This window comes from Flavobacterium ponti (genome assembly GCF_042652765.1).
Taxonomy (GTDB): domain Bacteria; phylum Bacteroidota; class Bacteroidia; order Flavobacteriales; family Flavobacteriaceae; genus Flavobacterium; species Flavobacterium ponti.
This window is the reverse complement of sequence record NZ_JBHSGW010000002.1, coordinates 373,066-430,736: the sequence shown is the minus strand read 5'-3', so window position 1 is coordinate 430,736 and position 57,671 is coordinate 373,066. Positions and strand designations below refer to the sequence as shown.

Annotated in this window: 56 protein-coding genes and 1 tRNA gene (1 of these 57 running past the window's edge); 24 read left to right on the top strand and 33 right to left on the bottom strand. The window is 28.4% G+C overall.

Annotation, left to right across the window (positions count from 1 at the left end):
* Nucleotides 1–11: 11 nt before the first annotated feature.
* Nucleotides 12–554, bottom strand: a complete 543-nt coding sequence (locus ACFO3U_RS04535) for an RNA polymerase sigma factor (RefSeq protein WP_379738544.1) — start codon at nucleotides 552–554, stop codon at nucleotides 12–14.
* A 102-nt stretch (nucleotides 555–656) separates the two neighbouring features.
* Here ACFO3U_RS04535 and ACFO3U_RS04530 point away from each other — a divergent pair, with 102 nt between their 5' ends.
* Entirely contained in the window at nucleotides 657–1,313 is a 657-nt protein-coding gene (locus ACFO3U_RS04530; RefSeq protein ID WP_379738543.1) for an HAD family hydrolase, read from the top strand.
* A 4-nt stretch (nucleotides 1,314–1,317) separates the two neighbouring features.
* Here ACFO3U_RS04530 and ACFO3U_RS04525 read toward each other — a convergent pair whose 3' ends face one another.
* The 4 genes from ACFO3U_RS04525 to ACFO3U_RS04510 are packed head-to-tail and all read right to left on the bottom strand — an operon-like array spanning nucleotide 1,318 to nucleotide 5,297.
* Complete coding sequence (locus tag ACFO3U_RS04525; RefSeq protein ID WP_379738542.1) at nucleotides 1,318–2,766, bottom strand: cryptochrome/deoxyribodipyrimidine photo-lyase family protein; 1,449 nt, start codon at nucleotides 2,764–2,766, stop codon at nucleotides 1,318–1,320.
* A 21-nt stretch (nucleotides 2,767–2,787) separates the two neighbouring features.
* Nucleotides 2,788–4,074: a cryptochrome/photolyase family protein gene (locus ACFO3U_RS04520; RefSeq protein WP_379738541.1), complete on the bottom strand. Its 1,287-nt coding sequence runs from the start codon at nucleotides 4,072–4,074 to the stop codon at nucleotides 2,788–2,790.
* Between the two features lie 52 nt (nucleotides 4,075–4,126).
* Nucleotides 4,127–4,825: an SDR family NAD(P)-dependent oxidoreductase gene (locus tag ACFO3U_RS04515; protein WP_379738540.1), complete on the bottom strand. Its 699-nt coding sequence runs from the start codon at nucleotides 4,823–4,825 to the stop codon at nucleotides 4,127–4,129.
* Nucleotides 4,826–4,832: 7 nt separating this feature from the next.
* Nucleotides 4,833–5,297: an SRPBCC family protein gene (locus ACFO3U_RS04510; protein WP_379738539.1), complete on the bottom strand. Its 465-nt coding sequence runs from the start codon at nucleotides 5,295–5,297 to the stop codon at nucleotides 4,833–4,835.
* A gap of 137 nt (nucleotides 5,298–5,434) precedes the next feature.
* On the opposite strand from ACFO3U_RS04510, the gene ACFO3U_RS04505 reads away from it, so the two are divergent.
* Nucleotides 5,435–6,292, top strand: a complete 858-nt coding sequence (locus ACFO3U_RS04505; protein ID WP_379738538.1) for a DUF2911 domain-containing protein — start codon at nucleotides 5,435–5,437, stop codon at nucleotides 6,290–6,292.
* Between the two features lie 75 nt (nucleotides 6,293–6,367).
* Here ACFO3U_RS04505 and ACFO3U_RS04500 read toward each other — a convergent pair whose 3' ends face one another.
* The 12 genes from ACFO3U_RS04500 to ACFO3U_RS04445 form a co-directional block, all read right to left on the bottom strand.
* Nucleotides 6,368–6,916: a hypothetical protein gene (locus ACFO3U_RS04500; protein ID WP_379738537.1), complete on the bottom strand. Its 549-nt coding sequence runs from the start codon at nucleotides 6,914–6,916 to the stop codon at nucleotides 6,368–6,370.
* Between the two features lie 3 nt (nucleotides 6,917–6,919).
* Entirely contained in the window at nucleotides 6,920–8,599 is a 1,680-nt protein-coding gene (locus ACFO3U_RS04495; RefSeq protein ID WP_379738536.1) for a sodium:solute symporter family protein, read from the bottom strand.
* A 135-nt stretch (nucleotides 8,600–8,734) separates the two neighbouring features.
* Nucleotides 8,735–8,956 carry a PLDc N-terminal domain-containing protein gene (locus tag ACFO3U_RS04490; RefSeq protein WP_379738535.1) on the bottom strand — a complete coding sequence of 74 codons (222 nt, stop codon included), beginning with the start codon at nucleotides 8,954–8,956 and terminating at the stop codon, nucleotides 8,735–8,737.
* 28 nt (nucleotides 8,957–8,984) lie between these two features.
* A complete protein-coding gene (locus ACFO3U_RS04485) occupies nucleotides 8,985–11,438 on the bottom strand; it encodes a PIG-L family deacetylase (protein ID WP_379738534.1) in 2,454 nt (817 codons plus the stop codon).
* A gap of 188 nt (nucleotides 11,439–11,626) precedes the next feature.
* Nucleotides 11,627–11,950, bottom strand: coding sequence for a hypothetical protein (locus ACFO3U_RS04480; RefSeq protein ID WP_379738533.1), 324 nt, complete (start codon nucleotides 11,948–11,950; stop codon nucleotides 11,627–11,629).
* A 116-nt stretch (nucleotides 11,951–12,066) separates the two neighbouring features.
* Nucleotides 12,067–13,899 carry a BamA/TamA family outer membrane protein gene (locus tag ACFO3U_RS04475; protein WP_379738532.1) on the bottom strand — a complete coding sequence of 611 codons (1,833 nt, stop codon included), beginning with the start codon at nucleotides 13,897–13,899 and terminating at the stop codon, nucleotides 12,067–12,069.
* Nucleotides 13,900–13,947: 48 nt separating this feature from the next.
* Nucleotides 13,948–15,474: a rhomboid family intramembrane serine protease gene (locus ACFO3U_RS04470; protein WP_379738531.1), complete on the bottom strand. Its 1,527-nt coding sequence runs from the start codon at nucleotides 15,472–15,474 to the stop codon at nucleotides 13,948–13,950.
* A gap of 13 nt (nucleotides 15,475–15,487) precedes the next feature.
* Nucleotides 15,488–16,024 (bottom strand): mechanosensitive ion channel family protein, encoded by a 537-nt coding sequence (locus tag ACFO3U_RS04465; RefSeq protein ID WP_379738530.1) that lies wholly within the window; start codon nucleotides 16,022–16,024, stop codon nucleotides 15,488–15,490.
* Nucleotides 16,017–16,598: a Maf-like protein gene (locus ACFO3U_RS04460; RefSeq protein WP_379738529.1), complete on the bottom strand. Its 582-nt coding sequence runs from the start codon at nucleotides 16,596–16,598 to the stop codon at nucleotides 16,017–16,019. Before ACFO3U_RS04460 ends, ACFO3U_RS04465 begins: the two co-directional genes overlap by 8 nt.
* Nucleotides 16,591–17,523 (bottom strand): geranylgeranylglycerol-phosphate geranylgeranyltransferase, encoded by a 933-nt coding sequence (locus tag ACFO3U_RS04455; protein WP_379738528.1) that lies wholly within the window; start codon nucleotides 17,521–17,523, stop codon nucleotides 16,591–16,593. The genes ACFO3U_RS04460 and ACFO3U_RS04455 overlap by 8 nt, the downstream gene beginning before the upstream one ends.
* 111 nt (nucleotides 17,524–17,634) lie before the next feature.
* Nucleotides 17,635–18,162 carry a KdsC family phosphatase gene (locus ACFO3U_RS04450; RefSeq protein WP_379738527.1) on the bottom strand — a complete coding sequence of 176 codons (528 nt, stop codon included), beginning with the start codon at nucleotides 18,160–18,162 and terminating at the stop codon, nucleotides 17,635–17,637.
* Nucleotides 18,146–18,904 (bottom strand): Rossmann-like and DUF2520 domain-containing protein, encoded by a 759-nt coding sequence (locus ACFO3U_RS04445; protein ID WP_379738526.1) that lies wholly within the window; start codon nucleotides 18,902–18,904, stop codon nucleotides 18,146–18,148. The genes ACFO3U_RS04450 and ACFO3U_RS04445 overlap by 17 nt, the downstream gene beginning before the upstream one ends.
* Nucleotides 18,905–19,025: 121 nt before the next feature.
* Here ACFO3U_RS04445 and ACFO3U_RS04440 point away from each other — a divergent pair, with 121 nt between their 5' ends.
* Nucleotides 19,026–21,599: a DUF7619 domain-containing protein gene (locus ACFO3U_RS04440; RefSeq protein ID WP_379738525.1), complete on the top strand. Its 2,574-nt coding sequence runs from the start codon at nucleotides 19,026–19,028 to the stop codon at nucleotides 21,597–21,599.
* A 15-nt stretch (nucleotides 21,600–21,614) separates the two neighbouring features.
* Entirely contained in the window at nucleotides 21,615–22,133 is a 519-nt protein-coding gene (locus tag ACFO3U_RS04435) for an NUDIX hydrolase (protein WP_379738524.1), read from the top strand.
* A gap of 53 nt (nucleotides 22,134–22,186) precedes the next feature.
* Here ACFO3U_RS04435 and lpxD read toward each other — a convergent pair whose 3' ends face one another.
* Nucleotides 22,187–23,176 carry a UDP-3-O-(3-hydroxymyristoyl)glucosamine N-acyltransferase gene (lpxD, locus tag ACFO3U_RS04430; RefSeq protein WP_379738523.1) on the bottom strand — a complete coding sequence of 330 codons (990 nt, stop codon included), beginning with the start codon at nucleotides 23,174–23,176 and terminating at the stop codon, nucleotides 22,187–22,189.
* Nucleotides 23,177–23,403: 227 nt separating this feature from the next.
* A complete protein-coding gene (locus ACFO3U_RS04425) occupies nucleotides 23,404–23,886 on the bottom strand; it encodes a DUF6252 domain-containing protein (protein WP_379738522.1) in 483 nt (160 codons plus the stop codon).
* 517 nt (nucleotides 23,887–24,403) lie between these two features.
* On the opposite strand from ACFO3U_RS04425, the gene ACFO3U_RS04420 reads away from it, so the two are divergent.
* The 7 genes from ACFO3U_RS04420 to ACFO3U_RS04390 all read left to right on the top strand — a co-directional run bounded on the left by ACFO3U_RS04420 (nucleotide 24,404) and on the right by ACFO3U_RS04390 (nucleotide 38,156).
* Complete coding sequence (locus ACFO3U_RS04420) at nucleotides 24,404–24,922, top strand: phage integrase SAM-like domain-containing protein (RefSeq protein ID WP_379738521.1); 519 nt, start codon at nucleotides 24,404–24,406, stop codon at nucleotides 24,920–24,922.
* Between the two features lie 45 nt (nucleotides 24,923–24,967).
* Nucleotides 24,968–25,576: a site-specific integrase gene (locus tag ACFO3U_RS04415; protein WP_379738520.1), complete on the top strand. Its 609-nt coding sequence runs from the start codon at nucleotides 24,968–24,970 to the stop codon at nucleotides 25,574–25,576.
* Between the two features lie 184 nt (nucleotides 25,577–25,760).
* Complete coding sequence (locus ACFO3U_RS04410) at nucleotides 25,761–26,207, top strand: T9SS type A sorting domain-containing protein (RefSeq protein ID WP_379738519.1); 447 nt, start codon at nucleotides 25,761–25,763, stop codon at nucleotides 26,205–26,207.
* Nucleotides 26,208–26,211: 4 nt separating this feature from the next.
* Nucleotides 26,212–33,153: an FG-GAP-like repeat-containing protein gene (locus ACFO3U_RS04405; protein WP_379738518.1), complete on the top strand. Its 6,942-nt coding sequence runs from the start codon at nucleotides 26,212–26,214 to the stop codon at nucleotides 33,151–33,153.
* Between the two features lie 10 nt (nucleotides 33,154–33,163).
* Nucleotides 33,164–33,532: a hypothetical protein gene (locus ACFO3U_RS04400; RefSeq protein ID WP_379738517.1), complete on the top strand. Its 369-nt coding sequence runs from the start codon at nucleotides 33,164–33,166 to the stop codon at nucleotides 33,530–33,532.
* Nucleotide 33,533: 1 nt separating this feature from the next.
* Nucleotides 33,534–34,331, top strand: coding sequence for a hypothetical protein (locus ACFO3U_RS04395; protein WP_379738516.1), 798 nt, complete (start codon nucleotides 33,534–33,536; stop codon nucleotides 34,329–34,331).
* Nucleotides 34,332–34,349: 18 nt separating this feature from the next.
* On the top strand, nucleotides 34,350–38,156 hold the full coding sequence (locus tag ACFO3U_RS04390; protein WP_379738515.1) for a T9SS type B sorting domain-containing protein: 3,807 nt from the start codon (nucleotides 34,350–34,352) through the stop codon (nucleotides 38,154–38,156).
* A gap of 175 nt (nucleotides 38,157–38,331) precedes the next feature.
* Here ACFO3U_RS04390 and ACFO3U_RS04385 read toward each other — a convergent pair whose 3' ends face one another.
* The 6 genes from ACFO3U_RS04385 to ACFO3U_RS04360 all read right to left on the bottom strand — a co-directional run bounded on the left by ACFO3U_RS04385 (nucleotide 38,332) and on the right by ACFO3U_RS04360 (nucleotide 40,513).
* A complete protein-coding gene (locus ACFO3U_RS04385; protein WP_379738514.1) occupies nucleotides 38,332–38,478 on the bottom strand; it encodes a hypothetical protein in 147 nt (48 codons plus the stop codon).
* Between the two features lie 5 nt (nucleotides 38,479–38,483).
* Complete coding sequence (locus tag ACFO3U_RS04380; protein ID WP_379738513.1) at nucleotides 38,484–38,678, bottom strand: hypothetical protein; 195 nt, start codon at nucleotides 38,676–38,678, stop codon at nucleotides 38,484–38,486.
* Nucleotides 38,675–39,043, bottom strand: coding sequence for a hypothetical protein (locus ACFO3U_RS04375; protein ID WP_379738512.1), 369 nt, complete (start codon nucleotides 39,041–39,043; stop codon nucleotides 38,675–38,677). The genes ACFO3U_RS04380 and ACFO3U_RS04375 overlap by 4 nt, the downstream gene beginning before the upstream one ends.
* Nucleotides 39,044–39,098: 55 nt before the next feature.
* Nucleotides 39,099–39,314: an excisionase family DNA-binding protein gene (locus ACFO3U_RS04370; protein WP_379738511.1), complete on the bottom strand. Its 216-nt coding sequence runs from the start codon at nucleotides 39,312–39,314 to the stop codon at nucleotides 39,099–39,101.
* A gap of 160 nt (nucleotides 39,315–39,474) precedes the next feature.
* Nucleotides 39,475–40,320, bottom strand: coding sequence for a hypothetical protein (locus ACFO3U_RS04365; protein ID WP_379738510.1), 846 nt, complete (start codon nucleotides 40,318–40,320; stop codon nucleotides 39,475–39,477).
* A 119-nt stretch (nucleotides 40,321–40,439) separates the two neighbouring features.
* Nucleotides 40,440–40,513: transfer RNA gene (locus tag ACFO3U_RS04360), tRNA-Arg, on the bottom strand.
* A gap of 69 nt (nucleotides 40,514–40,582) precedes the next feature.
* Between ACFO3U_RS04360 and ACFO3U_RS04355 the strand changes: the two genes are divergently transcribed.
* Nucleotides 40,583–41,095, top strand: coding sequence for an adenine phosphoribosyltransferase (locus ACFO3U_RS04355; protein WP_379738509.1), 513 nt, complete (start codon nucleotides 40,583–40,585; stop codon nucleotides 41,093–41,095).
* Between the two features lie 51 nt (nucleotides 41,096–41,146).
* On the opposite strand, the gene ACFO3U_RS04350 is transcribed toward ACFO3U_RS04355, so the two are convergent.
* From ACFO3U_RS04350 to ACFO3U_RS04335, 4 genes are all read right to left on the bottom strand, one after another.
* Nucleotides 41,147–41,287, bottom strand: coding sequence for an SsrA-binding protein (locus ACFO3U_RS04350; RefSeq protein ID WP_379738508.1), 141 nt, complete (start codon nucleotides 41,285–41,287; stop codon nucleotides 41,147–41,149).
* A 94-nt stretch (nucleotides 41,288–41,381) separates the two neighbouring features.
* Complete coding sequence (locus tag ACFO3U_RS04345; RefSeq protein ID WP_379738507.1) at nucleotides 41,382–43,562, bottom strand: M56 family metallopeptidase; 2,181 nt, start codon at nucleotides 43,560–43,562, stop codon at nucleotides 41,382–41,384.
* A 4-nt stretch (nucleotides 43,563–43,566) separates the two neighbouring features.
* Nucleotides 43,567–43,923, bottom strand: coding sequence for a BlaI/MecI/CopY family transcriptional regulator (locus ACFO3U_RS04340; RefSeq protein WP_379738506.1), 357 nt, complete (start codon nucleotides 43,921–43,923; stop codon nucleotides 43,567–43,569).
* A 69-nt stretch (nucleotides 43,924–43,992) separates the two neighbouring features.
* Nucleotides 43,993–45,231 carry an MDR family MFS transporter gene (locus ACFO3U_RS04335; RefSeq protein WP_379738505.1) on the bottom strand — a complete coding sequence of 413 codons (1,239 nt, stop codon included), beginning with the start codon at nucleotides 45,229–45,231 and terminating at the stop codon, nucleotides 43,993–43,995.
* 80 nt (nucleotides 45,232–45,311) lie between these two features.
* On the opposite strand from ACFO3U_RS04335, the gene ACFO3U_RS04330 reads away from it, so the two are divergent.
* The 3 genes from ACFO3U_RS04330 to ACFO3U_RS04320 are packed head-to-tail and all read left to right on the top strand — an operon-like array spanning nucleotide 45,312 to nucleotide 47,308.
* Nucleotides 45,312–45,908 (top strand): DUF1684 domain-containing protein, encoded by a 597-nt coding sequence (locus ACFO3U_RS04330; protein WP_379738504.1) that lies wholly within the window; start codon nucleotides 45,312–45,314, stop codon nucleotides 45,906–45,908.
* The gene (locus ACFO3U_RS04325) at nucleotides 45,908–46,564 is read left to right on the top strand and encodes a TatD family hydrolase (protein ID WP_379738503.1); all 657 of its coding nucleotides are present in this window, start codon (nucleotides 45,908–45,910) and stop codon (nucleotides 46,562–46,564) included. Before ACFO3U_RS04330 ends, ACFO3U_RS04325 begins: the two co-directional genes overlap by 1 nt.
* 27 nt (nucleotides 46,565–46,591) lie before the next feature.
* Nucleotides 46,592–47,308, top strand: a complete 717-nt coding sequence (locus tag ACFO3U_RS04320; protein ID WP_379738502.1) for a tRNA threonylcarbamoyladenosine dehydratase — start codon at nucleotides 46,592–46,594, stop codon at nucleotides 47,306–47,308.
* Between the two features lie 36 nt (nucleotides 47,309–47,344).
* On the opposite strand, the gene ACFO3U_RS04315 is transcribed toward ACFO3U_RS04320, so the two are convergent.
* Nucleotides 47,345–48,421, bottom strand: coding sequence for a GyrI-like domain-containing protein (locus tag ACFO3U_RS04315; RefSeq protein WP_379738501.1), 1,077 nt, complete (start codon nucleotides 48,419–48,421; stop codon nucleotides 47,345–47,347).
* A 315-nt stretch (nucleotides 48,422–48,736) separates the two neighbouring features.
* Here ACFO3U_RS04315 and ACFO3U_RS04310 point away from each other — a divergent pair, with 315 nt between their 5' ends.
* A complete protein-coding gene (locus ACFO3U_RS04310; protein WP_379738500.1) occupies nucleotides 48,737–49,120 on the top strand; it encodes a pyrophosphohydrolase domain-containing protein in 384 nt (127 codons plus the stop codon).
* A gap of 76 nt (nucleotides 49,121–49,196) precedes the next feature.
* Here ACFO3U_RS04310 and ACFO3U_RS04305 read toward each other — a convergent pair whose 3' ends face one another.
* Complete coding sequence (locus tag ACFO3U_RS04305) at nucleotides 49,197–50,264, bottom strand: branched-chain amino acid aminotransferase (RefSeq protein ID WP_379738499.1); 1,068 nt, start codon at nucleotides 50,262–50,264, stop codon at nucleotides 49,197–49,199.
* 166 nt (nucleotides 50,265–50,430) lie between these two features.
* Here ACFO3U_RS04305 and ACFO3U_RS04300 point away from each other — a divergent pair, with 166 nt between their 5' ends.
* From ACFO3U_RS04300 to ACFO3U_RS04285, 4 genes are all read left to right on the top strand, one after another.
* Nucleotides 50,431–50,928, top strand: a complete 498-nt coding sequence (locus tag ACFO3U_RS04300; RefSeq protein ID WP_379738498.1) for a DUF4920 domain-containing protein — start codon at nucleotides 50,431–50,433, stop codon at nucleotides 50,926–50,928.
* 23 nt (nucleotides 50,929–50,951) lie between these two features.
* Nucleotides 50,952–51,389: a hypothetical protein gene (locus tag ACFO3U_RS04295; RefSeq protein ID WP_379738497.1), complete on the top strand. Its 438-nt coding sequence runs from the start codon at nucleotides 50,952–50,954 to the stop codon at nucleotides 51,387–51,389.
* 4 nt (nucleotides 51,390–51,393) lie between these two features.
* Nucleotides 51,394–52,056, top strand: coding sequence for a tRNA (5-methylaminomethyl-2-thiouridine)(34)-methyltransferase MnmC2 (mnmC2, locus tag ACFO3U_RS04290; protein WP_379738496.1), 663 nt, complete (start codon nucleotides 51,394–51,396; stop codon nucleotides 52,054–52,056).
* 167 nt (nucleotides 52,057–52,223) lie between these two features.
* Nucleotides 52,224–52,418, top strand: a complete 195-nt coding sequence (locus ACFO3U_RS04285; RefSeq protein ID WP_379738495.1) for a hypothetical protein — start codon at nucleotides 52,224–52,226, stop codon at nucleotides 52,416–52,418.
* A gap of 35 nt (nucleotides 52,419–52,453) precedes the next feature.
* On the opposite strand, the gene ACFO3U_RS04280 is transcribed toward ACFO3U_RS04285, so the two are convergent.
* Nucleotides 52,454–53,395, bottom strand: coding sequence for a LysR substrate-binding domain-containing protein (locus ACFO3U_RS04280; protein WP_379738494.1), 942 nt, complete (start codon nucleotides 53,393–53,395; stop codon nucleotides 52,454–52,456).
* Nucleotides 53,396–53,532: 137 nt separating this feature from the next.
* On the opposite strand from ACFO3U_RS04280, the gene ACFO3U_RS04275 reads away from it, so the two are divergent.
* The 4 genes from ACFO3U_RS04275 (at nucleotide 53,533) to can (ending at nucleotide 56,853) form a co-directional block, all read left to right on the top strand.
* Nucleotides 53,533–53,820, top strand: coding sequence for a hypothetical protein (locus ACFO3U_RS04275; RefSeq protein ID WP_379738493.1), 288 nt, complete (start codon nucleotides 53,533–53,535; stop codon nucleotides 53,818–53,820).
* A gap of 58 nt (nucleotides 53,821–53,878) precedes the next feature.
* Nucleotides 53,879–55,471, top strand: a complete 1,593-nt coding sequence (locus ACFO3U_RS04270; protein ID WP_379738492.1) for a SulP family inorganic anion transporter — start codon at nucleotides 53,879–53,881, stop codon at nucleotides 55,469–55,471.
* A gap of 12 nt (nucleotides 55,472–55,483) precedes the next feature.
* Entirely contained in the window at nucleotides 55,484–56,113 is a 630-nt protein-coding gene (locus ACFO3U_RS04265; RefSeq protein ID WP_379738491.1) for a carbonic anhydrase family protein, read from the top strand.
* 104 nt (nucleotides 56,114–56,217) lie between these two features.
* Nucleotides 56,218–56,853 carry a carbonate dehydratase gene (gene can, locus ACFO3U_RS04260; protein ID WP_379738490.1) on the top strand — a complete coding sequence of 212 codons (636 nt, stop codon included), beginning with the start codon at nucleotides 56,218–56,220 and terminating at the stop codon, nucleotides 56,851–56,853.
* Between the two features lie 72 nt (nucleotides 56,854–56,925).
* Here can and ACFO3U_RS04255 read toward each other — a convergent pair whose 3' ends face one another.
* On the bottom strand, nucleotides 56,926–57,671 hold the 3' portion of the coding sequence (locus ACFO3U_RS04255; RefSeq protein WP_379738489.1) for an LETM1-related biofilm-associated protein. 433 nt of this gene lie beyond the right edge of the window; 746 of the gene's 1,179 nt are visible here — the last part of the coding sequence; its start codon lies beyond the right edge, outside the window; the stop codon is at nucleotides 56,926–56,928.

The following is a 57,671-nucleotide window of genomic DNA, read 5'->3' as shown; positions in this document are numbered from 1 at the left end:
TTACAAAAGGTTTAATTTGATTTTAAAAATTCTTCTATTTTTTTTGAAGCAATATGATAACTTGCTTTTAATGCACCAACTGAAGTATCAAGGACTTGCGACATTTCTTCGTATTTCATTTCTTCAAAATATTTCATTTTAAAGACTAATTGTTGTTTTTCGGGTAAAATAGCAATGGCTTTTTGTAATTTCAATTGAATTTCATCACCTTCAAAATAAACATCGCTTTCTAAATTATTTATGGATTTGTTTTGTAATTCTTCATTTGAAATACCACTTTTCTTGGCTTTTTGTTGTAAAAAAGTTAGTGCTTCATTTGTGGCAATTCGATACATCCAAGAATATAATTTGCTATCACCTTTAAAATTCTTAATATTAGAAAAAACTTTTATAAAAGTGTTTTGCAATACATCGTCAGCATCATCATGGTTTAAAACAATATTTCGAATATGAAAATACAAAGGTTTTTGATATTGTTCCAATAGCATTTTGAACGCGTTATTTTGCGTTTTAGGATTTGATAATTCCGTTAAAAATGCTTTTTCGTCTTGCAAGTTTTACTTCATTTGATAGTAAGACTAAAGATACACAAAAAGGTTTAATTTAATTTTTTAAAATCTTTTCAAGACTGTACCTTTGCAGCAAACAACACTACAATGATACAAACTGTAATTTTTGATATGGATGGAGTAATAGTTGATACAGAACCTGTACACCATTATGCTTATCATCAACATTTTAAACAATTGAATATAGAGATTTCGGATGAGTTATATAGTACTTATACAGGAAACTCAACACGAAATGTTTTTCAAAAAATAAAAGCTCAGTTTAATTTGCCTCATGAAGTTGAAGATTTGATTCAGACTAAAAGAAGTTTATTTAATGAAGCTTTTGATACCAAAGAAGATTTATTTTTAATTGAAGGTGTTGAAGATTTAATTAAAGATTTACATGCCAATGGAATTCAGTTAATTTTAGCTTCTTCGGCTTCAAAAGTAACTATTGAAAGGGTTTTTAATCGTTTTAATTTGAACCAATATTTTACACATAAAGTTTCAGGAGAAGATTTTCCTAAATCAAAACCACATCCAGCTATTTTTGAACATGCAGCTAGTTTGTCTGTTGCTCCAAAAGAAAATTGTATTGTAATTGAAGACAGTACAAACGGAATTGAAGCTTCAGTTGCAGCAAATATTTACTGTATCGGTTATGATAGTTTGCATTCAAAAGATCAAGATTTATCAAAAGCTAATTTAATTGTAAAGCATTTTAATGAATTAAATGCTGAAAAAGTGAAGAATTTAAAATAAGGAATCAGTCAGGATTTGTATGTTTATTTACAATTCGTTTACTGTCTGATTTTACATCTGAATTTTTTCGCATTCTCCACAAAATATCACTAGAATGTTTTCTGGTTTTTTCCAAATCTACAATTGGATAAGGATAATTTATACCTAATTTAAAATTGTATAATTCCTGCTCAATTGGAGTCAATTTCCATGGTTCATGAATAAATGCTATTGGAATTTCAGCTAATTCGGGAACCCATTTTTTAATAAAAACACCTTCTTCATCATGCTCGATTGAATTTTTTACAGGATTGTAAACTCTTAATGTATTTACTCCAGTAACACCAGCTTGCATTTGCAATTGTGGATAATGAATTCCAGATTCAAAATCTAAAAATTGTTGGGCTAAATGTGGGGAACAGTTTTGCCACGGTTGCCACAAATTGTGAGTATAAAATGAAACGACTAAAGCTCTCATCCTAAAATTCAAATAGCCAGTTGAATTTAAACATCGCATACATGCATCAACAATTGGAAATCCTGTTTTACCTTGTGTCCAAGATTCATGATAAAATAAATTTAAAGGTTGAACCAAATTGCGATATCCTTTGTTTACAGCAATAAATTCCATGCTACATTCCATTTCAAATTTTTGAATAAAATGAGCTTGCCAACGTAATCTTGAAACAAAATTTGAGATTTGTTTTTTGTGAATTCCTCTTTGTGAATATTTCCAAGCTTCATCATAAACTTGTCTGATGGATAAATTTCCCCAAGCAATATAAGGTGACAAACGACTACAACCCATTCTAGCTTTTTCGGGTTTTGAAATATATTTGGAATAATTTGCAACTCGTTCATTAAAAAAAGAATTCATGTAACGCAAAGCTGTTGGTGTACCACCTTTTTGAAAAGGTGTGTTTTTGTCTGTAACTAAAGAAGGTTTATTGAAGAGGTTTTCAATTTCTTCTATATCTTTATATTTTATAAAAGAACGAGCATTGGCTTCAAATAGAAAACAATCCTTATCCATATAATCGTACCAATCTTCTTTCCAGTTTTTTCTGTTTTTGATACCTCTGATGACTCCATTATTTATCGATTCATACCATGGAATTTCGTGTTTATTCAAAAAAGCAGAAACTTGTTTGTCTCTATCAAAAGTTAATTTAATTCCAGTTTCTTGATGTGAATATACAGCGTGAATAGAAATCAGTTTTTTTAATTTTTGAAAAATTTCAAGAGCTTCACCTTCAACTATTAGTATTTGTGTATGATATTGTAAAAGTTCTTTCTGAAGACTTTCTAAGGATTGTTTGATAAAATCAAAATGTCTTTGACTGTAATGAATATCTTCTTGAAGCGATGGTTCAAATATATACAGTAAAAGAGTCTTTCTTCCTGATGAAATAGCATTGTGAAGTGCTTCATTATCAGTTAATCGCAAATCTCTTTTAAACCAAACGATATTCATTTTAGTTGTTTTTTCAATTTTTTATCCAACAGCTTCTTTATAAACTTTTAAGCATAATTCTCTAGCTTCTTTATGGTCTACAATGGGTTTAGGATATTTTTCAGAATCAAATTCAGGAACCCATTTTTTGATGTATTTGTGATTTTTATCAAATTTTTCAATTTGTGTAGTTGGATTAAAAATTCTGAAATAAGGAGCAGCATCAACTCCAGAGCCAGCAGCCCATTGCCAATTTCCAACATTACTTGCCTGTTCATAATCCAGTAATTTTTGGGCAAAATAAGTTTCACCCCATTTCCAATCGATTAATAAATGTTTGCATAGAAAACTTGCCACAATCATTCGAACTCTGTTGTGCATGTAACCTGTTTCATTTAATTCTCGCATTCCTGCATCAACAATTGGATAACCTGTTTTTCCATCACACCATTTTTGGAATAAATTTTCATTATTTTTCCATTGAATAGCATCATATTTTGGTCTGAAACTTGAATTAATTGTATGTGGAAAATGCCATAAAATTTGCATAAAAAATTCCCTCCAAATTAATTCTTTTAGAAAAGTTTCATTTTTAAAAGTTGAAGCATGATTGACTATTTTTCGAATTGAAACAGCTCCAAAACGCAAATAAGTTCCCAACATAGAAGTGCCATTTTCAGCTGGAAAATTTCTGGTTTCTTCATATTTTGAAATGGTTTTATCACTAATATCATAAGATGGAACTTTAATCTCTGAAGTTTTAAATCCAATATCTTTTAAACTTAAAAAAGAGTAGGAGTGTTTTGAAATTTTATCCAGTTTATCTTCTGATTTATAATAACTTAAATTGATTTTAGAAAAAGCTTCTTTCCATTTTTTTGAATAAGGTGTATAAACCACATATGGATCACCATCGTCTTTTACCACATCATTTTTTTCAAAAATAACTTGGTCTTTACTAGTTTTAAATTCGATTTCATTTTCTTTAAACAACTGATTCATTTCTTTATCGCGTTTTCTAGCATAAGGTTCGTAATCGTGATTGGTATAAACAGTTTTGATTTTATTTTCTTCGATTAACTTTTCAAAAACAGCTTTCGGTTCACCATGAAAAACAGCTAACGATTTTCCATTTTCTTTGAGTTTATCTTGAATTTTGGACAATAATTCATGAATGAAAGTCACACGAGCATCATCTTTAGGTAATTCAGAGAGTATTTTTTCATCAAAAATAAATATGGGTAAAACTTTTTCACTATCATTTAAAGCATGAAAAAATCCCACATTATCTTCCACTCTTAAATCTCTTCTAAACCAAAATATATTCATTTTCAAGTACAATTACAATTACAAAATTTAATTTCAAAAATTAGATTATTTGCTATCCATTAACTAATAAAGTTGACATTCCACCATCAACATGTAAAATTTGTCCACTCATCCAACTGCTGTTTTCACTTAATAAAAAACTAGCCATTTGAGCAATGTCTTCAGGTTGTCCAAATCGTTTTAAAGGATGTCTTTCCGAAGATTTTTCTTTTTTTATATCGTTATTTAAAAATTTGTCGGCTAAAGGTGTATCAGTTAATGAAGGAGCAATTACATTAACTCTAATTTTTGGAGCATATTCTGCAGCTAAAGCTTTTGCAAATCCTTCAATAGCACCTTTGGATGCTGCAACACTGGTATGAAAAGGCATTCCCATACATGCTGCTACACTACTAAACAACACAATGCTTGATTGTTTTGATGCAGTTAAATTAGGTAAAACAGCTTGAATTACCTTGACTAAACCTATAAAATTAATTTGCAAATCACTTTCAAAAGCTTCAAGTTTTAATCCTTTAAACGGTCTTAAATTAATGCTACCTGGTAAATAGACTAAACCATCAATAACTTCTGGTAATATTGAAGTATCTAGATTATCAGTAGAAACATCAAAAGGTATGTGTGTGATCTTTAAGTTTCCTAGATTTTCGTTTGTTCTTGAAGCAACAAAGACGTTGTTGTTATTTTGAAGTTCCTTTGCTAATGCTAATCCAATTCCGTAAGAACCTCCAATTAAAAGTATGTTTTTCATAATTTGATTATTTAAATTCTCCAAATAATTCTATTAATTTTTTTCTTCTGTATTCAAAAATTTCATTCAATTTGGGTTGAACAAGTATAGGTTGAACCATTTGACCTAGAATTCCCATTGGTATTTTATAATCTACAATGTCTTCCATTTCAACACCACCATCAATTTCTTTAAGAAAATGTTTGTGATGCCAAAGAGAATATGGACCAAAACGTTGTTCATCCACAAAGAATTTTTTATCAGCTACATGTGTGATTTCAGTTACCCATTTTGTTTTAATTCCTAAAACTGGTGTCACAATGTATTGAATCAATTGGCCTTGATACATAGGTCTGTCAGCACCAGATAGGATTTCAAATCCCATATAATCAGGTGTTATAGTTTTTAAATTTCTAGGATTTGAAAGAAATTTCCAAGCTTCATCTAATGAAATTGGTAAGTTTTGTTTACTATGTAACGTATAAATTTTCATTTTTCTTTTTTGTAAAGGTAATTATTGTTTAACTAATTATAAAAAAAATTAAACAAAATATTTTAAATTTTAGATACCTTTAACAAAAGATTGATGAATATTTCTTAAATTCGTAGCATCAAAAAAAATAACCAATTATGAAAAAATTATTAATAGCAGCCATTTTTGCTTTTTCAAGCATTGTTGCTACTGCTCAAGTAAAAACTCCACAAGCTAGTCCTAGTTCAAAAGTGGAACAAGTTGTAGGATTAACTACGATTGAAGTGAATTATTCTCGTCCAAGTGCAAAAGGAAGAACTGTTTTTGGAGAATTAGTTCCTTATGGTTCTAATTGGAGAACAGGTGCAAATGCAAATACAACTGTTACTTTCAATGAAAATGTAAAAGTTGAAGGTAAAGATTTAGCAAAAGGAACATATGCATTATATACAACTCCAAAAGCTGATAGTTGGGATGTAATTTTCTACAAAAATACTGATAACTGGGGTTTACCAGAAAAGTGGAATGATTCTGATGTTGCAGTGAAAGTTTCTGTTAAGCCAGAATCTACAAACAGACATATTGAAACGTTTACAATTTCAATAAACAATATTACAAATGACAATGCAACTTTAAATTTAGAATGGGAAAAAACTATTGTTCCTGTTAAAATTGAAGTTCCAACAAAAGAGGTTGCCATTACAAGTATTGAAAATGCTTTAGCTGGACCAAAAGCTGGTGATTATTTTTCTGCATCACAGTATTTTTATCAGTCTGGTGGTGATATGAATAAAGCTTTAACTTGGGTTAACAAAGCTATTGAAATGGCTACTGCTGGAGGAAAAGAAGCTCCATTTTGGTACTTACGTCAAAAATCATTGATTCAAGCTAAATTAAATGATAAAAAAGGTGCTATTGAAACAGCAAAATTATCTTTAGCTGCTGCAATTAAAGCTGGAAACAAAGATTATGAAAAAATGAATAATGATTCAATTGCTGAATGGTCTAAGAAATAAATTCATATTGCAAAATTATTTAAAAAGCCTTTCAATCACGAAAGGCTTTTTATTTAAAAATTAAAGTTTAAAATTTTAATCTACATAATGAAAACTATTTAGTATTTTTTTAAAATTAAAAACTTCAGAATTTTCCATTTTATAGAAAAGTATATAAGTTTTCCCATCTGTATATAGTTTTACATTTTTTAAATTAATTGATTTATCATAATTAAAATGCTTTTTCTTTACCTTGTAATAATAATCCATATAATTTAAGATTTTGGTCTTATCATCAATTATTTCCCAAGGTGTTATTTGGATTTCATTGTTGATGTAATCAGCATCAATTATAATTAGTCTGTTTTTATCATACTCAATATGATTAGCATTGTTTGATGCTGACCATTTTTTTATTTTCTTTGGTAAATTGATTTTAAAATGTTGTGGATAAAAAAAAACTTTATCAGCAGATGCTCCAATTTTTGAATGATAATAAAGTTCATTATAATCTTTAAAACCATATATTTTAAAAGTATCATTACTTATTGGTAAATATCTTTCATCATCTAAATAAGTTCTGCAAGAACATAAAAGTATAATAAAAGAAGTTATTAAAATAAATAAAGAAATTCTTTTTATCATATTTTATTCTTTACTATTCAAATAACTTTGAATACTTATTGACAAAACTAAAGTTAAAAGAGCTCCTATAAAATTTAACCAAAGGAAACTTACTACATCAATATAGAAGATATAAAAGATGGTTAATTGACTTATACAAGCTGCAATAAAAATGGCTTTTCCTTTTACATATTTAATGTAGAATCCAACTAAGAATATACCAAGTACAGTTCCGTAGAATATTGAACCAATGATATTTACCAATTGAATTAAATTTTCAAAAAGCGAACTTATACAAGCAAATCCAATAGCCACTAATCCCCAAAATAAAGTGAAATATTGTGTGGCATAAACATAGTGTTTGTCAGATTCATTTCCTTTATTTCTTTTATAAATATCAATGGTTGAAGTTGCTGCTAATGAGTTTAAACCAGAAGCACTTGAAGACATGGCTGCACTAAAAATCACCGCTAAAAGTAACCCTAAAATTCCTTTTGGTAAATGATGAAGAATGAAATATAAAAACACATAATCTTTATCATTTGTTTCTGCTTTGGAATCTGATTTGGCAATTAAATTTTTAGCTTTTTCACGTAAATCTTTTTCTTGAATGTTTAAGGTTTGCATTTTCTTTTTTAAGGCATTGTTATCATATTCATAGTTTAATTGTTCAATATAAATATGATTGATAACATTTTTCTCTTCATTGATAACCGCTAATTTATCTTCAAGTACTTTATAATCTTCTTTGTATTTTGAATTTTCAATATGTGAAACATTCGTAGGATTAAAATGCAAAGGAGCACTGTTAAATTGGTAGAAAACAAAAACCAAAACTCCAGTTAAAAGAATAAAAAATTGCATTGGAACTTTTAAAATTCCATTCATGATTAAACCCATTTGGCTTTCCTTAATAGATTTTCCAGAAAGGTATCGTCCAACTTGAGATTGATCAGTTCCAAAATAAGAAAGCATTAAGAAAAATCCACCAGTTATTCCGCTCCAAAAAGTATATCGAGTTTCAGGATTATAAGAGAAATCAAGAATATCCATTTTGCCGTTTGCTCCAGCTATTTTTAAGACATTGAAAAAATCCAATTGTTCGGGTAATTGGTTTAAAATGATTATAAACGTAATAACCATTCCACTAAAAATGACAAACATTTGCTGTTTTTGAGTGACATTTACAGCTTTTGTTCCACCAGTTACGGTGTAAACGATAACTAAAATACCGATTATAATATTTAGTATAAATAAATTCCAACCTAATAGTGCAGAAAGAATAATTGCTGGAGCATAAATGGTAATTCCAGTTCCTAAACCTCTTTGAATTAAGAATAAAATAGCAGCTAAAGTTCTTGTATTTACATCAAATCGTTGTTCCAAATATTCATAAGCTGTGTAAACTTTTAACTTGTGATAAATAGGTATAAAAGTATAAGCAATTACAACCATTGCCAATGGTAAACCAAAATAGAATTGCACAAAACCCATTCCATCATGATAAGCTTGACCTGGTGTGGAAAGAAACGTAATAGCACTGGCTTGAGTAGCCATAACTGAAATTCCAACAGTAAACCAAGGAGTTTCGTTGTTTCCTAAAATATAATCTTTTACGTTAGCACTTCCTTTAGTTTTGTAAGCACCATAAATTACTATGAAAAGTAGCGTAAACGAAAGAACAACCCAATCTAAATTTGCCATATTAAGTGAACATTTCCATTAATAAATAAAACACTAATATGTAAAGAGCATTCAGTACCAAAACAATACTGTAGCTCATTTTCCATTTGTTTTTTTCTTTTTCCATATCTTGTTTTCCGTGAAAACGGAAATCTTTTAATTGTTTTTTATTTTTTTATTTCTCCCAATAGATAAATATAAAATTGATCCTAAAGTTGGTAAAAATATGACTAATAGAATCCAAATTAGCTTGTCATTTTGTTCAAACTTGTTTTTTAAAATATCAAGTAAACAATACATCCATAGTAAAACTGAAACAATAATTATCGCTTGCCAAGTAAAAAGGCCTAATGAAAATTCTGTATTTATTTTTCCCATACCATTTATTTTAATTTTTTATTAAATATTATTTTTCCAAAGCTATAATATTTGCCAACAATCTATAAGCTCCACTAACACCTTCTGGTAATTCTCTAAAGAAACTTAAACCAGTGTAAATGTAATTTCCTTTTCCATATTTTGCTACTAACAGAGCTCCTTTTGTTGGATTTTCACCTTCATCGTTGGCTTGTAAGATTGGAGTGAATTCAGAAGCAAATTCGTCTGGATAATATAAACCTTGTTCTTGTACCCAACCTTCAAAATCTTTACTTGTAATTTTATTTGGTGTATTTAAAACAGGATGATTTGGTGCTAAAAAAGTCACTTTTGCATTTTCATTGGTAACTCTGTCTCTTGAAATTTTTAAGTTATATGGTGCAACTTCTTCTGTTACTAGACCTCTGTTTGTGTTGTATTGAATGATTAAGTTTCCACCATTTTTTACATATTCAAACAGAATTTTATTTTTGAATGCTAGTTCGTCAACTACATTAAATGCACGAATTCCAACGATTATGGCATCAAAATTTTGAAGTTTATCCAATATTATTTCTGAAGGGTTTATCATCGTAACTTTAAATCCTAAATTTTCCAAATTCGAACCCACTTCATCACCAGCACCTTTGATATAACCAATGTTTTTTCCTTTAGTTTGAATGTCTAATTTAACCAATTTGGAAATTGAAGGTTGTAAAATTGTTTGTTTTGGAATATGTGGATAATTAATTTCAATAAGTTCTTGATTGAATTTTTTTCCATTCATTGTAACAACAGCTTCCAATGTAGTAGTGTTTTCTTCTTTTGGTGGAGAAACTTTAAAAGTCAATGTTCGTTCATCATTTTTTTGAGGAATTTCAAATGCAATTGAGCTAGGTTCTATTTTCCAATTTTTAGCTGCATTTAAAGTTAAAGTTCCTTTAATATTTTCAGTTTGTGAAATGATTTTAACCTTAATTTCTTTAGGTTGATTGTCATTAAAGATTGAAACCTTGTTTATGATGTTTGTGGTAACTTCAGGTAAAACTGTAAATGGAATATAAGTTTCTCCAAATTCGGGATCATTTTTTTTGTAAACGACATTTTTAACGAATTCAATAGTTGTTCCTTCTACATTTACAGAAAAAATTACTGGAAATTGTAAAGTTTCTTCTGGTAAAATTCGAATAGCTTTGTTAGAAACTTTGTACATACCAACTGTTGGTGTTTCTTTCAACCAAAATAAATTAGAGTAATCAAAATCAGCTGGGATTGTATTGTTTTCTAACTTTAAATTTATTTTTGAATTGTTTTTTAAAGCCACATTTTTTTCAGAAGCTACTTTGTTACCATAAGTAACGGAATTCAATATCATGTTTGAATCGCTTCGGTTAATGGCTTCAATGTTTAATGAATAAGTATCTGATTTCGTCACTTTTTCAGATGCACTAACGGCTTCTAAATATAAACCAGAACAAGCTTCAATTAGATTTGAAAGTTCTTTTAATTTGATTTTTTTCCAATGTGAATCTTCTAATTTTTGCAATAATTTGTATGCTTCAACTAATTGAGGAATGTGTTTTGCTGGATTTTTAAAATTGAAATTTTCCTCAATAGGGTTTAAAATTTTACCAATTGCTTCACCACCTTTTAGTCTGGTCCATGAAGTATCTATTCCTTCAAAAATGTTTTCTGAAGTTGGCATTTTCCCTTTTAAAAGTTCCAGATATTCCATTTCATCACCACGAGTTCCTGTAGAACCAAATCCTTGACAACGGTGTTGACTTCGACTTAAAGCTGCAATTTCAAAATTACTTTTTCCTAAAATAGGGAAGAAGACATTGGCATTAATAGCTACTAAATTACTTTTATCTGCTTTATCAAAGGCTTCTTGACTTCCATAAAACCACCAAGAAGTATTAAAAAAAACTCGTTTGGGTTTGTTTTTAATTAAATCATAAGCTTCTAAACTCAACATGGCACTTGCTGTGTGATGTCCATGAGTGGTTCCAGGAGAACGATGGTCGAAACGATTGATGATAATATCTGGTTGAAAGGTTTCAATAGTTTGAATTACATCATCTAAAACTTCTTGTTTGTTCCAAATCGTAAATGTTTCTGAAGGCACTTTTGAATAGCCAAAATCATTAGCTCTTGTAAAAAATTGTTGTCCACCATCAATTCTTCTTGCTGCTAATAGTTCTTGTGTTCTAATTGCTCCTAATTGTTCTCTTAATTCTGGACCAATTAAATTTTGTCCACCATCACCACGAGTTAATGATAAATAAGCTGTTTGTGCATGATAATGATTTGAAAAATAAGAAATCAAGCGTGTATTTTCATCATCTGGATGGGCAGCTAAATATAAAACTGAACCTAAAAAATTCAATTTTTTAACTTGCTCATAAATTTCTCCAGTAGAAGGTTTTTTAGGTTGTTGAGCGTTTACAACTATAAATGAAAATAAAAATAATAGGACAAATTTAATTTTTGAATGATGCATTTTGACTTTTTTATTGGCAATAGCTTCAAAAATAGTAATTAAAAATTTGTCGTGATGAGTTTTCTAAAATTTTGGACTTTCTTTAACAAAAAATTAAGAGCAAAAACGTTGTGGTTTTTGCTCTTGATTAGTTAGTTAATTATGTGCTTAACTAAAATGTTTATTTTCTGCATTTTGAGTTTTTGGTATTACAATAATAAAATTAAAAGTAGTATAATTATTATTATTGCACCAACAGATAAATAAACTCCATTACCAGTTGTTCTTAGTTCTTTTTTAATAGATCTAACTTCTTTTCTAAGTTCTTTTTTTTCAGCTCTAGTTAAATTAGATTTATCCATTTCTTTAATTTCCTCTAGTCGATCAAGCATTACTTGAACTTTTGCAGGAACTTCAGTTTTTGGACCTATTGCTTTAGTTGTTTCGTTTGCAAATGTTAGTGTTGGGATTAATGTCATAGTTAAAATCATTACTAATGACATAAAAGACATTTTGTTGATAATAGTTTTCATAAATATATGTATTAAAGGTTAGTTTAGTTTTTCATTTTATTGATGTTGTAAAGTTCATCAAAACGCTAAAAAACCTGTTACATAATTTTAAGACATACTTATATAATTTTCATCAACTATTTGTATTCAATAATTTTAGGTTTAGAGAAATCAAAATTTTGGAAACCGATATCGTCTGTTTTAAAAGAATTTGTTTTGATGATATTATTTCCATCACCAGGAATACTTGGGAAGAAAGAAAAAGAAATTTGAAAACTATCAAAAACCAAATAATCGTTGCTGATTATTAATCCAGCTCCAAATTGCGAGTACATTTTACTTTTGGTAAAGTGATTGTTCTCATCGCTAAGCATTCCAAAAGTGTAACTCAAAAAAGGATTCAAACGAAATCCCCATAAACTCCACGGTGAATATCCTTGTGTTTGAAAAGTTACAAGCAATTTCTTTGTTCCATAAAGAATATCACTGCTAAAACCTCTAATTCCATTATTATCATTAAGTGTAACTCTATCAAATCTAGAGTCGATTCTATTTGTACCAATAATTAATTCAGGTTTTACAAATTGCCTGAATTTCCATTTTTTCCCTTCTATTAAGTTGGAAAAATAAATTAGTTTTAAGGAAAGTGCTGTTTGTTCGGATGAATTTTTATAGAACGTTCCATATTCAACATTAGAGCTTAAATAACCCCAATTATAAAATTTTCCCAAACTAAATCGTCCGGCAAAATAATAGCGGTAATCATCATTTTTATGTTGGTAACCACCTGTTATTCCATAAACAATTCCAGTTGGTACATCTTCTATAATTCCATAATTAAAGATGTATTTTTTCTGTTCAAACTGTCTTGAAGCAATTCCAATTCCGACTAAATATAATTGTTCATTCGAATAAAAATCAGCTGTATCATATAAAGGAGAAGCTTTTTGTAAGTAATTTGTTCTATAAAAACGAGCTGCTGTTATTAAGTTAGTTGTTCTGTCTTCTTCAGATCTTCCACTAAATACTTGAAATGATCTTCCAATCCAATAATCTTGGTCATTAAATTTAAAGTCTTGGTTTTCGGTAACAAAAGTAGTATCAATTGGAGTTTCGCTTCTAAATTGTTGTCCAACTTTTATTCCTCCAGCCCATTTTATGTAAGCAGAGATAAAAGGTCTTTCTACAGAAATACTTTTGGCATAATTTCCATCTAAGTCAATATCGTAGTTTAACCGAGTACTGATGTAAGTATTTTTAAAATTGGGAACAATATAATCAACACTATAAGCATTGTCATTATTTGTCAAACTCCTTTGGTAAGAGTTTTTTATTTGATGTCCAAAACCTAAAAAATTATATTCATTTAGTTCAAAAGTTGATTTGTTTGTTGAAGTTGAAAAATTAGGAACAGTACTCCATGAATCTAAAACTTTTACAAGTATATCAATTGAATCCGAATCTTTGGAAATTAAATTGGCATCAATTTCAACTCTTCTAACATATTTTTGACTTCTTATGATACGTTTTGAGTCTTTTAATAAAAGAGTGTCTAGCGGTTTGTTTTTTTTAATAAGTAATAGGTTTCTAATGGTCCAATTACTTGTTTTGTCATGAAATTTATTTCCTGTTCGTTCTACAAAATTTCTTGGTTTTCGAGTTGTGTCTGTCACCGAAAAGCCAAAAGGATCTAAGACTTCAATTTGTATATTCCTTATAATTTTACCGTTATAACTGGCATAATTTTTTTCAATTTGTTTTTTTACAGTTGAATTGCTTTTGTTTTCTTTTTTAGTGGGCTCAAAAATGAGTTTATGTAAAAATTTTGTAAAACCTCTTTTTTTGGAATAGTTTTCAATGGTTTTATACATCTTAACAGTATCTTTCTCTTTGGGATTAGTTTGAGAAAAAACCGAGATGCAATAAAAAAACACAGATAAAGAAAGTAATAAATTTCTTTTACTATTCATTTTTTGTATTCTATGATTCTTATGGATTACTTTTTAAATTCTATTAATTTATTGTTGTAACAAAGAAATAATATTATCAATTTCTTGTCCAATTTCAATTAAGTCTTTTTGATAACGGTCAGTTTCTAAATTAAGTGTGTTATATAGCATATCATTTTGCTTAATCCTTAGAATGACATATTTTTTAATCATATTATTTCTGTCTAATATTTCTTTGGGTAAGCTATATTTTTCAATTTCTCGTACTATATTTAAATTTTCTTTCCAAAAGTATAAGCTTCTATCTTTAAGTTGATATAGATATGCTTCTTTGTCATTGCTATGGTAATTAAAAACATCCATTGCCATACTTTCATTTGCTTCAAAATCTATCATTTTACTTTCATAAAGTTTAAAGTACTTTAATCCAGTGCTATTATCAGTACTAATAGACTCATCTTCTTCAAACTGATAGTATTTTAAAGGATTTGGAATAGATTCAATCACTAAAAAAGAAGTTGAAACTCCGAGAAAAGTAACGATTCCTAAAATCCAATAGTTTAAGTCTCTATTTTCTTTATTTATCATACCATAATAGTATACATATCCAATAATTACCCCAGAGATTAAACCACCTAAGTGAGCAGCAGCATCAATTCCATCTTTTAAACCATTAATTAAATTTATTCCAACATATATTGATATGTAGATTAGCATTGGTTTTTTAACTGATTTTTCTATGTGAGTGGTTGTTAATAGTGCCAAAAAAACGCCAAACAAACCAAAAATAGCACCAGATGCTCCTGCACTTATTGCAAAAGTATTCCAATATAAACTTGCTGTACTTGCTATGAAGCCAGTGGTTAAATATGCAACAATAAATCTATTTTTACCAATGAGAGGTTCTAATAACACTCCAATAAATATTAATGCATATAAATTCATTAAAAGATGTAAGATTCCAATATGCATAAACATACATGAAATTAATCTCCACCATTCTCCATTGAGAGTAAGTTCTCTAACATTTGCACCCCATAAAATTAATTTTTCACCTTGAGGTTCTATGATGTTAGTTCCATCAAATGCCATAATCACAAAAAATAAAATATTTACAATTATTAATATTGGTGTAAATAGATAATCTTTAGTAGGAATAAAAATGGCAAAGAAATCTTTAAAAGTTTTTTCTTTTTTTAGACTGTTTATTTTTAAATTTCTCTCAATTTGTATTTCATCTACATCATCATTGAAATTTTCTGTGTTAACTGAATTTACATTAATTTCTGTTCTTAAAAATTCTACCTTTTGGAGTAAAAGTTCAATGTTTTGTTTGTTTTTTCCCCAATCTAATATTTGATTACCAATGCATTTACTTGAAACGACAGCTTTATTATCTAACAGTTTGATATCAATTTGTTCACTCCATGAAGACAAACTCATCGTAGTTGTTGCTCTGATATTATTGATGTTGATTTCACCTATACTCCAATTCAAATCTAAAATAGCTTTTGAAAAAAGCATATGGAAATAAGGTTTGGCATCTATCGAATATTCAAATTCAATAGTATACTCAGGAAGTAGTTTATTATTCATAAAAAAAATAGAGTTAATCAGTGAATTCTTGGTGCTCAGAGTGATTATCTAAAACAGAAATTCCTTTTTGCATTAAGAGGTTATTTGGATAAGTAATGACTTCATTGCCATCAGTTTTTAATAAAATATAAAAGGCTTTAATGTCTATTATTTCTCCAGAAATGGGAAAGTCTTTGTCTAAAATTTTTATATGATCACCAATTTTAAAAGGAAAGGAGAAAAACAATATAATTCCAGCTGTAATATTGCTTAAAAGTGACCATTGTGCAAATGCTGCAACACCAACTACAGTAAAAAAAGAAGAAGTGAATAAAAATAATTGATCTTTTTTGACACCCCAAATTACTGCTATTGTAATAAAAGCTAATATACCCAAAAGAATATTTACATACTTGATGACTAAATTAGTTCTATGTTCTAAAGACTGATTAGATTTGGCATATTTTCTAATTCCTTTAGCTAAAAAATAGCGAAGCAATGAATAAACGATTAAAACGATTAAAGTTGAAATCTCTTCATGTAAATACTTGTTTTGGAATAAATTAAGCATACTCTTTCAATTTTTCATATAATTTATCGACAGGCAATCCTACAACATTGGGATACGAACCTTCAATTTTTGAAATACCAACTAAACCAATCCATTCTTGAATACCATAAGCACCAGCCTTGTCAAAGGGTTTGTAATTGGTAATGTAATAATCAATTTCTTCTTTATTCAAATTTACAAAAGTAACTTTAGTAATACTATGAAATACTTCTGATTTTAATTTCGTTTTAAGACAAACAGATGTAATCACTTCATGTGTTTTTCCACACATTGATTGTATCATTTTAAAAGCTTCTTCATAATCTTTTGGTTTACCCAAAGCTTTGTTTTCATGCCAAACAATGGTATCACTTGTAATTAAAATTTCATTTTCAGCTAATTCGTTTTCAAAAGCATTGGCTTTCAATTCAGCTAAAAAATCAGTAATTTGATGATGTTTTAAATGTTCTGGATAAATTTCTTCCACTTCTTTTAATTGAATAGAAAAATCCAAGCCTAATTCTTTGCAATATTGTTGTCTTCTTGGAGAACCAGAAGCTAAAATTATCTTTTTATTAGGTAGAAAATTATCCAAGTTTAGGTAAATTATTTAAATTATACGTAATTACAATAATAGATAAAATTCCGGTAATCATAATGAATTTTAAAACAGTACTTAAATGATTGAAGTCTTTTTGCGTTTTTGCTTGCCAAAGCTTTACAATAAAATATAACATTGGTGCAACGACTAATCCTAAAGTATAATAAATGACATATTCTAAATTAGTAAAATTAGCATTCAAATAATAGAGTAGTGCTAACAAAGGAATAAAACTAAGTCCAAAAATAATTTTTTGAGTTTTTTCTTTTCCAATTACGATAGGCAACGTATTCATTCCTGTTTTTAAATCTCCTTCATAATCTTCAATGTCTTTTACAACTTCTCTGATAAATGTTAATAAGAAAGCAAAAAGAGAATAATCTAGTATGATTTGGAATAAGACATTTAAAAATTGACGATTATCTGGAGTTATAACAGGATATAAATCAAAAACACCAACCAATATAATACTAAAAGCAACTAAAAATGAAACTAAAAAATTTCCTGCTAATAAACTTTGTTTGAATTGTGTTGCATACAAATACAATACAAAAGAAACTACAATAAAAATAGCCGCAAAACTTTCCTTGAAAATAATATTAGCTACAAAAAAGCCAAGAATAACACCAACAATATTAAAAGCTAAGTAATAATTGTAAGCAGCTTTTTCTGAAATATGTTTGCCAACAATAACTTTTTCAGGTTTTGAAATGGTATCTGTTTCTTGATCAACAATATTATTGATAATGTAACCAGCAGCAGCAATACAAACCGTTGCAATAATCAATAAAACAAACTCAACATCATTCAAAGCAAGAATTAATTCATCTTGTTGTTTTAAAAATCCAAAGTGGAAAACAGCTTGTACAAGAGCTATGATTAGTAGGTTTTGGTATCGTATAAGTTTTAGAAATTTCATGTTTTGTTGTAAAGGGATTAGTGAATAGTTAAAAGGGATTAGGGAAAAGTAATTAGGATTAATAGATATTTAACTTATACCTATTCCCTTATCACTTTTTACTAAGAAAACTCAATCAAACTTCGCGTCAAAATGTTCCATCCATTTGCCTTGGACTTTCATCACTTGTTCGATTACATCTCTAACGCAACCTTTTCCACCATTGATGTGTGAAATGTATTTACTGATGGTTTTTATTTCTGGCACAGCATTTTGTGGGCATGTTGGTAAACCCACTAATTTCATCACGTGAAAATCTGGAATATCATCCCCCATGTATAAAACTTGTTCGGGTTTGATGTTGTATAATTCGATAAATTCGTTGAAGGTTTCTACTTTATTTGGAACACCTAAATGAATATCAGTAATTCCTAAATTGCGTAAACGAACACGAACACCTTCATTACTTCCACCAGAAATGATGCAAACTGTGTAGCCATTTTCAACAGCAGCTTTCATAGCATAACCATCACGAATGTGCATGTGACGGAGCATTTCTCCGGTTTGTGTAACGTGAATAGTTCCATCGGTTAAAACACCATCTACATCTAAAATAAATGTAGTGATGTCGTTCATTAATTCTTTATAGCTTTTTGACATTTTGTATGGATAATGTTAGTTGTCTGTATAATTCTTTATAAGTTGGATTTTCTAATGCTTCCAAATGTTTTTGAATCGTTGGCTCATCATTTCTAATGGCTGGACCAGTTTGTGCTTCAGTTGGACTTAGCGTTTTTATCTTGTTAGCTGTTTCTTCAATTAAAGGCTGCAAGATAGCAAAAGGAACGTTATTTTCCTCACAAAGAGCATTCCCAATTTGGTATAAATGATTCACAAAATTAGAGACAAAAACAGCTGAAATATGCAAGCTTTTGCGTTGTTCACCATTAATTTTATAAACCGAATTCGATAAGTTTTTAGCTAAATTTTCTACTAATTCAAAATCTTCATCCTTTTCAGTTTCTAAGCAAAAAGGAACTGATTTCATAGCAACTTCTTTACTTTTTGAAAACGTTTGTAAAGGATAAAAAACACCACGTTTGTTTTTGGGATGCATTACTCTAAAATCCATTGTGCCAGAAGTGTGAACCACTAATTTATCAGTAAACGGAATTTGGTTAGAAACTTCTTCAATAGCTTTATCACTAACTGAAATTACATAGACATCAGCTTCTTTTAAATCAGCAAATGAAGTTGTAATTTTTGAGGATTCAATTAAGTTTTCAATTGATTTTTTGGAACGAGCATAAACTTGAATTAAATCAATAGCCTCATTCGCTTCCATTGCTTTTATTAGATGTGAAGCTACATTTCCTGAACCTAAAAGTACGACTTTAATCATTTGGCTAAATTACTATTTTTTTGAAGATTTTTAGCGATAAGAAATAACTTATGTTTCAGAATGAATAATGAAGATTTTTTTAAATAAATAGTTTATATTTACTTTTTATAAAAGATTTAATATGAAGAAATTATACTTTTTATTAGTTTTAGCTTTTAGTTTTACTACACAAGCACAGATTGTGAATATACCTGATGCGAATTTTAAAGCGAAGTTGTTGAGTGCAGGCCCTAGTAATTATTTTGCTTCTTCCGAAACGCCTCTTTATGATGCAATTAATGGAGATTGGTATGTATCAAATTATAATACTATAGATATTAATAATGATGGTGAGATTCAGGTAAGCGAAGCTCTTGCTATTAAATGGTTGAGATTAGATAATTCCTCAATTTCAAATATGGCTGGTATCGAAGCGTTTTTGAATTTACAATATTTGAGCTGTGCTAATAATCAAATAACCAATTTTAATCCTTCTCTCTTAACAAATTTGCAATATTTGAATTATTATAATAACCAAGTACCTATTTTAAACTTTTCAGGACTAACTAATTTGGAATTTTTGAATTGCGGTGCAAATCAATTAATTAATTTAAATATTTCTGCTTTAACTAATTTGAAATCTTTGTCTTGTGCCTACAATATGCTTACAAATCTAAATGTAACAGCTAATTCAAATTTAGATTATATTGATGTTAGTAATAATCAATTGACAAATATAAATGTAACAGCTAATACAAATTTAGTCTATCTTAATGTTAGTAATAATCAATTGACTAATTTAAATGTGACAGCTAATACTAATTTAAGTTCTCTTGATATTAATAATAATCAATTGACTAATTTAAATTCAAATCAAAACACAGTATTAAAAACTTTAATTTGTGATGAAAATTTAATAACCAATCTTAACTTATTGCAGAATGTAGAATTAAAAAATTTATCCTGTAGTAATAATTTTCTAACTAGTTTAAATATTAACCAAAATATACTTTTAGAATATTTATCTTGTAGTAATAATCAATTATCGAGTTTAGACCTTAATCAAAATACACTATTGAGGCAATTAAGCTGCAGTAATAATCAAATATCAATTTTAGACTTAAATAATACACGTGTTAGTAATCTATATTGTGATAATAATAATTTAAATAGCTTATTTCTTAAAAACGATTATTATTTTGATATTATTTATGGTCCAGTTGGTGGTATTACACTTTCATTTAGTATGAATAATAATCTGAAATATATATGTGCTGACGATTTTGAGATTTTTGCAATTCAACAAAAAATAAATCAATATGGTTATATAAATTGTCATGTCAATACCTATTGCACATTTGTTCCTGGTGGAATTTTTTATGAAATAGATGGAAATACAAAATATGATTATAATTCTAACGGTTGTGATATTTCTGATATTAATTATCCATACTTAAATTTTTCCATCACTGATGGAACAAACATTGGTAACATTATTCCTGACATATCTGGTAATTATGCTATTCCAGTTCAAGCAGGTTCACACACAATTACACCAGTTATAGAAAATCCAACTTATTTTAATATAAGTCCAACAAGTTTTGTAGCTAATTTTCCAACGCAAACAAGTCCATTAAATCAAGATTTTTGTGTTACCGCAAATGGAGTTCATCATGATGTTGAGGTTACAATTATTCCAACGAACCAAGCTCGTCCAGGTTTTGATGCTAATTATACTATTATTTATAAAAACAAAGGAAATCAAATTGAAAATGGAGCTGTAACTTTAGATTTTAATGATGCTGTTTTGTATTTAGTTTCTGCAAATCCAACAACCAACAACCAACAATCAACAACTTTAACTTGGAACTATACTAATTTATTACCTTTAGAAATAAGAACTATTGATGTTGTTTTTAATGTGAATAGCCCAACAGAAACTCCAGCTGTAAATATTGGTGATTTTTTAAATTACTCATCTTCAATAACTCCTTTAACAACGGACGAATTTGTTTTTGACAATACTTCTACACTAAATCAAACAGTTGTTGGTTCTTATGATCCAAATGACAAAACTTGTGTTGAAGGTACAACGGTTGGTCCAGATATGATTGGTCAATATGTGCATTATGTCATTCGTTTTGAAAACACAGGAACGTATCCAGCAGAAAATATTGTAGTAAAAGACATGATTGATTTAACAAAATTTGATGTGAATACTTTAATTCCTTTGCATTCAAGTCACGATTTTGTAACAAGAATTAATGGAAATAAAGTAGAGTTTATCTTTGAAGGCATCAATTTACCTTTTGATAATGCTAATAATGATGGTTATGTTGCATTTAAAATTAAAACAAAATCTAATTTAGTAGTTGGAGATACATTTAGTAATGATGCCAACATCTATTTTGATTATAATTTTCCAATTACGACAAATACATTCACAACTACAATTGCAGCATTAAAAGTAACCGATTTTGATTTTGGAACACATTTTACTTTATATCCAAACCCTGTAAAAGATGTTTTGAGTTTTCAATCTAAAGGTAATGTGACAATCAATTCCATTGAAATTTATAATACTTTAGGACAAATTGTTTTAGCAGTTCCAAATGCAATTTCAACGGTTGATGTTTCAAACTTACAATCTGGAAATTATTTTGTAAAAGTCAATACGAATTTTGGAGTTTCGAATACTAAGTTTATAAAAGAATAATCTGAAAATCAAAAAATGTCTAAATCTTTTATAAATTATTGTCCAAATTGTAAATCAGAAGATTTTTCTTTTGAAAATGATTTTAAGTTTCATTGTAATTCTTGTGATTTTGTGTTGTATCATAACATTGCAGCAGCTGTAGCCGTAATTATTAAACATGATGACAAAATACTCTTTACTGTGAGAAACGTTGAACCAGACAAAGGAAAATGGGATTTGCCAGGAGGATTTATTGATCCCAATGAAAACGCAGAAGAAGCTGCTTGTCGCGAATTAAATGAAGAATTGGGAATTGATTTATCACCTAAAGATTTAAAATACATTACTACTTCACCAAATAATTATTTATACCGTAATGTTCCTTATAGAACTATGGATATTTTTTATGAATTTGAAATCAATTCAAATCAAATAAAGATTACTGCTGAAGATGAAATAAACGAATTGATTTGGGTAAAAAAAGAACAAATCCAATTGGATAAAATTGGATTTGTTTCTATTCGAAAAGTTATTGAAAGTAATTACATGAAATAAATTATGAATTATGAATTATGAATTATGAATTATGAATTTTTAATTGTTAATTATTACGAAGTAGCCATTCTCTTTAAAATTGCCCATTGTTTTAAAGCAACTCGAGCTTCAACTGCAGGATAACCCAACATGGTTACTTTAGCAGGAACATCAGCAGTTACTCCAGAACCAGCTCCAATAATTGCACCATCACCAACTGTAATATGATCTTTTAAAGAAGCACTTCCTCCAACGATTACACCATTTCCAAGAGTTACAGAACCAGCTAATCCGCTATTTCCAGCCATAATACAAAATTTACCCATTTTAGAATTATGTCCAATTTGAACTAAATTATCAATTTTGCAACCATCACCAATTACTGTTGAACTAAATTTACCTCTATCAACACATGAATTTGCTCCAATTTCTACATGATTTCCTATGATAACATTCCCAATTTGAGGAATTTTAGCCAAACCTCTTTCTGGGCAAGGTCTAAACCCAAATCCGTCTGCTCCTATAGTGGCATTTGGATGTAAAATACAATGACTACCAATATGACAACGTTCTCTAACAACTGTTCCTGACCAAATTTTCGTATTATTTCCAACAGTGCATTCATCTAAAACAGTAACATTTGGATATAAAATAACATTTTCTCCAATAGTTACATTTGGTCCAACATAGCAATTAGCACCAATTTTTGTTCCATTTCCTATTTTTGCTGAGCTGTCGATTGTAGCGGTAGCATGAATATCTTGATGAAATATTGGTGGAGCAGGAGCAAAGAGTTCCAAAACTTGAGACATGGCTAAATCTGCATTTTTCACTTTAATAAACGCTTTATTTTCACCAGGTTCAATTGAAATATCTTCATTTACTACAGCAACAGAAGCATTTGATGTTTCCCAAAGTTTTTCATATTTTTTGTTTCCAATGAAAGTGATTTCATTTTCTTTAGCAACTTCAATTTGTTCAGGAGCTGTAATATTTAAAGTGGAATCACCAATAATTATTCCTTTAAGAACTTCATTGATTTGTGTAATAGAGATATTTTTCATTTAATTTGGTTTGGTTAGTTGCGACCAAATGTAAACAAATAAAATAATTTGTGCTAATTTGAATTTCTTAGGATATATAACTGTTTAACTATACAAATTTTCTATAAACAAAAAATGTAAATATAAAATTTAAGATTATTGTCAAAATGTTTTTAAATAAATAAAAAAAACCAATCTAGAAATGCTCTTACTAGATTGGCTTGAGGTAATATATTATTTAATTTATACTAATTCTCTACATTGAACTCTCCTTCAACTACTGTAATGGTTGATGGTCCAGATTCTGCATTTTCAGCTGTGAAATTAAATGTTCCTTTAATTTTATTGTCATTAACTTCAGTAATTACTAATGTTCCTGTAGCATTAATTGTAGAAATAGATTCACTATCTGAACTATATAAAATACCATATGAATTTACATTTGAAGGCTCGTCAGTAATTGTATAAGTACCAGCTGTTACATTAAGAGGTACAGTAATGACAACTGTTTTTGTTTGGTTTTCATCATTTCCAACGATAGCTTTACTTAAAGAGTTAATTATTGCTAAATCAGTAAAATTTTGTTGAACATCATTAGCTTTAAATTTGATGTAAAATGTATCTGCTAATGGAACTGTGTCGTTATCGTCATTAGAATTACATGAAGTGTTTATTAATAGTGATGAAATTGCCACAATAAATAAAAAATACGTTTTTTTTAATTTTTTCATTTTTGAAATTTAATTTTAATAATTTGTGTGGTAAATGTAAATATTTTTTAGAATTGCACAATACTTTTCAAAAATCATTTTTTTTAGTTGCTAAGTTTTTTGTTTTTTTTAAATATTTGAAAAAATAATAATTTAGTAAAAAAAATCCCTTAAACCTTTATTAATAAGGGTTAAGGGATGTTAATGTGACCTCGACTGAGCGGATGTTTTGATACATTTTTTTAGGTGTTTTAACATAAACTCGCTGTTTTCGAGAGTTTATTAAAACTTGCATTTTAGTCGTAATAGACATAAAAGGACCTGAAGGGTACAGAACGGACACAAAAACGGTCACAAAATTTGTGCAGTTATATCAGATTTTTTAATATTAAGTAAGTTGATTTTAACTAAAAAAGGCACAATGAAAATTAGATTTTATTTACGAAAAAGTACAAAGAGTTATTCTATTAATTTTGAATTTAGAAATTCATTAGGAAACATTCGATTAAGAACTTAAACAGGATATTCAATATATAATTTGAAAGAATGGGATAATAAAAAAGAACGAATAAAAATTCCTTCCTCAGTATTTGGAGCGACTCAAATTAATACTAAATTATCAGAAGCACTTTTTAAGTTTAATAAATCAATGGAATCAATTGATAAAAACAATACTTCTGAAAACATAGTCAATAAAATTATGCTAAATGCGTTTGGAAAATCTAGTTTAGCGGATAAAATAAAAGAGAAGGAAGAAAGCACTAAAAGTAACTTGATAAACTATTACCTATGGTTTTTAGAGTATTATTCAATTCATAACAGTCCTTTTACAAAAAAGCGTCTTTCTCCAGCTACTTTAAAAACGTACAAAACAGGTTTGTCAAGATTACAAGAATATATTTTCGACAGAAAATTAAAGAACTTTTCTTTTAATGATTGTAATAGAGAATTTTACAATGATTATATTGCTTATCTCTACAGCAAAAATTACTCTACTAATTATGTTGGTACAATTATACAAAAGTTAAAAACGATTTTAGGATTTGCTTACGACTAAGGGATGCATAAAAACAATGAATTTAAAAAGAGTTATTTTGCGAAAATGACTGAAGAAATTGATCATGTTTATTTGACTGTTGAAGAATTGCAAAGAATCAAAGAACTTGAGTTGAAAGATTCAATTTTAGATGGAGTAAGGGACATTTTTTTAATTAGTAGCTATACTGGTTTAAGAATTTCAGATATGTTAGGATTATTAAAAAAAGCTTCTCAAGTAATTTTTGAAGAAGATGGTTTAAAGTATTTTCAGTTAAAACAATCAAAAACTTCAAATACAGTGGTTATTCCGCTAAATTCAATCATAACAAATATATTAGAAAAGAGAGATGGTAAATTGCCAGATTACATTAGTAATCAATTAGTAAATGAACATATAAAATCAATTTGCAAAAGAGCTAAGATAACAGAATATCATTCATTAACCAAGACAGTGGGAGGTAAGCTTAAAGAGTTTACATTACCAAAATATAAATTAGTTGCATCACATACAGCAAGAAGATCTTTTTGTACTAATGCTTATAAATCAGGAATTCCTGTTCAAGATATTATGGCAATAAGTGGACATAAATCGGAACGAGTCTTTTTAAATTATGTAAAAGTTGAAAAGATTGAGAATGCCAAGAGGATTTCTAAATATGAGTTTTTTAAATGATTTTAGTCTTATCTCTTATTTAGAATGTTTTTAAATTTAAAATAATTCTTAGACAAAATACTTAAAAATAAGACTAACAGCGTTTTTTTTCATAATAATTGTTTGTAAGGTAAAATTTACGGTAAAACCGTAACGGTATTGATTGTTAATAGTATTACTTTTGCCGACTTAAATTTTACATATTATGAAAAAGACCATTATTTTATTGTTTTTATTTGTTTTTGCAAATCATTTATTTGCTCAAAAAATCAGGTTTGAATACGACGAAGCAGGAAATCAAATTGTAAGAACATGGTGTTCAAGTTGTTTGTCAAAAAACTCAGAAAAGGTTAAAGATATTTCTGAAATTAGCGAAAGTGACCTACTTAAATTTTTCGTAAAAGATGTTATTTCATATTATCCAAACCCAGTAGAAAATGAGTTATATATAAAATGGGAATTAATAGATAATAATTTAGTAAATAATATTGAAGTTTTTTCTTTAAATGGGCAGTTAATTAAAACATTGAAAGATTTAAATGAAAAAGACTCAGAATTAATTTCTTTTCAAGAATTTCCTAAAGGAACATATTTTCTTCAACTCAATTATACAGATGGTGGCCAAAAATCAATAAAAATAATTAAAAAATAGCATCATGAAAAAAATTATACTTTCATTAATTCTTTTTTGTAACTTATTTTTATTTTCACAAGAGACAATAAATATTAATAAAACGGTTGATAATATCATTCCTATAAAAAGAACTGAATTTCAAAATAACTCTGATTTGACAAATAAAGTTTCAAATCAAAATTTGATTCCTTCATATAGCCCACCTACTGGTAATTCAGATGAAGTTGGAGTAACTGAAGGAAATTTATCTGTTTCTTTGACAGGCGGTGCAAATTATAATATTCCAATTAATGTACCTCCAGGTATTAAAGGTATAGTGCCTCAAATTTCTTTAAATTATAATAGTCAAAAAGGCAATGGGGTTGCTGGTTATGGATGGGATATTTCAGGTGTATCAATGATTACAAAAATACCTGCGACAAAGTTTCATGATGGAACTATTGACGCTGTTGATAATGATAATACGGACAGATTTGCTTTGGATGGTCAAAGATTAGTTCTGAAAGAAGGTTTTAATGGGGCTTATGGGGCAGATGGTACTGAGTATGTAACAGAAAGCTTTTCAAATATTAAAATTACTTCATATGGTGTTCACCCCGAAGGAGCTAAATATGGACCAGCTTATTTTATAGTTAAATATCCCGATGGTGCTATTGCCCAATATGGAAATAGTGATACCCAGAATTTATCTCGTAATAAATATGAATGGGGAATTGATTACTGGGAAAACCCACAGGGAATTAGAATAAAGTATTCATATGGTTCCTATACTGCAGGGCAAATGCTTAATAAATTATTAATAGCAAAAGTTGAATATGGACCGTTAAACAATAATAATTTTACAAATAGAGTTAGTTTTTCATATAAAACAAGACAGAGACCCGAGAGTTCTTCTTTTCACACTTATGACTATGATTATATTCTAACTACTCAAATATTAGATCATATTACTGTAACGGGAAATAATTTAACCTATAGAAATTATTATTTAGCATATAATCAAACATCTCTTCGTTATGAAAGACTTATAAGTATAACTGAAAAAACCGGTGATAATTCAAAAAGTTATAATCCGACAGTATTTAATTATGGTGATGATACACCAGAAAATTTATCTTTTAATAGTCAATCAATTAACATTTCACTTTCTGATGTAAATTATAATAATGCAAAAACTATCTCCGGGGATTTTGATGGAGATGGTGATATGGATGTAATATTATACCCAACAAATACAAAAGATAAATATTGGTTGTTTAATGGGTTGCTGAATAATAGTACAAATATAGGATACCAGCACAACATTGGAAGTTTTGTAGATATTTTTACTACTTCTTGGTTAAATTCTTCAAATAATTTAATGCAAAAACAAGGTTGGTGTGTTATAAAACATGACAATAATAACAATACTACTTCATTTCAAAATTATTCTGCAGGTGCAATAAGTTCAACCACAGGCCTTCCTAACTCAATCAACCTTGAATATACAAGAAATTACCAATTTCCAAAATTTTCATTTGGATATTGGCAATATCCTTGTGGGGGACCAACCTTGGAAAAAAAATCGGAAATAACTTCAAATAATTTGACACCTGACCCTGGGTCTGGATCAGAACCTGTTTGGGTTACAATAAATCGTGATATTCCAAAAGTATATTTGAATGGTGATTTTAATGGTGACGGGCTTTCTGATATAATTATTATTGAAAAAGCATTCACATATTCGCAAACAAGTAACTGTCAAACTACAACTCATACATATCCAGGAGGACATTACTATTATTTAAATTTAGATAGAAGAATTACTAGCAACTTTGTTGATGTAGGATTTAGCATATTTACAACTCCTAATAGTAAATTTTATGTTGATGACTTTAATGGAGATGGGAAAACAGATATTTTAGTTATTGATAATGGAGTGGCAAAAGTATATACATTGGGAGATAATAATCAACTTGTATTATCTGGTACAACAACAAATAGTAAGATTACATTAAATTACCCTATAATTCTAGGTGATTACGATGGTGATGGAAAAACAGATTTTATTACACCAATTAGCTATAATAGTAATTCATATGCTACTTTTACTTCAACAGGAAATAACTCAAATCCTTTTACTGAAAAGACATCAAGCTATACAGATATGTATTTTTATGCAAATTATGGTGATGATTGTCCAACAGTTTTTTATATAATCCCATCAGATATCAATAAAGATGGAAAAACTGATTTACTATTTGGTAAAAATCAACATTGTTATCCAAATAACCAAGGATATGTTTCCGTTAGAGTTTTCAGAAATAATGGGTCTAATTTTATTTCTGATTTATATTCAACTACTAATTTTCAGGTTGGAATAGGTGACTATGCATTACCTGTATTCTTAAATAGTAATAAAAAGAATTATAGAAGTGAAATAAATTTTATAACAAATAATAAGGTTATAAGATTTAATGCAGAAAAAGATTTTAGTAAAGAACATTTATTAAAGTCAATTACTTTAGGAAACGGTGTCAAAGATGTGATTACTTATAATCAATTAGTTGAAGATAATGATGAAGTTTATTTTAAAGCAAGTATCTTATCAGAAACTTATCCAAAATTTGAGTTGCAAGTTGCAAATAACCTTCAAGTAGTTTCAAAATTAGAGAAAGTTAGTTACACCGAATATAAAAAGCAAGATTATAAGTATTACGGAGCTGTAGTAGATGTAGAAGGTTTAGGGTTTCTGGGGTTCAAAGGAAGGTCTACTACTAATTGGTACAACGATGACTTTACACCGATAACAAGTGTTTTTAAATATGATACTCAAAAAAGAGGAGCTTTAAGCGAGGCTTATACAGTAGCTGGTTTAATAACTGGTAATTTTTATAATTATATTCCAGCAAATTATATTTCAAAAACCACGTTAACAAATGTTGATGAGTTATTAGCCAATAAAGTTTATAAAATTAAAAACACTTTTAAAGTTATAAGAAATGGTTTAGATAATACATCCAAAGAAATTATAACAACTTTTGATAGTTACAATGAACCTCTAACAGTTTCCACAAAAATAAAGAATGGTAATATTATAGAATTGACAGAAAATATTACTTATTCCTACTTAAACCAAACAAGTGGAGGGGCTTATTACACAGGAAGGCCTGAAAGTATTTTAACAGTGGTTGATAACAATACAGATATTATGACCAGTGAAACACACTATAGCTATAACCCTAATCAATTAGTGTCTCAAATAAAAAGAAAAGGGCATTTAACAAATTTTATTACTGAGGATTTGGAATATGATACATTCGGTAATGTAATACAAAGCCGCAAATATGCTCCTGGATTACAACCACGTATAACGAAATTTGAATATGATCCGTCAGCTCCAAATTATGGAAGATTTTTAACAAAAAGTATTGACGTAGATTTATTAGAAACAAATTACACCTATGATTCAAGTACAGGTTCTTTATTAACTGAAACACTACCATCTAATCAAAATTTTCCTTTAATTACAACTTTTACTTATGATAAATGGGGTGTGATTAGTAAAAAAACAGATTATCTAGGCAAATCTTTAGCTTTTGGATATTCATGGATGGCAAAAGGGGACCATGGAGGATTTCTGACTAGTGTTTCAGGAGATGATGATTCATTTACAGTATCATTTATTGATGATTTAGGAAGAAAATTAGCAGACGGAATTAAAACCATAAATGATAATAGTGGGTCAACTCCAAGTACAAGTTGGACTTCATACGAATATGATATTTACGGACGAGTTAAAAAAGTATACGAACCTACTTTGTCATATTTTCCTACTACCAACTCTTTATATAGTTCTACAAGTTACGATATATATGGTAGAATGATTAAAGTTATAGAGCAAACTGGAAAAACAACTGATATTAATTATATTGGTTTAACAACAATTGTTTCAGATAATATCAACAATATAACTTCAGTAAAAAATTCATTAGGACAGCTTGTATCTAAAACAGATAATGGAGGTACAATTTTATATAATTATTTTGCTAATGGAAACCTTAAACAATCTAATTTCAATGGTGTTGAAATAAATATTCAGCAAGATGGCTGGGGTAATAAAACGCAATTATCTGACCCTTCAGCAGGAGTTTATGATTATGAATACAACGGACTTGGTGAGTTAATTAATGAAAGGACACCCAATGGAGAGAATACATATACTTTGTATGATTCAGGGAAATTAAAATCAAAGACTACAACTACATCTAATGGTTCTACAGGTAATTCTATTAGCTACTACTACTACAATCCAACAAATAAATTACTTGACTATATCGATTTTTGGGATGTCGACGAAGGCTATGATATTGAATATTATTACGAACGTGATGAATACAATAGAATAATCCATAGTAAGGAAGATAGAATCGATGGTGAATTTACATTTGAAAATTCCTTTGAATATGACTCATTTGGAAGAGTTGTTTTAGAACACAAAAAAAACACTGCAGTTGGACAAACCAGTGAAAATTCAATAAAAAACACATACAAAAATGGTTTCCATTGGCAAATTTTTGATAATGAGACAAATCAACTTTTATGGCAAAATACAAAAGTTAATGCAAGAGGTCAATTGACAAAAGGTAATTATGGAAATAACATAGATGTTAATAATGTTTACGATCAATATGGGTTTCCAAAAGAGTTTAAACATGATAAAGTTTTAAATGGGACCTCTAATGTCATGACTTTAAATACGACATTTACTACTCAACGTGGGAATTTGGACTACAGAAAAAACAATCTATTTAGTGATCGTGAAGATTTTACTTATGATAATTTAGATAGATTAGAAAGTTGGAGTAAGTATATAGAACTTAACACCTATACTTTTACTAATACTACAGATGATTTTTTACCAACAACGAATGGTGTAACAGTTTCAAACATTGTAAATCAATTTTATTCAAGGTTAAGCGTTACAACTACGTTAAATTTTGAAGGTACACAAAAATTAGTTAAGGAAAATGCTATAATAGGTGATGTAATTGAAATTTCAGGTGAATTATTTTCCAAAGACTTATCAAATGTTGGGAATTATGTAAAATATTCTGTAGTTGAAAAAGATCCGTTAACTGGACTAACTCAAGAAACTCAATATGGAATTAATCCAGGGTTTTCGTTTCAACACACGGTTTCCCAATATTCAGAAATTTATTTAAAAGTTGTTGCAGGAAACGATTTTAATTTTCAATCACCAATTTCTTTCACTTTGGACAATGTAAAAGTTTCAGAAGTTAAAACAGATTATCAAAGTTATGATAATTTAGGAAGAATTGATGAAAACACTGTTGGAACTTACAACTATACAAATGTAAATGCTGGAACTAACATTCCAAAACATTTTCAAAATTCATCTGTAGAATTAAAACCTAACTCAAATGATTATTACTTACAAAGAAGTGATTTAAATGTTACTTATAATGCGTTTAAAGGGCCAGTTGATATTACTGAAGAAAATTATGAGAGGCTTAGTTTTACTTATAATTTAGCAAATAGCCGTTCCACAATGTATTATGGAGGTTTGGAAGAAAATAAATTTGAAAGACCCCTTCGAAAATATTATTCTACTGATGGAAGTGTTGAAATAAAATATAACACAACAACAGATGAGATTGAGTTTATTACATATATAGGAGGGGATGCTTATAGTGCTCCTGTTGTTTTAAAAGACGATTTAAATTCAAAAGAATACCTATATTTGCATAGAGATTATTTAAGTAGCATTGTAGCGGTTACTAACCAAGATGGAGATGTTGTTGAAAAACGTTTGTTTGATGCTTGGGGTAATATCACAAAAGTACAAGACGGTGATGGTAATGATTTAGATGGTTTAACTATTTTGGATAGAGGTTATACTGGACATGAGCATTTACAAGGAGTTAGTTTGATACATATGAATGGTAGATTATATGATCCTATTGTTCATAGATTTTTACAACCAGATAATTACGTACAAGATCCTTATAATACCCAAAATTATAATCGTTATGGATATGTATTTAATAATCCTTTGCGATATGTAGATTTCTCAGGTGAAGAAGGTAACGGTTGTACAGATTGCCCAAATAATAATAATGGACAGTCTTTCGAGTTTACATCATATCAACAATCTACTTTTGGTAGTGCCTTACAATCAATAGCGTTAAATTGGGATGATCTTGGAATTAAAGACTGGTCAAATAGAAATTTAAACTTTAATAAATGGGGTGATGGTTTAAAAAGTGCAGGTAACTGGGCAGGAAGAAACTTAGAGTCTATTGGAGGGTGGATTAGTAGGAATATAGAATCTATTTTTGGTGGTGGTGGTAAAAGTGATCCTGTTTACTTAGATGCAACTCCAAGTTTTTCTGGTCATCAGTTGAGTAGTGGATGGCAAAATGAGGGGTTTCAATATACGACCATAGGAAATTTACCTACTCCTTTTCAAAAAAACAATAAGTTTTCATATGGTGTAAATGAAACTAACATAAAAAAATTTAATATTCTTAGTGATGGTAAACTTAGTTTACAAGAAGCAAACCAATGGTATAGAATAGGGAATGGCGAATCATTAACAGTTGATGCTTCAAAATTAGATTTAAATTTTATTGATACAAGTAAAATGATAAAAAACAAAAAATACCTTGTTCAATCATTATTACACTCAACTGACGGAAGAGTTTACGGTAGGTTTTATGTAAAATATTTAGGTAATAATCAGGTTTCAGTAGAGCCAGACGTATATGATTTTGATTTGAATTTTTCAAAAGATTTAAAATTATCTGAATTTTTTGGAGCAAGAAATATTTTTACTGCATTAGGTCATCTATTTGCTGGGCAAGGTACTTCTTATGATATTTATTTTTTTGGTGTAAATACAATAATGCCAAAGTCAATAAATCAAGAAATGTATATATATCGATATCCAGGAAACTTTTAATAAATAAATCATGAAAAAAACATTCACAATTTTAATCATTATTTTCTTTTCGAATTGTAATTTTAGTGATTATGATAAGGATTTAACTGATAATTATGTTCTATCTATAGAAGGTGGAAAATTTAATAGAATAGCTAGAAATAATGAATTTATAATTGATAAAGGTGTTGTCGATGCCAATTTTAATGATAAATATATTGTTTTTAGCGTTGATACAACAAATTCAAATTATCCCAAAGATGTACCAAAAGAAATTTTAAAATATTATATTCATAGTAAAATTGATGATACTTTATCGAAAGAGCTAAATTATAAGCAATTTAAAAATTTGTTGTTTAAAAAAAGAATTGATACTAATTTAGATTTATCAAAACAGTGATATGATATTAACCTTACCATTAAGATTGAAAATTGGATTTTTATTTATATTAATTGCATCTTGCAGTCCAGACAACTCGCAAGAAAAAGAAAGTTTTGCAATTGAAGTAATTCCAAGTGCTATTACAATACCTGTAGATAAACAAATCGACATCACTATTGCCAGTGAAACCGATATGAATGGTATTATATTTTCATATGATAATTTTGCAACAGAGTTTGAGTACTATTCCAATTATGGAACAAGTAAAACCATAAATTTTTATTTTGATACTGTAGGTTCAAAAACCATCTATTTTAAGGCAACAAAAGAAGGAAATATTAGTAGTGAGGTAAAGACAGTAACAATAAATGTTGTAAGTGATCAAGCCGTTAAACTAACAGGTTTGCAGCTTATCTCTTTTACCAATGTTAATGGTTCTTGGGATCCTGAGTTCCCCGCTACAAATCCTAATCATTTAGCTGATGTAGTTTTTGGTTTAAGAAAAAACACCTTAAATAATCCTTTTAGCACGGGTTACAGCTATAAATATTGGTTTTCTTCTACTGTAAAAACGAATCAAGGAGATTTAACTTGGGATTTAACAAATGAAAATTTATATTTTGACCCTACCAAAACTTTACAAATAGGATTTGATGATCAAGATAATTTGCCTGCATCACAGCCATTGATTACAGATTCTTTTGGTTATAGAACTATAGGGTTAAATAATTATATGGTAACTAAACCAAGTGAAATTACTTTTTCTTATCCAGAAGTGGATTTGGAATTTAAAATTCAATTGGAGTGGCCAAATTAGTAATTTTGAAATTATTTAATGAAAACTAAAATTAGTGTATTTTTTTTATTTTTAGGAATGTTGGTTTCTTATGCTCAAGGAGAAGCCAACATTTGGTATTTTGGAGAAAATGCTGGTTTAGATTTTAATAGTGGAGCACCTGTTGCTTTAACAGATGGGCAACTTGTTACAGAAGAAGGTTGTGCTACAATTAGCAATTCTTTAGGGCAATTATTATTTTATACGGATGGATCTGTAGTTTATAACAAGAACCACCAAGTTATGGTAAATGGAACAGGTTTATTAGGAAATTATTCAAGCACTCAATCGGCAACGATAGTTCCCAAACCTGGCTCTTCAAACTTATACTATATTTTTACAACTGACAATGAACATGATCCCAATGGGTTTAGATATTCAATTGTAGACATGACTCTTGATTCAGGAAATGGAGCCGTCACAAGCGATAAGAACATTTTAATATATACACCTACTATAGAAAATATTGGAATAACAAAACACGCCAATGGTATAGATTTTTGGATAGTAACCCATGGATGGAATAGTAACAATTTTAATACCTATTTGTTAACTTCTGCAGGTCTATCTAATTCACCTGTTATTACTCCAATAGGTTTTACTATTTCAGGAAATGGATTTCAAGCAGCGGGTCACATAAGACTATCTCCAAGTGGAAGTAAGTTAGCTATTACTAGTACAGCAGATTTTGTACAGTTATTCGACTTTAATACCAATACTGGTGTCTTATCAAACTCTAAAACGTTGTTAATTGAACCTGGTGAGCTTTATGGAGTTGCTTTTTCACCTGATGAGTCAGTCTTATATGTTACCCAATCAGTTGGTGGAAAATTATATCAATTTGATTTAACAGCTCCTAATATAGGATCTTCAAAGATTACTCTATTTTCTGGAACTATTCAAAATAGACCAGGAGCGTTACAACTTGGTCCTGATAATAAAATTTATGTAGCATTATTTGATTTAACAAAAATTGGAGTAATTAATAATCCAAATATTATAGGTGTTGGTTGTAATTTTCAATATAATGTAATTGATTTAGCAGGTAAAATATCCAAATCAGGACTTCCGTCTTTTAACCAATCTTTTTTCTTTGCACCTGCTATACAACTCCAAAATGCTTGCGTTGGAGAAGCCACATCTTTTCAATTAAATAATTCTGCTGTAACAAGCATTTCTTGGGACTTTGGTGATGGGTTTACTTCAAATGAATTAAACCCAACGCATAGTTATACAGCTGCTGGTACTTATACAGTTTCTGTTACGGCTACAAGTCCATCAGGAGTTGGAACAAATACTAGAGATATCATTATTTCTGAAATTCCCACAGCCACACAACCTGTAGCCATGAAAATTTGTGATAGCAATAATGATGGTTTTGCACCGTTTGATTTAACGCAACAGAATAGTGTTATTTTAAATGGGCAATCTGCATCGCAATATCAAATTAAGTATTTTGCTTCGGCAGCTGATTATGCTTCGAATACATCAATTGTAAATCCAACAAGTTATACTAATGCTACTGCTTTTGGTTTACAAACTATTATTGCAGAAGTAAGTAATGTAGCCAATACTAATTGTAAAATAACAACCAATTTTACTATACAGGTTTTTAAAACTGCCGTTGCACCAACATCAATTCCGGCTATTCGTGCTTGTGATAACACTTCTTTTGGTACAGATAATGATGGGAAAAATGTTTTTGATTTAACTCAAAATGAAATGTTTATTTTAAATGGTCAATCTCTAAGTGAATTTTCGGTTAGTTATTATACAGATAGTAGCTTTATAAACCAGATTACTACACCAACAAACTATGTAAATACAAATGCAGTTGAAACCATTTATGTAAAAATAACTACAATAGCTAATATCAACTGTTTTGCTTCAACTTCGTTTGCCATTGAGGTTTATAGTTTACCAATTGTTAATCCAACTGTTTCTTTAAAACAATGTGATGATGATAATGATGGATTTAGTGCTTTTAACTTGACTGAAGCAAATCAACTACTTGTTGCTTCCACTTCAGGGTTAAGTTTTTCCTATTTTGAGTCTGCAATTGATGCTCAAAATAATGTAAGTGCTATTACAAATACTACAACTTATACGAATCAATTAGTTAGTAATGATGTAATTTATGTAAGAGTTACAAATGCAAATGGTTGTTTTAGAGTGGTTCCTTTAAACTTAATAGTTTCAACCACATTAATTCCTGCAAGTTTTCAAAGAACTTTTATTTCATGTGATACTATGATTTCAGGATCAAACAGTGATGGAATATCAACCTTTAATTTTAGCAGTGTTACTAATGAAATTCAAGCTTTATATCCAACAGGACAATTGCTTAATATTTCCTATTATAAAAATCTTGCAGATGCTTTAGCAGAAGTAAATGCTATTGTAAATATTTCAAACTATACAAATGTGGGTTATCCAAATACTCAAAATATTTATGTTAGAGTGGATAGTCAATTGAATAATGAATGTTTAGGTCTAGGACATCATATAACTTTAACTGTGGAACCACTTCCAATTGTACAACCACAAATCATTACTAATTGTGACGATGACCAAGATGGGTTTTATAGTTTTGATACTTCCTCGTTAGAAAATACGCTTTTGAATGGTTTGACTAATGTTAGTGTTGCTTATACAGATTCAAATGGTATGAGTTTATCTAGTCCTTTGCCAAATCCTTTTGTAAGCAGCTCCCAAACTATTATCGTAACAGTTACAAACATTACAACACAAGCTTGTAGTTCCAATACAACCATTCAATTTATTGTAGATGATTTACCAGAAGCTTTTCCTATTCCGACAAATTTGACTACTATTTGTGATGATGAGATAGACCCTTTATTGCAAAATGGAATGTATGCTTTTGACACAAGTACTTTTCAATCCACTATTCTAGGGACTCAAACAGGGATGTTAGTAAATTATTTTGATGAAAATGGAAATACATTACCAAGCCCATTACCAAATCCGTTTACAACAACTACCCAAAACATCTTAGTAGAGGTTATTAATCCAATCAATAGTAGCTGCAAAGTAACCCTAACTATTCCTTTTAAAGTAAATCAACTTCCTATACTTACTTTAACTGATACGGAATTGGTTTGTAGTGATGACCCCACATTTACAAAAGTCATTGATGCAGGTTTATTAAATCCATCAACGAGTTCAAACTTTACTTATGAATGGTATTTTAATGACACTTTAATTAGTGGAGCAACAAATTATAACTTAACAATCAATACTGCTGGAATTTATACTGTAGATGTAACAAATAATAATGGTTGTACAATAACAAGAACTATTACAGTTACTGCTTCTAATAGAGCAGTTATTGATGTTATAGAAGTTACAGATTTTTCAGAGAATAATACAATTCAAGTTTTTGCAACTGGTTTAGGGGATTATGTTTATAGTCTGAATGGTTTACATTATCAAGATTCTTCCATATTTAGTAATATTCCTGTAGGAACTTATATTTTGTATATTAAAGATTTGAAAGGCTGTGATTTAAAGACCGAAACTATTTATGTAATGGGTGTTCCAAAGTTTTTTACACCCAATGGAGATGGATACAATGATTTTTGGAATATAAAAAATTACAACCCTAATGAGATAGCTAAAGTAAATATTTTTGATAGATATGGTAAACTGCTACATCAATTTAATCCAAAAATAAAGGGATGGGATGGAAAATATAACGGACAAGATGTTCTTGCTACTGACTATTGGTATTTAATTGAATTTGAAAAGGGTAAAATTGTAAAAGGACATTTTTCTTTGATTAGATAAAGAAATATTTTTTTCTAAGTGGATTATTGATGATAATTTTTTGTCTTTGAATAGTGTCATAATTAAATTTGATGGTATGGTAGTTCTATTTTTTTAATTTTTTTGTGATTATTATTTGGGAATTTATTTATGCTGTATCATATAATAATTGCTTTTATAAGGGGTAATAAATTCTTTAATTTCGTTCATATCTAAAATTTGATTTTAATAAGATGTGAATAAATAATCTAGCAACATTTGAATTTTGATACCATTGCCATTCTAAAATTGTTCTTTGTAATGGAATAAATCCATAATTATATTCTTTATTTTCTTTTGCCATAACTTTTATTTTATTATTGAAATTTTATTATCATCATAATTCTTAAATAATATTATAATCACCGTCATAGAAATTATAATCAATGAAATTTTCAAATATTTATTTTGATTTTTAATTTTTGAAACATTTTCAATTTCAATCAATGTTAATCTATTTTCAGGAATTATATTTATATTGATTATGTCTGGGTCTATTATCATTGTTTAGATATTAAATAATTAATGTCATCTATTTTTTCAATCGAAAATTCATATATTGAATAAGTGTATCCTGTCTTTTTACTATTATCCGCTAGGCTTGTAAAAAATTTAAAATCAAAACCTTTTCCTTTAAGAAATTCTTTGTGAATCAATCTAGTTTTATTGAATCCTATCAACTCTTTACATATTTTGTAGTTAAGAATCAATTGATTGTTTGTTGATTTTAAATCGTTTCTTAGTTTATTGTTGATTCGATTATGATACTTGATTCTATTGTTCTTAGATGCAAAAACTTGATTGTTTCTTTTGGGAAGAAATTCTTCTCCAGAATACAGACATTTTCTGATTTCTATATTTTTATCCATTTTAAAAAATATTAATTGGTTTTGAAGTGTTTTAATATGCTTTGAATAAGAAATATTAATTTTGAAATTTTGGTCTAACAGCATTGATGTTTTCTTCAGTTAATGAATCATAATGTATCAATACTCTTTTACCAAGTTTAAATGCTTTTATTCTATTGTCTCTTATGAGCCTGTCAACTGTCTTGACTGAAATTGTAAGAAAGGCAGCTGCTTCGTATCTTGTTAAAAATCTTGGAGGTAGTTTTTGAATTTCCATTTTTAATAAATTCATTATAACAGTTTATTTATTTATAATCTGTTGTAAATGTATTGGGAAATTATTTTTTTTTAAATTGGTACGGGAGTGGTGTAGAATTTATTTTTATGTAATTAACTGGTAGGTAATTGTTTATGAATTATTAATTCAGTAATTTTTATTTTTTACTCGGAGTTTATGTTAAATTAGTAATTTCGTCAATTAAATGAAAGTTTCTATTAGAACTACTAGATTTTCGAGAATCTTTTATCTGATTGTAAAATAATTCCTTCTTTTTAATCATAAAACAATCAGTCATAAAGCTAAAGTAATTATTTTCAACTTCAATGATTTTGTTGTTTTTTAATGTTTCAATAAAATATTTAAGCTCAAGAATTGAACCGTTCCAATTTATTTTTTCAAAGTTTTTCGAATATTTGATAATTGAAAAAGCTATCTCAAAGTTTTCTTTACTTGTGTCAGTAATAAATTTATGAGCTTTTAATTTGACAAATAATATTGTTGCTTTTAGATAATATTTTTCTTTTAATCTAAAGGTTCTGGCAGGAACGTTTGTATCTAAATTAAGATCTCTATCCATACCATATCTTTGCCCAAGTACTAATGTTCTATTTTCTAATTTAGATATAATTTCTTTAATTTCTTCTGAAGTTTCTGGATTTATGTATTCATTATTAATTATCGATTGATAAATTAGACTCATTCTATGCAGTAAAATTGCTAAGTTTTCATCTTTTAATTTTTTTGCTTTTATTTTTCCATAAAACTTTTCAAAGTATCTTATTGATTCATCACTATGTTTATTAGTAAATGACAAACTTGGAGATTTTAACGATTTTAATTCCTCTAAATTAAATACTATGAATGAATTGGTTATGAAAGACTTAAAATCAGTTTTTAAATATTTCATAATATTTAAAAACTCTTTTCTTTCTTTATCTGAAAAATCATTTTGAATGATACTTTTACAGATAGAATAAGTATTATCTATTAACTCGTGTAGATCTTCAATATCTTTCATGCTTTTTTAATAAAAAAATTATACATTAGTAAAGATATAAAATAGGGACACAAAAAAGGCACAAATTTAAAACAAAAATCCCTTAAACCTTTATTAATAAGGGTTAAGGGATGTTAATGTGACCTCGACTGGATTCAAACCAGTAACCTTCTCAGCCGTAATGAGATGCGCTATTCAGTTGCGCCACGAGGCCTTTTTTGTGGGTGCAAATATAAGTATAATTGTGTAACTTGCAAATCAAATTCAAAAAAATAATTAAGAAATGAACTTCGAAAATTACATTAGAGATATTCAAGATTTTCCAAAACCTGGAATTGGTTTTAAAGACATTACTCCATTATTATTAAATGCTGAAGCAACTCAAGCTTGTTTAGATTTGTTAGTCAGTTCTTTACAAGGAAAAAAGATTGATAAAGTTGTTGGAGTTGAAAGTAGAGGATTCTTTTTTGGAATGCTATTAGCCCAAAAATTAGGAGTTGGATTTATACCTGTTCGTAAACCAAAAAAATTACCTTTTGATACTATTTCTGCTTCTTATGAATTGGAATATGGTTCAGATATTTTAGAAATGCACATTGATGCGATTAAAGAAGAAGAAAATATCTTAATTCACGATGATGTTTTAGCCACTGGTGGAACTGCAAAAGCGGTTTGCGAATTAGTGGAAAAATTGGGTGGAAATATTGTACAATGTAATTTCTTAATGGAATTGACTTTCCTAAATGGAAGAGAACAGATTGCAGAGCATGAAGTATTTGCTGCTTTGACTTATTAGATTTAAAGATTTCATTTTTCTGAAAATCTATTGTCCGAAAATCAGAAAATCTTATTTTAAGCTTTTCATAGTTATAAAATAACGATAAGCCAATAATGCTTTTTGCCATTTTTTAGCTTTGGTAATGTCTAAACCTCTTTTGGTAAAACTTGGTAACAAAAGCTTATTTAATTTAGCTAATAATTTATACATTTCTTTTTTTGACAAAGATAGAAAAATAAAAACCACAAATCTTTAGCTTTCTGTTAAGAGATTTGTGGTTTTAAATATTATAAATAAAAAATAATTATTCGTTTCTTTTTTCTTCAAATTGTTTTTTTCTTATTTCAATTTTTTTTTTCCTTTCGTCGATTAATTTTCTTCGTTGTTCATTAAGCTCTTCTCTTTTTTTGCGTCGTGCTTCCAACTGTTCTTTACTTAATTTCGAATTTCGTTGAGCTTTTAATTCCATTTCTTTTTTAGAAATCTCTTCTAATTCTTTTTCAACATCATTCCAATTTCCACCTGAAATGGCTTTTCTATTTCTTATTTCAGTCTTAGCTTTTTCAATTTCAATCTTTGCTCTTTCTATTTCTGGTTTAGTTTTTTCAATATCTAATTTAGCCTTTTCAATTTCGGCTTTTGCTTTTTCTATTTCAGCATCAATTCTCTTTTTTTCAATCTTGATGATTCTATTTGTTTTATTCACATTTATAGATTGAATTTCATTTTTGTCCAATTCATCTAATTCATCTTTTGAAACTTCTTTTCCATTAATATAAATTTTTGTGTCATCATCAATTCCTTTAGAATTTTTAGTATAAATTCTAATTTGATTTTTTAAATCAGACTTATTCACATTCACAGAAGCGATTTCTTTTGGGTTTAATTTATTCATTTCTTTTTTAGAAACCTTTTTGTCATTAATGTAAATAACCGTTTCATCATCATTTTTAAAATTGGATTTTCCTTCAAATACTAGAACTCCATTTTTTCCTTTTTGGCCGTATTTTTTTATACCATCTTCATTGCTTAATTCGATTATAGCTCCATCAATTTCTAATGTTGTTCCACTAGGAATATCATTTTCTTCAACTTCTTCACCATTAATTATGTATAAACGATTTGATTTTGAATTTTTTGATAAATTACTAGCATCTTTCCATTCTATTTGAACTTCTTTCGAATTTTTATTTTGAGAATTCATATTGGCAAAAAAAGTTGATTTGTCATTTCTATCAAAACCTATATTTCCATTTTCACCTAATTCTTTAAAGAAACGGATAGGTTTAATGGGTTCATCACTTTTAATTGAAATATGTCCACTAGTTTTATTTTCATCTTCAAATTTTGCATTTAGTGCAATTATTTCATTTTTCTCATTTCTCTTAATTTTTGTAATACTTAATTGAATATTATAATCTTTTTTAAGTTTTTTAGTTTCTCTTTCAATTTCAGAATCAGTTGTGTTTTTATTGATTATAAATTGAACTACTTCAGATGTATATACTGCATTATTATCCATTTTAGAATTAAACTCGTCTTTAAAATCTTTAACCCATACTACAGTATCTGCTTTAATTTCAGTTGATTTTTCTACTTTTTCCTCTTTAACTTGTGCCACAGTTTCCACTTGAAAAAGTAGTATAAAAGCACTTAAAACAGGAAGAATTAAAGCATACTTCCATGATTTTTTTTGGTTGGATTGATTGGTGTTTAACATAACGATTCGTTTTTTGATTAATGATTGATAAAATTGATTGGTAATACTAAGTTGGTGTTGATTAGTCACTACTTTTAATAAGGTTTTCTGATAATTAATTTTGTCCTGAGCTATTGTTGAAGCTTTGTCATCTGCAATATATTCAAGGTTTTGAAGCATTTCTTTTTGATACAACCACATAATTGGATTAATCCAAAAAAAAGCACAAAAAAGTTTTGAAATTAATACATCAATAGAATGTTTTTCTTTAACGTGAATGTTTTCGTGAATAATTATGTGCTGTAATTCTTCTTCTGAAAACATTTGACTATTAAAAACAATATGCTTAAAAAATGAAAACGGATTTTCATTAGCTGAATTATCAATTAGAATAGCTTCTTTGGTTTTTGTTCTTTTGCCAAAACTTACAATTCTAAAAAATGATAATACTTCAATTAAGAATCTTAAAACAAGAATAATTGAAATACCAAAATACACATATATTAAAATTGAATTCCAGTCAACGGGTTCTTCTATTGCTTTGTTTTCTATTATATAAGGAACAAAATCATTAGAAACTGCTTCATAAACAATTGGTGTAGGATCAACCCAAACCGTTTTCGTAAAAGTGATTAATGGCAAAAGCACAGAAGCCAATAAACCAAAAATTAAAAACCATCTGTTTTTATTGAAAAATGTTTCTTTTCGCAATAAAAAATAATAAGCTAAAAAGAAGGTTACAAGTAAACCATTTGCTTTTAAAAAGTAGATAAATAATGCTTCCATAAGCTTATTTTTTTTCGATTATGTCTAAAATTTCACGAAGTTCTTTTGCCGAAATTTTCTGTTCTTCAGCAAAAAAGGAAACCATATTTTTATACGAATTATTGAAATAATTTTCAATAGCTGTATTCATAAATTCTTTTCGATAAGCTTCTTTTGAAATAATAGGGTAGTACTGATGAGTGTTTCCATAAGCAGTGTAGGAAACATATCCTTTTTCTTCTAAATTTCTAATTATTGTAGATAAAGTATTGTAATGCGGTTTATCTTCTACAATTTCGGCTAATACATCTTTTACGAACGCTTTTTTAAGGTTCCATAAAATGTGCATTATTTCTTCTTCTTTGTTGGTGAGTTTTTGCATGACTAAAAATTTGTTATACAAACGTATAACTATTTTTTTAGTTACGCAACTATTTTTATAGTTGTTTAACTATTTTTTAAGTTTTAGTAAATTTTTTTGCTCTTTTTTCAAGAGTTTTAGAGCATAATAACCACATAAAACACCTATTAAACCTAAACTCCCCATAAAAAACCAATTGGTTTGATAACCCGAAGTATCTATTAATTTCATTCCAATTTTAGCACTTACAATATGAGCTAAACTGAAACTCATAGAGAAAATAGCCATATAACGTCCTTCATGACCTTTTGGTGCTCGACTCATAGCAAATGAATTTGCAAAAGGAAAAGCAAACATTTCTCCAAATGTCATGAATAGCATCATAATAATTAAAATTCCTGACCAATAATTAAACAACATAAGAAACATACTTATTGCCATTGCAAAACAACCATAAACAACAATTTTTAATCGGTTTAGATTGTGTTTTTCAATATAACTAACAATTGGCATTTCTAGAAAGAAAACTAAAACACCATTTAATGTAAGTAATAATCCAGTTTGAAATTCGGTTAAACCAAAATGATCTTTGTGATAGATAGGAATTGTAGTGAATAATTGAAAAAATAAAATTCCTGTAATCAAGCACATGCATAAGAAAATCCAAAAGATGTGATCTCTAAAAACGGATGCTCTTAAAACTTCTCCAGGATGTTCTTTATCAAGATAGGGTGATTTAGCTTTTTCTTTAACTAATGATGCAAAAACAACTATTGCTAAAATACAGGTTGCACCATCTACCCAAAACAATCCTTGATAGCCAATATATAGAATTATTAAACCTCCTAAAGCTGGTCCTGCTGCAAATCCTAAATTAATAGCTAATCTGACTAAAGTTAAGGCTCGTGTTCGATTTTCCGGTTTTGCATAAGCTCCTAGTGAGACAAACATGGCTGGTCTGAACATGTCAGCTATTGTCATTATCAGGAAAATTGCGAAGAGTAATTGATAATAGCTAGTTATATATTGTAATCCAAAAAACATCAATCCACTAGTAAATAAACTGAAAATCATTATTTTATAGAATCCAATTTTATCTGATAATTTTCCACCAAGCCAAGAACCAACCATTGACCCTATACCAAAACTCACTAATACCCAACTTATTTGATTTAAAGAAAAATGTAAATCTTCTTTTAAGTATAATGATAAAAAAGGCAACACCATTGTTCCAGCACGATTGATGAAAGTAACCAATGTAAGTATCCAAATTTCTCTAGAAAATCCTCTAAAATTATCAATGTATTTATAGAAAGCGTTTTGTATCATATCTTTTGAAAGTACAAAAATACAAAAGCCTAAAAGAAATGAATGTAATTTAAAATATATATTTTTGTAAAAAATTTGAAATGAAGAAAGTCATCTATTTGTTTTTAATATGTACCATAAATCTTTTTGCACAGGAAGAAACAGTACAAACTAGCCAAGAATATCAAGAAGAATTAAATCTTTCTTTTGCTGATTCGTTGCATAGTCCATTGACAAATGAAGATAGATTGCATTTTGAAAGATTAGATTTTTTTCCAATTGATGAAAAATATATTGTAAAGGCAAAATTTGTGAAGCTAAAAAAACAAAAACCTTTTGATATGCCAACTACAACAGCAAGAAAGCCAAAGTATATAAAATATGGTGAATTGCATTTTACAATAGATTCAAAAGATTTAGTTTTAACGGTTTATAAAAACATTGATTTGTCAAAACGAAAAGGCTTTAAAGATTATCTTTTCTTGCCTTTTTTGGATGAAACTAATGGAAACGAAACTTATGGTGGTGGACGTTTTTTAGATATGAGAATTCCGAAATCTGATGAGGTAATTATTGATTTTAATAAAGCTTACAATCCTTATTGTGCCTATAATCCTGAATATTCTTGTCCAATTGTTCCTTTAGAAAATGAATTAGCAGTAGAGATAAAAGCTGGTGTAAAAAAGTTTCATGATTAATGGATTTTATTAATTTACATACACATTCTTATTCAAATGATGATTCCATTTTAGAAGTGGTGAATCAATATCCATGGGAATTTGATGAAAGTATTCCAAATTATTCTATTGGAATTCATCCTTGGTATATTGATGATAACAGATTGTCTTTAGATTTAAAATCAATTGAACAAAAGCTACAACTAAATGAATGTTTAGCTCTTGGTGAATGTGGTTTGGATAAAAGAATTGATATTCCTTTTCAAAAACAAACAGCAGTTTTTCAAAGTCAAATTGAAATAGTTCAGAATACTATAAAACCAATAATTTTGCATTGTGTGGCTTCTTTTCAGGAAGTAATTTCAATTAAAAAGGAAATGCATATTGAAAATCCAATGATAATCCACGGTTTCTCCAAAAATAAACAAGTAGCTAAATCACTTTTAGATAATGGATTTTATTTGTCATTTGGGAAATATTTATTGCGAAATCCAGAATTGTCAGAAGTTTTTAATTACGTTCCAAATGATAGATTATTTCTCGAAACAGATACAATAGAAGAAACAATTATCGATGTATATCAAAAAGCATCCACTATTAAAAATATAAAAATGGAAGATTTGAAAGATATTATAAAAACGAACTTCAATCAAATTTTCAATCAATTAAACAAATAAACAGTCAAACAACTCAACATAAATAAAATGGCAAAGTGGCAAGAAAGAGCAGAATTACTTTTCAAAGAAGAAGGAATAAATAAATTACAAAACTCTAACATATTAGTTGTAGGATTAGGTGGTGTAGGAAGTTTTGCGGCTGAATTTTTAGTTAGAGCAGGAATTGGAAAAATGACAATTGTTGATGGTGATACAGTTGATATTACTAATATTAATCGACAATTACCTGCTTTGCATTCAACAGTTGGAAAACCTAAAGTAGAAATTGTTGCAAGCCGATTATTAGATATAAATCCTGAATTAAATTTAAATAAAGTAGAAGAGTTTCTTTCACCAGAAAGGGCTTTAGAAATTGTTACTCCAGAATTTGATTATGTTTTAGATTGCATCGATAGTATAACTCCAAAACTAAATTTAATTATTGCTGCAAAACGCAAAAAAGTAAAAGTAGTAAGTTGTTTAGGAGCAGGTGGAAAATATGATTCGAGCAAAGTAATGGTTAAAGATATTAGTAAAACAAAAGTTTGTCCATTAGCAAAAAATGTTAGAAAAAGACTTAAAAATGCTAATATTAATAAAGGTGTAAAAGCCGTTTTCTCTATTGAAGCACCAGATACAACAAGTATAAAAATGACTGATGGAAGCAACTTCAAAAAATCATTTTATGGAACAAATAGTTGGATGCCAGCTCAGTTTGGATTACAAGCTGCTGAAACGGTTGTGAGACATTTGTTAGGGAAATAAAAAAAAAATCCGAAGCTTTTATTAACTTCGGATTTTTTATTCTATCGGTTGATTTTCTTCAATAATTGGCTCAACACTAACATTTGTAGTAGGTGTCTTTTTTGGAATTACTTCTGATTTAACAGGAATGTAAATTTCTGTAACCCATTTTGAAGGTTGACTTTCTTTTGAAGCATTGATAATATATGATTCAATATAACTTCCGTTAGTATCTTCTGTTAATTTGTTTTTTTCGATGTATTTGTAAGCTTCATCCCAAGCTTTTCTTATGTGAGAATAATCACCAATAAGTGTTACTTTAACAGCTCTAAACTCAAATAATTCTCCACCAAGAACGTCACTTCCTTCTGAAGTAATGATTTCTTCTTTTACTGGTAAACAAATTGAGAATTTTGTCTTATTGTTTTTAGTATCCCAATAATCAAATAAAACGAAAGGGTTTTCAGTATAATTTATGCCGTTTTCTTTAGCAAAATCTATAAGATTAGGAATTCGGCTTCTAGCGATAGAATTAAAAGACTTAATAGAACTACTATCAATTTGTTTAATAAAAAGAGTTCCTTCTTTAGTTACTAAACCATTTATTTTTATATTGTAATTGTTTAGTTGATTAGATAAGTAATTTTCTATATTAGTCAAGTTTTTTTCTAGTTCATCACCAAGATAATTTTTAGCACCACCTTGTAAAACAGAAAGAACTTTTTGTTTTAAAGTCATGGTACCTTTCATTTCACAAGAAACTAATGTTCCTTTTTGAGAAGAAGTAAATTTCCAAATTAAATTATGAGTAAGATTATCTTGCGTTAATTTTTGGACAATAGAATCAGATTTAAATTGTGCTACAGTTTGATAAATAATTGATTCATTTTCATTCGCAATGGTGTATGTTTTTGAATCCTCTGAAAATAATTCTTTAGAAGAAATGGAATCAATATTAACATTCCACAAATGCCAATTTTGATAGTCATTTACAAAATCAAAAACAACTTCTTTTGAAACATTAATTTCTTTGCTTTTTGTGATGGAATATTCACCTGGTTGTGTTGCAATGAACACAAAACCGGCAATTCCACAAAGGAGAAGAAGTAAAAAGAGATACTTCAGTATTTTCATTAAAAAGCAACTGTATTAATTAATATTTATCAAATATATTAATTATTTTTCAAATAATATTTTAAAACAAATAAAATTGCCACAAAAGATAAAAATCCTACTAAAACCCATTTACTACTGCCATTGTAATGTAATTTATGAAGATTTAAATCTTTTTTGTAAACAAATATCATTGTGGTTACAAAAGCAATTACAAAAAATAGAGCAAAATAGATTTGACCTGTTGAAAACATACTGATAAATTTTGATGCAAAAATAGTTATTATAGCGCTAAAAAATATAATTTGCAGTAACAAAATCAAATATATTTTACAGATGAAAAGACAATTAGAAGCTGTTGCTGAATTTCATACCTCTTTTGGATTAGGAGTTTCCAATGAAATGAAAGCTGATTTAGGAAAAAACAAAAATGAATTGCGTTTTAACCTAATGAAAGAAGAAAATGAAGAATACTTAGAAGCGGTTCAAAATAATGATTTAACCGAAACAGCAGATGCTCTTGGTGATATGTTGTATATTTTATGTGGAACTATTTTAGAACATGGTTTGCAACACAAAATTGAGGAAGTTTTTGAAGAAATTCAGAGAAGTAACATGAGTAAGCTAAATCATGATGGCAAACCAATTTACAGAGAAGATGGAAAAGTGATGAAAGGACCAAATTATTTTAAACCAGATTTTGAAACTATTTTAAAGTAGTTTTAAGAAAATAGAATAAATAAAAAAGCGATTTTCAATTTGAAAATCGCTTTTTTATAATCTTGAACACTGTCAACTATATCTTAACTGTCCATCCAAAAGTATCTTCAGCAAGTTTATTCTGAATATTAGTAAGTGTTTGTTTGATATGCATTGCAAATGAGTTTTCTAATTTAGGTAATTCAAAATATTCCTCTTTATATGAAAATCCTGAAATCGGACTAATTACTGCTGCCGTTCCTGCTCCAAAAATTTCTTTCAGTGAACCATTTTTAGCAGCTTCAACTAATTCATCAACTAAAACCGAACGAACCTCAATATTTAAATTGTCTCTTTTTGCGATATCTATTACGCTTTTACGAGTTACACCATCTAAAATTCTTTCACTTGTTGGTGCTGTATATAAGGTATCGTTAATTCTAAAGAAAACATTCATAGTTCCAGCTTCTTCTAATTTGGTATGAGTAGCATCATCTGTCCAAATGATTTGTTGGAATCCTTTTTCGTTAGCTAATTTCGTTGGATAAAATTGAGCTGAATAATTTCCAGCCGCTTTTGCAGCACCAATTCCACCATTTGCAGCTCTACTAAAATGTTCAGCAATAATTACTTTAACTTCACCAGAATAATACGATTTAGCTGGAGATAAAATAATCATAAATCTATATTGTTGTGATGGAGCAGCAATTACACCAGGACCAGTTGCAATCATAAAAGGTCTTAAATATAATGAGTTGCCAAGTCCTTTTTGTACCCAGTCTTTTTCTAAATTAATCAATTGTTTTAAACCTTCCATGAACACAAATTCAGGAACTTCAGGCATTGCCATTCTTGTGGCACTTTTATTAAAACGCTCAAAGTTTTGGTCTGGTCTAAACAACCAAATATCATCATTTTTATCTTTGTAGGCTTTCATTCCTTCAAAAATTGCCTGTCCGTAATGAAAAACTTTTGCAGATGGTTCCATCAAAAAAGGTGCATAAGGTTTAATTACTGGTTTTTCCCATTGTCCATTTTTATAATCACAAACTAACATATGATCGGTAAATACATTTCCAAAAGTTAAATTTTGAAAATCAACTGAATCAATTTTAGAAGTTGATGATTTTATAATTTCAATCTCATTTAGGGTATTTGATGTCATTTTAATTGTTTTTATTATAAATTGAAATTCACTTCAATTTTTGCAAATTTAAAAATAAGAATGGGTTTTTATTAAGATTTCTGTAAAATATGTAAATAATATTATTAACAATAGTTCGTCTTTTAAACAAAAGTCTCTATTTTTGTGATAAATTAAAATTATAAAGATGAAAAAATTAGTTTTGGCATCAGCCATTTTATCACTATTAGTTAGTTGTAAAAAAGAATCAGATTCAGAATTAGCAGTAGTAGAACCACAAGTTGAATATAGTGTGTTTGGAGATTCAATTAGTGCTGATGGTGCTTTGAATTATGAAGAAATGACTTCTAAATTTGGAGACTTAAAAGAAGGAGATACAGTCAATTTGAAGTTTAGTTCTACAATTAAAGATATATGTCAAAAGAAAGGTTGCTGGATGAATGTAGCTTTAGCTGATGACAAAGAAACTTTTGTAAAGTTTAAAGATTATGAGTTTTTTGTACCAATGAATGCTGAAAATAAAGAAGTCGTTGTTAGTGGAAAAGCATATGTAAGTGAAGAAAGTGTAGCTGATTTAAAACATTACGCACAAGATGCTGGAAAATCTCAAGAAGCAATTGATAGTATTACTGAGCCAAAGAAAAAATATTTATTCATGGCTGATGGTGTTTTAATCAAAAAATAATTTTAGCTCTAACTCATTCAAAAATGAAAAATTTATTTTATCTTTTTTTAGTTGTATGTTTTATTTCATGTAAAAATGAAGACAAAGAAGCTAAATCATCAGAAGCAGTAAATAACGAAGAAAACTTCGAAATGTATGAAATGTCAGAAATGGCAGCTCTTATGGAACAAATGTATGTGGACAATCAACGCATTAAAGATAAAATAATAAATGGAGATAGTATCGGTAAATTTCCTCAGCATTTTCTAAAAATTCATGAGTCAGTTATGACAGATGAAAAAGACAAAGATGCGTTTTTTGATGAACAAGCTAAAAAATTTATTGAAGCACAAGAGCTAATCTACAATGATCCAACAAATGCTAAAAAACATTTTAACGATGGAGTAGATGCTTGCATTTCTTGTCATCAACAAAAATGTAGTGGTCCAATTCCTAGAATTAAAAAATTATACATAGAATAATAAATTGAAAAGAGAAATAATCCTTACAAAAGACGGTTCATCTTCTATTTTTTTGCCAGAAATGAATGAAACCTATCATTCTCGGTTTGGAGCTATTCAAGAAGCAAAACATGTATTTATAAAAAACGGACTTTCATTAATAAATGACAAGTCCGTTTCTATTTTAGAAATTGGTTTTGGAACAGGTTTAAATGCTTTCATTACTTTTTTAGAAGCTCAAAAAACAAATCAACAGATTAATTATGTTGGAGTAGAAGCTTATCCTGTTGAATTAGATATTGTTTCAAACCTTAATTACGTTTCCGAATTGAACGCTATCGAACAACAAAATGTGTTTGATTTACTTCATCAAAGCAATTGGGAAGTTGAGAATACAATTGAACCTAACTTTAATTTAACTAAAAGACAACAAAAGTTTGAAGCTATTAGTGATTTAGATAAATATAATCTTATTTACTTTGATGCTTTCGGATTTGATGTGCAACCTGAATTGTGGTCTGATGCAATTTTTAAAACCATGTACAAAGCCTTACTGCCAAAGGGAATTTTGGTTACTTATGCTTGTAGAACAGTTATTAAAAAGGCAATGATTGAAGCTGGTTTTAAAGTTGAAAAATTGCCTGGAGCACCCGGAAAAAGGGAAATGCTAAGAGCTGTTAAAGAATAATAAAGTAATTTTTGATTCTTTATATTTTTAACAATTTGAAACACAACAAATTAAAAAATTTATGATAATTATAACAATAATTTCACAAACGAAAACGTTATAGTAATGGTTTATTTATTAAATTTACCGCACGTTCCATATAAATAATAACGCTTAATTTTTGTATCATGCCCACAAGAATGTTTACGTATACGAAGTCAATTTTAGAGCGAGTAAGTTTTGACCCAATACTATTTTATAAAGAATTTGAAAAGGCTTTGAAAGTGCTTCTTCCTTATGAAATAGAACAATTAAAAGATTGGGTAATGCAGTTCACAATAGAAAAACCTGAATTGAGACAATGTTTAATACTGATAGAATAAAAATATAAAAGGTACGTTTTTACACGTACCTTTTTTTATGCTTGCTTTTTTGGGCTGATGATTTCTACATCGCTAAAGGCTATTGCACCTCTAACGACTCCTGAAATAACAGCTCTTAAAGCATCAATTATATGTATTTTTAACTCGTTTTTTGGGTAAATTAAACTTACTTCTCGAGCAGGTTTTGGATTTTTAAAATGCTTTAATTTGCTTTTATTCTTTTCATTTAAATCTAAAGTATGAAGATAAGGTAATAAAGTAGTTCCTAAACCTTCATCAGCTAATTTTATCAACGTTTCAAAACTGCCACTTTCAATTTGAAAATGATTTTCGTTCAAGTACTTATTGTTTTTGCATAAATTTAAAATTCCGTCCCTAAAACAATGTCCATCTTGAAGTAAAAGTATATTCTCAATATCTAAATCACTTATTTCAATTTCTGTTTTTTCAGAGCTTGAATTTCCCTCAGGTATGTAGGCTACAAAAGGCTCATAGTATAAAACAATTTCTTTTAAGTTTTCTTCTTCTAAAGGAGTTGCAGCAATGGCACAATCCAAATGACCATTTTTTAATCTTTTTATTATTTCTTCGGTTGTATGTTCTTCAATAATCAGATTAACTTTTGGATATTTTTTAATAAAATTACCTAAAAACATAGGTAAAAGTGTAGGCATTACTGTAGGGATTATTCCAATTTTAAATTCTCCACCAATATATCCTTTTTGTTGTTCAACAATATCAGTAATTCTCCCAGCTTCGTTTACGATATTTTTAGCTTGATTAACTATTTTTTCTCCAATTTCGGTCAATTGGATAGGTTTTTTAGTTCTATCAAAAATTTGTATTTTTAATTCATCTTCTAATTTTTGAATTTGCATACTCAAAGTAGGTTGAGTTACAAAACATTTTTCGGCAGCAAGAGTAAAATTTTTATGTTCTGCAACAGCTAAAACATAATATAATTGTGTAATTGTCATTGAATAGTTATTTTCGATAAAAATATAAAAACTATCAATTATATTTATATTGAGTTGTGTTAAATTATAACTAAATTTATTTTTTTTATTTGCAACTAAGAGATTTTTTTCTTTAAGAAATAAAGTATATTTGTAAAATGAAATGGTTTTCGCAAATAGTATTACTTATTTTTGTTTTGTTTTTAGCAACACCAACAATTGTGTCTGCTATAGACAAATCGGTAGATACTTCTTACTTTTTCAACATGAGCGAAGAAGAAAGTCATTCTTCATTCAATGAAATTAAATCTATTCCTGTGATTTATTCAATTCCTATTATAATTGATTTTGAAGGGAATCAAAAGGTAAAATATTCTGTTTTAAATGATAGAAAAGTCAACTCTTTGAAACCTAATGTTTTTCTTCAACCTCCAGAATTAATATAAGTTTTCAAAAGCTTCATCTTGAAGAAATTAAAAATTTATTTAATTCAAAAACTCATTTATGTTTAAAACATTAAAAAATGACTTACCAGCAAGTGTAGTCGTGTTTTTCGTTGCATTGCCATTATGTCTTGGTATTGCTTTAGCTAGTGGTGCACCATTATTTTCAGGTTTAATTGCAGGTATTGTAGGAGGAGTTGTAGTAGGAAGTTTAAGTGGCTCAAAATTAGGTGTCAGTGGTCCAGCAGCTGGTTTAGCAGCAATTGTATTAACGGCAATTGGTAGTTTAGGTGGTTACCAGAATTTTTTATTAGCTGTAGTATTAGGAGGATTAATTCAAATAGTTTTTGGAATACTAAAAGCTGGAATTATTGGATATTATTTTCCTTCATCAGTAATAAAAGGAATGCTAACTGGTATTGGAATTATCATTATTCTAAAACAAATTCCTCACTTTTTTGGATATGATTCTGAAGCAGAAGGAGCTGATAGTTTTATAGAAAAATCAGGAGAAAATACGTTCTCAGCTATTGTACATATCTCAGATAATATTATTCTTGGTTCTTTTATAATGGGACTAATTGGTTTAGGAATTTTATTGCTTTGGGATAGAGTGTTATCAAAAAAAGGAAAAATATTTTCAATAATTCAAGGACCATTGGTTGCTGTAGTTTTTGGAATAATTTTTTATCAAATTACAAAAGATGATACAACATTAGGAATCGCAAAATCACATTTAGTTAGTGTTCCAGTTCCAGATAGTTTTAATTCTTTTATTGGACAATTTAGTTTTCCAAATTTTGGAGCAATTACAAATTTTGATGTTTGGGTTGTTGCATTTACAATTGCTTTAGTCGCTAGTTTGGAGACGCTTTTATGTGTAGAAGCTACTGATAAATTAGATCCAGATAAAAATGTTACACCAACTAATAGAGAGTTATTTGCTCAAGGAACAGGAAACGTAATTTCAGGTTTGATAGGTGGATTACCAATCACTCAAGTAATTGTTAGAAGTTCAGCAAACATTCAATCGGGTGGAAAAACAAAATTATCAGCAATTATTCATGGTTTGTTGCTTTTAATTTCGGTAATTATTATTCCAAATTTATTAAACATGATACCTTTGTCTGTTTTAGCTGCTATTTTATTAGTTGTAGGATATAAGTTAGCAAAACCATCTTTGTTCAAAAAAATGTATTTATTAGGCTGGAAACAATATTTACCTTTCATAGTTACAGTTTTAGGAATTATATTTACAGATTTATTGAAAGGAATTGCTTTAGGTTTAGTGATTGGTATAATTATCATTTTAATAAAAAGTTACCAAAATTCACATTTCTTAAATAAAGAAGATATAAGCAATGGAAATAATACGATAAAAATGACGTTAGCTGAAGAAGTAACATTTTTTAATAAAGGAGCTATTTTAAAAGAATTAGAAGGAATTCCAAACGATACTTATTTGGAATTAGATGTTAGAAAAACAAGATATTTGGATTATGATATTATAGAAATTTTAGATGATTTTGCTTATAAAGCTAAAGCACGCAATATTAATATAAAACTAATTTCAGAGAGAGGTATAATAGAAAATCCTCCAAGTTATATAGAATTTTTTCAATTAAGACCGATACAAGAACAATTTACAAAATAATAGAAACTTTAGATGAAAGCACATACAAGAGAATCTCAAGCTACAATGACACCACAAAAGTCATTACAATTTTTAAAAGAAGGAAACCAAAGATTTCAAAATAATTTAAAAGCCAATAGAAATCTATTAGAACAAGTAAATGATACAAGTGATGGACAATTTCCATTTGCAACAATATTGAGTTGTATTGATTCAAGAGTTTCTGCAGAATTGGTTTTTGATCAAGGTTTAGGAGATATTTTTAGCGTTAGAATAGCAGGTAACTTTGTAAACGAAGACATTTTAGGAAGTATGGAATTTGCTTGTAAATTAGCAGGAACAAAATTAATTGTAGTTTTAGGACACACAGCTTGTGGAGCCGTTAAAGGAGCTTGTGATGGTGCAAAAATGGGTAATTTGACTAAATTAATTGAAAAAATTACTCCAGCCGTTAATGCAGTAAAAGAACCAAAAGATGCTTCAGAAAGAAATTCAAAAAATAGTGAATTTGTAGATGAAGTTGCAAAAATAAACGTTCAATTAACAATTGATAGAATTCATGCAGAAAGTCCAATTTTAGCTGAAATGGAAAATAATGGTGAAATTAAAATTGTAGGAGCAATGTATGATATCAATACAGGAGCTGTTACTTTTTTTGAATAAAACGTATCTGAACTTAAAAATAAAATTAAAATAGCAAAGGCAGTATTAATCATTAGTTTAATATTGCCTTTTTGTTATATATTTGATTAGAAATTACACAACATATGAGCGAGTTCTATAAAAAAATACTAGATAATAATAAAAAATGGGTAGAAGAAAAACTTCAAATTAACCCAGATTATTTCAACAATTTAGCAGAGGGTCAAAAACCACCACTTTTGTGGATTGGATGTTCTGATAGTCGTGTTCCTGCTAATGAAATAATAGGAGCAGAACCGGGTGAAGTCTTTGTACACAGAAATATTGCAAACATGGTCATCCATTCTGATATGAATATGTTAAGTGTTTTAGACTATGCAGTGAATGCTTTAAAAGTTAAACATGTAATTGTTTGTGGACATTATGGTTGTGGTGGTGTTAAAGCTGCAATGGGTAATAGTTCAATTGGAATTATAGATAATTGGATAAGACATATCAAAGATATTTATCGTTTACATCAAAACGAATTAGATTCAATTTCTGATAAAAACGAACGTTTTAATAAGTTTGTTGAGATAAATGTGAAAGAACAAGTGTTTGACTTAGCCAAAACATCAATCGTTCAATCTGCCTGGAAAAATGGTCAAGAGTTGAGTATTCACGGTTGGGTTTATGGTCTAAATTCTGGATATGTAACCGATTTAGGTGTAAACTTTAGTTCCGATGAAGAATTAGATGATGTGTATCAATTGAAGTTTTAATTTTTGGTAAAAGGTTATTGGTAAAAGTTAATAGGTAAGAATTTGTTTTTTTCATAACCCATAACCCAAAAACTACTCTTCCAAATTCTCATTAAAAGCAGAAGGTAATAATTGTGGAATATATTTTATCAAAATAGGTAACAATATTCCTCCTCCAGGAAGTAAAAAGATAGTTAATGAAGGTATAGATTTACATATATCCAACAACTGTTTTTTTACTTTCTTTTTTTCTTCTTTGTCTAAATCAGTTGTAGTTGATTTGGCTAAAAGACGAACCAATTCCTTACTTTCTCTAATTTCTTTGGTTAAGCGTTTTCCGTTTCTAGTAATTAGTTTTGTTACTGTTTTATTAGATTGTTCGTAAAAATGCTTAACAGGATTCGAATAATTAAAATATGGAATTTCGTTTCTATATTGTTTAATGTATGAATCGATATTTTGCAAACTAATTACATATTCACTTTCTGAAATTTTCAATTCAGCACAAAGTGTATGCAAATAATCCTTTTCAATGGTTGTCAATTCATCATCGCTCCACATAGCCATTGTAGCTAAATCTAATAAATAAAGCTTTTCTAAAATTGAATCATATTTTTCAAATTGTTCAAAATCTGTAACTTCTAATTGTTTTCTGTAGAATTTGGTATAACGTAATGAGTTTTCAAAAAGCTTTACCAACAAATTGTCATATTGCGATGGATTTTCCTTTACAGACAAAGCATTGGAAACCAAAACAATCGTACTTTCTTCAACCTTTTTTAAATAATTAACCGGATTTTCAAAAGTCTCTAAATACTTTTTGAAGGCTAAAATATCCA

Bases quoted from the DNA above. Each gene is read 5' to 3' on its own strand.
- ACFO3U_RS04300 (WP_379738498.1), top strand. From the start codon at position 50,431: ATGAAAAAATTAGTTTTGGCATCAGCCATTTTATCACTATTAGTTAGT.
- ACFO3U_RS04275 (WP_379738493.1), top strand. From the start codon at position 53,533: ATGAAATGGTTTTCGCAAATAGTATTACTTATTTTTGTTTTGTTTTTA.
- ACFO3U_RS04515 (WP_379738540.1), bottom strand. From the start codon at position 4,825: ATGAAAAACATACTTTTAATTGGAGGTTCTTACGGAATTGGATTAGCA.
- ACFO3U_RS04395 (WP_379738516.1), top strand. From the start codon at position 33,534: ATGATATTAACCTTACCATTAAGATTGAAAATTGGATTTTTATTTATA.
- ACFO3U_RS04385 (WP_379738514.1), bottom strand. From the start codon at position 38,478: ATGGCAAAAGAAAATAAAGAATATAATTATGGATTTATTCCATTACAA.
- can (WP_379738490.1), top strand. From the start codon at position 56,218: ATGAGCGAGTTCTATAAAAAAATACTAGATAATAATAAAAAATGGGTA.
- ACFO3U_RS04335 (WP_379738505.1), bottom strand. From the start codon at position 45,231: ATGATACAAAACGCTTTCTATAAATACATTGATAATTTTAGAGGATTT.
- ACFO3U_RS04365 (WP_379738510.1), bottom strand. From the start codon at position 40,320: ATGAAAGATATTGAAGATCTACACGAGTTAATAGATAATACTTATTCT.
- ACFO3U_RS04435 (WP_379738524.1), top strand. From the start codon at position 21,615: ATGTCTAAATCTTTTATAAATTATTGTCCAAATTGTAAATCAGAAGAT.
- ACFO3U_RS04350 (WP_379738508.1), bottom strand. From the start codon at position 41,287: ATGTATAAATTATTAGCTAAATTAAATAAGCTTTTGTTACCAAGTTTT.
- ACFO3U_RS04475 (WP_379738532.1), bottom strand. From the start codon at position 13,899: ATGAATAGTAAAAGAAATTTATTACTTTCTTTATCTGTGTTTTTTTAT.
- ACFO3U_RS04465 (WP_379738530.1), bottom strand. From the start codon at position 16,024: ATGCTTAATTTATTCCAAAACAAGTATTTACATGAAGAGATTTCAACT.
- ACFO3U_RS04280 (WP_379738494.1), bottom strand. From the start codon at position 53,395: ATGACAATTACACAATTATATTATGTTTTAGCTGTTGCAGAACATAAA.
- ACFO3U_RS04270 (WP_379738492.1), top strand. From the start codon at position 53,879: ATGTTTAAAACATTAAAAAATGACTTACCAGCAAGTGTAGTCGTGTTT.
- ACFO3U_RS04530 (WP_379738543.1), top strand. From the start codon at position 657: ATGATACAAACTGTAATTTTTGATATGGATGGAGTAATAGTTGATACA.
- ACFO3U_RS04510 (WP_379738539.1), bottom strand. From the start codon at position 5,297: ATGAAAATTTATACGTTACATAGTAAACAAAACTTACCAATTTCATTA.
- ACFO3U_RS04320 (WP_379738502.1), top strand. From the start codon at position 46,592: ATGGCAAAGTGGCAAGAAAGAGCAGAATTACTTTTCAAAGAAGAAGGA.
- ACFO3U_RS04415 (WP_379738520.1), top strand. From the start codon at position 24,968: ATGACTGAAGAAATTGATCATGTTTATTTGACTGTTGAAGAATTGCAA.
- ACFO3U_RS04355 (WP_379738509.1), top strand. From the start codon at position 40,583: ATGAACTTCGAAAATTACATTAGAGATATTCAAGATTTTCCAAAACCT.
- lpxD (WP_379738523.1), bottom strand. From the start codon at position 23,176: ATGAAAAATATCTCTATTACACAAATCAATGAAGTTCTTAAAGGAATA.
- ACFO3U_RS04425 (WP_379738522.1), bottom strand. From the start codon at position 23,886: ATGAAAAAATTAAAAAAAACGTATTTTTTATTTATTGTGGCAATTTCA.
- ACFO3U_RS04380 (WP_379738513.1), bottom strand. From the start codon at position 38,678: ATGATAATAGACCCAGACATAATCAATATAAATATAATTCCTGAAAAT.
- ACFO3U_RS04310 (WP_379738500.1), top strand. From the start codon at position 48,737: ATGAAAAGACAATTAGAAGCTGTTGCTGAATTTCATACCTCTTTTGGA.
- ACFO3U_RS04400 (WP_379738517.1), top strand. From the start codon at position 33,164: ATGAAAAAAACATTCACAATTTTAATCATTATTTTCTTTTCGAATTGT.
- ACFO3U_RS04445 (WP_379738526.1), bottom strand. From the start codon at position 18,904: ATGATTAAAGTCGTACTTTTAGGTTCAGGAAATGTAGCTTCACATCTA.
- ACFO3U_RS04265 (WP_379738491.1), top strand. From the start codon at position 55,484: ATGAAAGCACATACAAGAGAATCTCAAGCTACAATGACACCACAAAAG.
- ACFO3U_RS04440 (WP_379738525.1), top strand. From the start codon at position 19,026: ATGAAGAAATTATACTTTTTATTAGTTTTAGCTTTTAGTTTTACTACA.
- ACFO3U_RS04495 (WP_379738536.1), bottom strand. From the start codon at position 8,599: ATGGCAAATTTAGATTGGGTTGTTCTTTCGTTTACGCTACTTTTCATA.
- ACFO3U_RS04375 (WP_379738512.1), bottom strand. From the start codon at position 39,043: ATGGATAAAAATATAGAAATCAGAAAATGTCTGTATTCTGGAGAAGAA.
- ACFO3U_RS04405 (WP_379738518.1), top strand. From the start codon at position 26,212: ATGAAAAAAATTATACTTTCATTAATTCTTTTTTGTAACTTATTTTTA.
- ACFO3U_RS04285 (WP_379738495.1), top strand. From the start codon at position 52,224: ATGCCCACAAGAATGTTTACGTATACGAAGTCAATTTTAGAGCGAGTA.
- ACFO3U_RS04485 (WP_379738534.1), bottom strand. From the start codon at position 11,438: ATGCATCATTCAAAAATTAAATTTGTCCTATTATTTTTATTTTCATTT.
- ACFO3U_RS04455 (WP_379738528.1), bottom strand. From the start codon at position 17,523: ATGAAATTTCTAAAACTTATACGATACCAAAACCTACTAATCATAGCT.
- ACFO3U_RS04505 (WP_379738538.1), top strand. From the start codon at position 5,435: ATGAAAAAATTATTAATAGCAGCCATTTTTGCTTTTTCAAGCATTGTT.
- ACFO3U_RS04345 (WP_379738507.1), bottom strand. From the start codon at position 43,562: ATGGAAGCATTATTTATCTACTTTTTAAAAGCAAATGGTTTACTTGTA.
- ACFO3U_RS04330 (WP_379738504.1), top strand. From the start codon at position 45,312: ATGAAGAAAGTCATCTATTTGTTTTTAATATGTACCATAAATCTTTTT.
- ACFO3U_RS04450 (WP_379738527.1), bottom strand. From the start codon at position 18,162: ATGTCAAAAAGCTATAAAGAATTAATGAACGACATCACTACATTTATT.
- ACFO3U_RS04340 (WP_379738506.1), bottom strand. From the start codon at position 43,923: ATGCAAAAACTCACCAACAAAGAAGAAGAAATAATGCACATTTTATGG.
- ACFO3U_RS04370 (WP_379738511.1), bottom strand. From the start codon at position 39,314: ATGAATTTATTAAAAATGGAAATTCAAAAACTACCTCCAAGATTTTTA.
- ACFO3U_RS04490 (WP_379738535.1), bottom strand. From the start codon at position 8,956: ATGGGAAAAATAAATACAGAATTTTCATTAGGCCTTTTTACTTGGCAA.
- ACFO3U_RS04410 (WP_379738519.1), top strand. From the start codon at position 25,761: ATGAAAAAGACCATTATTTTATTGTTTTTATTTGTTTTTGCAAATCAT.
- ACFO3U_RS04325 (WP_379738503.1), top strand. From the start codon at position 45,908: ATGGATTTTATTAATTTACATACACATTCTTATTCAAATGATGATTCC.
- ACFO3U_RS04525 (WP_379738542.1), bottom strand. From the start codon at position 2,766: ATGAATATCGTTTGGTTTAAAAGAGATTTGCGATTAACTGATAATGAA.
- ACFO3U_RS04480 (WP_379738533.1), bottom strand. From the start codon at position 11,950: ATGAAAACTATTATCAACAAAATGTCTTTTATGTCATTAGTAATGATT.
- ACFO3U_RS04295 (WP_379738497.1), top strand. From the start codon at position 50,952: ATGAAAAATTTATTTTATCTTTTTTTAGTTGTATGTTTTATTTCATGT.
- ACFO3U_RS04390 (WP_379738515.1), top strand. From the start codon at position 34,350: ATGAAAACTAAAATTAGTGTATTTTTTTTATTTTTAGGAATGTTGGTT.
- ACFO3U_RS04305 (WP_379738499.1), bottom strand. From the start codon at position 50,264: ATGACATCAAATACCCTAAATGAGATTGAAATTATAAAATCATCAACT.
- ACFO3U_RS04520 (WP_379738541.1), bottom strand. From the start codon at position 4,074: ATGAATATATTTTGGTTTAGAAGAGATTTAAGAGTGGAAGATAATGTG.
- ACFO3U_RS04470 (WP_379738531.1), bottom strand. From the start codon at position 15,474: ATGAATAATAAACTACTTCCTGAGTATACTATTGAATTTGAATATTCG.
- ACFO3U_RS04315 (WP_379738501.1), bottom strand. From the start codon at position 48,421: ATGAAAATACTGAAGTATCTCTTTTTACTTCTTCTCCTTTGTGGAATT.
- ACFO3U_RS04500 (WP_379738537.1), bottom strand. From the start codon at position 6,916: ATGATAAAAAGAATTTCTTTATTTATTTTAATAACTTCTTTTATTATA.